The following is a 57,671-nucleotide window of genomic DNA, read 5'->3' as shown; positions in this document are numbered from 1 at the left end:
ATTTGAACTTCTTCAACTCACTTGATAAGTTTTATCTCTCGGAGAGATTCTTGATGCCATTTTAGCGATTTTTTACTGACTACTGTGTAGCAGTCAAAAAAGTGAATCAGTTTGGCAGGTGTCATAACAATAATTTTATCTCCGACAAGATTGATACAAAGTTCAAGAAAAACATTTCGGAATTATCTAAGTGAATATTATGTTACAGTCTCTTGCTATGATTTGCCATCTTTTGGTTAAGCAGAGGTTAATAAATTGCATCAAAAACTACATTTTTTCTTTTGTGCTGATATAAATTATTAACTTATATTAGAGCAATTGCTTTCATTATAACATCTGCAAATACTCGATCCAGGCTGATTTTAGAGTTTAGATAATTTTACTCACAAGCAAAGTCTACCGAAATATTACTGAAGACTTTGATGATTTTTACTATGCCACTCAGCATAACAAGCAACCAATTAAAATTGGCTAATCATGATTAAATGAGCAGATAAAAATATACTCTCAATCAGCATAGACATATTCACTGACTAGTAATTCCAAATTCAGTAATCACACGAAAAATAAATTTGTTAATTTACTATACTAGTGTTATGTAACATTACTTTGGGTTTGTCAATCTATACATAGGTAGAGTACAAATACCTTAAGAATTAGAGCAGGCGATCGCCAAATATTTCTGATTTACGACTATTAAATAAATCAAAGTTTGATGACAAATTCATTACATAAAAAACCGCCAATAAATGATGGCGGTTGTCTGGTTAAGCAATCGGAGGGTAATTAAAGATTACTCTGGGAATTTTAGAGTTGCTGTAGCCGAATTTGCACTTACTGATTCTCTAAAATTGCCCATTTAAACTAACCTCTGCTATATGTATTCATCGGTTCCTTGATAAATCGAATGTAAAGGTGTTTAAACGTAGACTTGATCACGCGGGGCATAGCAAAATCAATTGGCATTAACTTATCTGGTAAGCGCCAATCTGAGATTTGTAATAAATCAGGATGTAACAGCGGAAATTCAATTTCATCTAGTTCAGGACAAATCCCAAGTCTTTGGGAAGCAGCAACAGTTGGAACTTGCTGAGGCGAAACATTGAGAATTTCTAATATCGCCCTATCTAAAGCAAATACATTTGATGCTGCGGCTAAAATGCCTAAATTCCGAGGTTCTCCACCACTAGGGCCATTGCCTTCATGACCAATAATGCCATCTAAAATTGTTAAATCTGGGTTGATTGTTTTAGCCGTTTCTACTAACATCTCTCCAAAACGGTTAGCATCTTTCCCAGCTTCCATGTGCCACCAAGCTTTCATCTTACCGGGAACGCAACCAAATAAATTTTTCACGCCCATTGTTAAAGTCAATTGCAGATGTGATTTAACTTTGGGCAAATTAATAATTACATCAGCTTCCATCGCCTCTTTGCACAGTAGCAAATGGTTGAAATTTTCGCTGACTGTTTGGTAACGCTGACCATGAAATTCGACGATGGGAAGATTGAGTTCTTGAATTAAAGGTAGATAACCATTCGCAATGGCGACTCCCTTCGCACTCCCAAAAGCGGGACTATCGCCTAAAAACGGTTTACCACCAGCTTCGATAACCATTTTGGCAACTTCGGAAACCAGTTCAGCACGGGTAGTACATTCTTTAGTAGGACGTGCGCCTGTGAGAAGATTCGGCTTGAGTAATACCTTTTGTCCTGGTTTGACAAAAGCTGCTATTCCTCCCAGGGGTTCTAGCAAAGTAATTAAGGATTCCCGTAAAGCTGCGCTTTCGTAAGATGTAGCCCTAATTAAGCTGACTGATGACTTGTATGTCTGCATAGGTAAATAATTGCCTTGAAGATGGGATAGGAGACAGTAGGGTGTGAATGTTGGACAACACCTTACATGATATTGAATTTCTCCCATAAAAGCTTAAACATAGTATTTATCACTTTAGTTTCACAAAAATGCGGAAATTAGTGTTATTTTCTTGTAGTTATATAATTTATCTTTTATTTATAAGCAAAATCAGCATCTGCCTCAAGAGAGATTTTTGGCAGATTCATCTTTTTCTAAGTATTTTTTAGAATTAGTTATGCAAGAATGATGTTTGTTAATTGACACATTTCAATATGTGCAAATTAAAGAAACATTGAGCGATGTCTAATGACAAGACGCTCCACTTCTATCCAAGTTGGAGGTGCTGTACTACTAAATCACCACATTGCTGAGACTAACGTTAGGTTTCATAAATTTTTATGAAGATGGTGATCGCATGACTCAAATTAGGTTAGTGCAGATTTTCAAAAATATTTGCTAAGTGGGATCGCTTTTCGTTCAGTTACTAACCAGTTTCCAGGTATTCTGTTCATTTTTTGTCGTAAAAGTGCATAGGTTAATTTTGCTTACATCTACAAAAATAGAAAACGAGGGAGTTTCAAGCTATGGCTGAATCAGCAATTTCTGTGATTTTGGCTGCGTTAGTTGCTGGCGCTGCCACAACAGCAGGTCAGGCAGTTAAAGATGCTTATCAAGGATTAAAAGAATTAATTAAGCGCAAGTTTGACAGTGACTCCACAGCAAAAGGCATCTTAGATAAATATGAAAAAAACCATAAAAGCTATGAGGGCGCGTTGAAAGAAAGTTTAACTGAGTTAGGGGCTGATAAAGATAAGGAAATTCTTGAAGCAGCTAAAAAAGTTAATGAATTAAATGATCCAGAAGGTGCTGCAACTGGTAAGTATAACATTAATATTTCTGGCGGTACTCAAGGTGTTGTCGGCAGTAATCCGGGTACTGTGAACATGGGGAAATAACTATTTATTAAAGTTAATATGTACAGTAGTTTGCGAGCCAGCGAGGTACAAAACTCAGGGAGCAAAATAAGCAGATATAAAAAATTGACCTCCTACCTCCTGCTCCAAACCTGTAACGAACATATCTCATGTTAACAAAAACTGCTGTAAGTATGAATGAGAAACCAAGAGATAATCAAACCCATATTAGTGGAGGTGTTCAAGGCGTTGTTGGTGAGAATCAAGGAACTGTAATAATTAATGAAACACACAATAGATATTATGGTAATGATCCTGAAGAAGAACCGCTGAGGGAATTTAAAGAAGAAAAACTACCTCGCTCACCATATAAGGGATTAGCAAGATTTGAACCTGAAGATTCGGATAGATTTTACGGTAGAAAAAAGCTGATTCAAGACTTAACTAATTATTTAGAAGAAAATCACATACTTTTTATTTTAGGAGCTTCAGGAAGTGGAAAATCATCATTGGTTCAAGCTGGTATTATTCCTGAAATTTGTGGTAAAGGTAAATATTTATTTAAACTTTGTTTTGTTCCCGATAAAGATCCATTTAACTCATTTGCTTCCAAGATAGGTATATTTCTTTCGGATAATAGAGAAGAATATGAAGAAGCTGAAGAGCAAATTAAGCAACTTGTTGAACAAATGAGTATATATCCTGAAGGGAAAATCATAGTAAAAATTATTGAAGAAATAAAAAAAAATAACGATGGTTTTGGCTTAATATTTATCGACCAATTTGAAGAGATTTTTACTCAAACTCAAGAAGAAAAACGAAGTAAGTTTATTGAAAATTTAGTTAATTTGATTGATATTCAGAATCACAAGGTAAAAATTATCTTGGCAATGCGTAATGATTTTTACTCTCACTTGGGTGCTTATTCTGACTTTCTATCCATAACCCAGAGTCATATCCGTAACGTATTAGATATGACTGATAGAGAATTGAGATTAGTAATTAAAAATCCTGCTGCTAGACATGGTGTAAAAGTTGAGGAAGATTTAATCGCGCAAATTATTAAAGATTTTTGGGGACAATCACAAACTTCTTTAACTCTTCTGCAATATACTCTTGATTTGCTATGGCGAACCGAATTGGATAAGAAGGATTTGTTAGATGGTGAATTGAATCAGAAAACCTACATCAATTTAGGTGGTGTAGGAGGCGCGTTACAAAAGGAAGCTGAAAGAATATATGAAAAAATTACCAAAGATAAAGATGAAAAAAATAAACAAGTTAAAGCAGAAAAAGTCGAGCAAATTTTTATAAAATTGGTTACGATTACTTCAGATGATATACCCGTCAGTAAAAGGGAAAGTAAAGCATCATTTGATGATGAAGAAATTAAAATTATTAACAAGTTAATTAATAATGGTTTATTAGTTAGTGGGCATTCAAATGATCCTCATTTAAGAGATACTATAGAGATTGCCCATGAAGCATTGATTAAATATTGGTCAAAGTTACAAGATTGGATTCAAAAGCATAAAGAAATTTTGATATTAAAAAGACAATTAATTGAAGCTGCAAAAATTTGGTATAGGGTAAAAAATGATGAAAATCAAGAGAATAATAAAGATAAAGCTATTAGTGAGTTGTGGACAGGTTATAAGTTAAACCAAGTTTTGGAACTAAAAGAAAACAATACTATCAAACAATTAGACAAAGCTACAGAAGACTTTATTCAAGCAAGTATAAAATACAGCGATCACCTAAAGCGAGAACAAGTAGAGCAAGTTATTACTACTTATACTGCATACTCACAGACACTTTTTATTTCAAACAAAAGGCTTGATGCTTTGGTGAAACTGGTAGAAGCAGGAAAACTATTGCAAAAAACACCAGAAATTAGTACTGAGATAAAATTTCGATTTTTAATTACATTTGGGCAGATATTTAATGAAGTTGCAGAATTTAATAGTTTTGATGAACACCAAGACCATGTTTCTAGTGTTACATATAGTCTAGATAATCAAATTATTGCTTCAGCTAGTTATGATAACACTATTAAACTTTGGAAGCGGGATGGAAATTTAATTCAAACTCTAGATGGGCATGACGGACATCAAAAGTATGTCACAGATGTCAGTTTTAGCCCGGACGGCAAAATTTTGGCCTCTGCCAGTACGGATAATACTATTAAACTGTGGGAGAAAGAAACAATTACACAAGAATGGAAACTACTTAAAACATTTGATAAACATAAACATGGAGTTTTAACTATAAGCTTTAGTCCTGATGGTAAAATAATTGCCTCTGGAAGCATCGATAAAACTGTTAAGCTTTGGAGCAAAATGGGAAAAGTTTTAAAGACTCTTAAAGGACATGAAGATGAGGTCATAGATGTTACTTTCAGTCCAAACGGTCAGATTGTTGCTTCTACTAGTAAAGACAAAACAGTCAAGCTCTGGACTCGAAAAGGTGAATTTATTAAAAATTTAGAACAACTACATAAAAATTACGTTTCATCGTTAAGCTTTAGTCCTACGGATAAAACTTTAGTGACAGGTAGTTTGGATGATACTTTTATTATCTGGAGTGTTGATGAAAAAAGTTATGAAATAGGGCAACATATCGAAGTATTTAAAGCATACCAAGAAGGGATTAAATATATTGCTTTCAGTCCTGATGGTGAAAAAATTGTATCTGCTGGACAAAATGGTACTATTAAGGTTTGGCAAAAAGATGGGACTTTTTATAAAACTTTAAAAGGGCATGAAAATGTTGTAAAGAAGGTGAGATTCAGCCCTGATAGCAGCACACTTGTCTCCTGTAGTCAAGATGAAAATGTAAAGCTCTGGCATTGCAAAGATAAGTTTAAGGGACACTCCAAAGTAATTTCTAACCTTAATTTTAGTTTAGATGGTAAAAAAATAGTTACAAGTGAAGACAGAACTATCAATCTTTGGAATTGTCACGGACAACTATTGCAAGTCTGCGATTTTGATAATTGCGGTGTTGATATTATTGATGCTAAATTTAGCCAAAATGGTCAAGTTATAGCAATAGCAAAACAAAATGGAAATATAGAAATTTGGAACATAAATAATAATTTTAGCAATCAGTTTGAATACCACAAAGATTTTCCTATTCATAAAAATGCTATTAAAAGCATAGATTTTAACTATAAAAATAAGATGATTGTATCTGCCAGTACTGATGGAACTATTAAATTGTGGAATTACTCAAATTCTAATATATATTTAGAAGAAACTAGCAACGTAGATATAGTAATATTTAGCCCTGATGGTACGATGCTTGCCTCTATTAATAAAAATAATAGATACGTGCAATTGTGGCATATTAAAGATAAGTTTAATTCAATTTTTAGCCTTGAAGGTGTTGAATGTATAGATGTCATTTTTAGCAATGATAATAAATTAATTGCCACAAATTGTATTGATAAAATCCAAATTTGGAATGTAAATGGTGACTTCCCACAAACTCTTCAAGGAAAATCTAAAAATAAAATACTTAGTATAAGCTTTAGCCCTGACAATACTCTAATTGCTTCAATTAGGGCTGATCAATCTGTAGAAATATGGAGTATAAAAGGTAAATTATTACATAGTATTCAAGGAAATAATAAAGAACAAATAATTTATTGTGCTAAATTTAGCCTCAATTGGAATTCAATTGCTGTAGCTGGAATTGAAAATGGGTATCCATTTATGAATCTATGGAAGTTAAATTTGGATGAAATATTATTAGATAGCTCTCAGCACATACACGATTATAAGGAAAATAATAAATATACTTAACACTAACGTTAAATTCGCAAAACAAAATTTGAAGGTAAAAATATACGGAATTTAGGAGTAATTATGCCAGCTATTAAAGTTTTACCACTAATTGCCACTTTTCTAATTACAGCAAGCATTACACTTCAAGCTAAAGCAGTCGAAAATAGCTTAATTAGCTCTAAACAAGAAGGAAAATTGCTGTTGATAAATGATACAGAATATACTGGAATATTTACTATTTATCAACCTGATAATAAGTATGCTTGGAAGTATGTACACATTCCTTCTTGCCATACAAGGAGCCTTGTCAATACATATAATATTCAATGGAAATTAAGTTTTAATGCTCACAAAGAATATTTGATTGGAGATGTATCAAATAGCGATTTATTAAATAGTAAAACTCATACTTTTATAATTAAAGCTTCAGACCTAAAAACAAATAAACAAGCAACAGGAAGTTGTCAGCGTAATAATAGTACAAATCATCAGCCTGTTGATGATGTTAACTGGGATGACCAGTATGTGGTAGGCAAAAGTATGGCTATGATAGAATTTCGAGAATTTAAGCAGATATGGCCTAATTTAGTTGAGGCATCACCAGAAATTACGAATTCTTTCAAAGCACTTTCTGCTCACTTACCAGAACAAAAAGCATTTAAAAGTAGAGGTATTGAAAAAATGCGTGAAGCCCTGCCAAATATACTTAAAATTAAAGATCCTACTCTTTCTTTCGATGAAGTATTAAAGAATATTACTAGTAAATCATTTGAAGAAGCTAAAAATTATGTTCAGAGCATAAGTGATCAAGAATTTACTCTACTAATGTACAAATCAGTTAGAGAATATTGGGAAGTTGTAAGTCAATTCCAGAGACGTTTAGGAGGAAATCTAGATGATTTTCGTAGAAATACTAAGCCGTATATTCCGGTAGCTACAAGTGTCTTAAACTAATAGTCATAGCTTTAAAGCAAGCGATCGCCCTTGGAGAAAATCTGCAATGTCAGGCGATCGCTTCTTATGACTTTAAGATTCTTTCCTCAAGGGTACAATACTACTCATCTGTTCTAGATTTAACACTTCAGCTAATTCCGCCTCAGTCATCAACCCTTTTTCTAAAACAATCTGTCGTAAAGATTTACCACTAGCTAAGGATTCTTTGGCGACTTCCGCAGCATTGAGATAGCCAATGTGAGTATTGAGTGCAGTGACTAAAGCTAAACTACCTTCGGCGTAGGCTAAACACCGTTCTTTGTTGGCAGTAATATTTTGAATACAGCGTTCTGTCAGCACGGCGATGGTATTGCCCAGAATTTCAATGCTGTGAATCAGATCATAAGCAATCAACGGCATCATCACGTTCAATTCTAATTGTCCCGCTTGGGCGGCAAGTGCGATCGCACTGTCGTAACCCATCACCTGGAAACACACCATCGATGTCATCTCTGCCATAACTGGATTATATTTTCCTGGCATAATCGAGGAACCTGGTTGCACTGGCGGAAGTTGAATTTCTTTCAAACCAGTTTTCGGCCCAGAGTCCATCAACCGCAAATCGTGAGATATTTTGACTAAATCCTGTGCTAAGTTGCGTAAAGCACCAGAAACATTGACAAACGGTGCCATACTCTGCATAGCTGCCATTAGCTGAGGTGCAGGTTCTAAAGGCATATTCAGTAATTCTGAAAGAACTTCCACCACACGGGCGCGATACAAAGGATGGGTATTCATCCCTGTACCAGATGCACTACCACCCAAACCCAGCACCATCAAATCTCCAGATGCTGTATAGATGCGGTTTTGGTGGTCTGAGAGGATTTGCGCCCAAGCCGCAAAAGTATCACCCAAACGCACAGGTACAGCGTCTTGCATGTGGGTTCTGCCAGATTTGACGATATCTTGAAATTCTACCGCTTTGCTTTCTAAGGCAGCGATCGCTTTTTCTAAAGCTGGGTGTAATGTATGAGTCAATGCTAATAAACCACCAATCCGAATGGCTGTCGGGATGACATCATTGGTAGACTGGCCATAGTTCACATGGTCGTTAGGATTAACTTTTTTGTAATTACCTTTTTCATCACCGAGAATTTCTAACGCCAGATTCGCCAGCACTTCGTTAACATTCATGTGGTGCGAAGTCCCAGCACCAGCTTGATAAACATCGACAACAAACTGGTCGCGTAATTGTCCTGCAAGGATTTCATCAGCTGCTTTGACAATTGCTTGACTAATATCTTGGGAAATACAACCTAATTCACCGTTAACAATTGCGGTAGCTTTTTTAATTATTAAGCAAGCATCTACGTAAGTAGGCAAGGGCTTGATGCCACTGATAGGGAAGTTTTCTGTAGCCCGTAAAGTTTGAATACCGTAATAAACGCTACTAGAAATTTGGCGATCGCCCATTGAGTCGCGCTCAATGCGAAAATTTATATTGTCAGTCATACTATTGTTTTGGATGATCTCAAAATACAGATCATGCCATGTAAATGACCCTCACGCCCTGTTTACTATCTGCAATCTTTCAGCAACAAATCAATTGATTTACGCTAAACTCCAGTTTAAATACGTGCAGGTAAATATTATGATTAAAACACCAACTCGCCAGATATCTTTAGAAGAATTTTTACAATTACCATAAACTAAACCAGCAAGTGAATTTATTGATGGCGAAATAATTCAAAAACCTATGCCTCAAGATAAACATAGTAGAATTCAAGGTGAATTGGCAACTACAATTAATAGTGTAGTCAAACCCCAAAAAATCGCCTTAGCTTTTCCAGAATTACGCTGTACCTTTGGTGGAAGTTCAACTGTTCCAGATGTGGCGGTATTTGCTTGGAAACGCATTCCTGTAGATGAAAAAGGTAATATTGCTAATGTTTTTAATATACACCCAGATTGGACAATTGAAATTCTCTCTCCTGAACAAAGTACAACCAAAGTTACTAAAAAAATTTTACATTGTTTAAATCATGGTACTAGCTTAGGTTGGTTAATTGATCCAGAAGAATATTGTGTTTTAGTTTATCCACCTCACCAGCAAATAATATATTTAGATAACTAACAAGATATATTGCCAGTTCCCGATTTAGTTAGTGATTTACATTTGACATTGGGGCAATTATTTGGTTGGTTAAAGTTATAAATAATTCCTCAAACCTAAATGATGACTTTACCCAACTGGATTACTTTTTCTCGCCTTCTCGGTGTCCCATTTCTGCTTTATGGTTTGTATAATCCTACTTCTCAGGCTAGATGGATATGTTTAGCGATTTTTCTTGTGGCGGCGTTAACTGACTGGTTAGATGGATATTTAGCGCGGAAACTCAACCAAGTTAGTGATTTAGGCAAATTTTTAGATCCTTTAGTCGATAAATTTTTGGTGCTTGCGCCGTTGATGGTATTGATTGAGTTAGGGAAAGTTCCAGCTTGGGGAGTGTTTTTAATTTTAGCGCGAGAATTAGCGATCGCAGGTTGGCGAGTTAATCAAACGACAATTACTGGGGCGAATATTTGGGGTAAGCTGAAAACGGTGAGTCAAATAGTGGCGATCGCATTTTTGATTGCACCTTTATCATCAGAATGGCACACTCCATCATTAATTGCCTTTTGGATTTCGGTTGTTTTAACTTTAATATCAGGGTTGATTTATCTTTTACCGCCAAAGGTGAGTACTGTTGACTAAAATTTAAACGCAGAGGTGCGCTAAGTTTACGCGGAGGTACACGGAGTTTTTAATGAGAATTAATGAAACATTGTGGTCTTTTTCTAGCAATGAGATAATCGTCTTCTAAAATTGAGATTAAATATTGACCATAGCTACTTTTAGCCATTGGTTTAATTAATTCTTTGAGTTGATTAGCATCTATATAGCCTTGATTGTAGGCAATTTCTTCAATACAAGCTATTTTTAATCCTTGCCGTTCTTCTAAGGTTTGGATAAAATTAGCGGCTTGATGTAAAGATTCATGAGTTCCTGCATCTAACCAAGCATATCCTCTACCTAAAAGCTCAACTCTTAATTTTCCTTGCTTTAAATAAGCCATATTCACATCAGTTATTTCTAGTTCATTCCGCGCCGAAGGTTGGAGATTAGCTGCTATTTCTGCAATTTGAGCATCATAAAAATAAATCCCAGGAATGACATATTTAGATTTAGGTAATGCAGGTTTTTCTTCTATTCCTGTTACCCAACCATCCGCATCAAATTCAATCACGCCATAAGGCCGCGGATCTTTTACCTGATAGCCAAAAATAAGTCCACCTTCTTTTAGTTGTGCGGCTCTTAGTAACACTTCTCTTAAACCGTTACCATAAAATAAATTGTCACCCAAAATTAAGCAGACTGGTTGATTATCTATAAAGTCCTTTCCTAAAATAAAAGCATGAGCCAAACCTTCGGGATAAGGCTGCTCAATGTAACTAAACTGCAAACCCCATTGACTACCATCTTTTAAAAGTTCTTGTAATAATGGCAAATCATTTGGTGTAGAAATAATTAAAATTTCGCGGATTCCTGCCAACATTAATACAGACAAGGGATAATAAATCATCGGCTTGTCATAAATTGGCATTAGTTGTTTACTTACAACATTATTTATGGGATAAAGACGAGTACCAAAGCCACCCGCTAAAATAATTCCTTTCATTTGCGATTTTCGTAGTTTTGTTTCAACCAGTTTTGGTAAGTTGCTGAACGTACTTGATTGACCCAATCTGAATTATCAAGATACCATTGCACTGTTTTTCTTAAACCACTATCAAAGTTTTCTTTAGGTTGCCAACCTAAATCACGCCTGATTTTACTACAATCAATTGCATATCTTCGGTCATGTCCAGGGCGGTCTGGAACAAAATTTATCAAAGAGGAATAGGAAAAATTAGGTTTTGGTACTAATTCATCAAGTATCGCACAGATTTTGTTTACAACTGTTAAATTTGTTTGTTCGTTCAGTCCACCAATATTATAGGTTTCCCCAATTTTTCCCTGTTGGAGAACTGAATATATAGCCTCACAATGGTCGATAACATAAAGCCAATCTCGTATATTTTGCCCATCACCATATATTGGTAATGACTTACCATCTAAAGCATTCAAGATAGTTAGAGGAATAAGTTTTTCTGGAAACTGGCGCATTCCATAGTTATTTGAGCAATTTGTAGTTAAAGTAGGCAATTTATATGTGTGATAGTATGCCCGCACAAAATGATACGCTGCGGCTTTAGACGCTGCGTAAGGACTATTAGGCGCGTAGGGTGTATCTTCTCGAAAAGCAGGTTCATCAGGCTGAAGTGAACCGTATACTTCATCTGTTGATATATGCAAAAACCGAAATTGTTGCTGTTTTTGCGGTGAGAGTTTTTGCCAATAAAATCGACTGACTTCTAGTAAATTAAATGTACCAACTACATTAGTTTGAATAAATACTTGCGGATTAAAAATAGAACGATCAACATGACTTTCGGCTGCAAAGTTAATAATTATATCAGGTTGATATTGATTTAACAAATAACTCACTAATTCAATGTTACTAATATCGCCTTGCACAAAATGATAGTTGCGATCGCCTTTTAACTCCGCCAAATTTTCTAAGTTACTAGCATAGGTTAGTTTGTCTAAATTAATTATGTTTAACCACTGATTTTTTCGAGCTAAAAGAATAAAATTTGCACCGATAAATCCAGCACCTCCAGTTACTAATGCTGTTAGCATACATACCTCAGATTTGATTGATAGTTGAATTTATACAATTAAATTGTACGACTTAATTGTATAACTTAATTGTATAAATTTGCTTGTAGAAACATAATTAAAACTAGACAAAATATCTATTTATTTTTTAGTCAATCGTAATAATATGTATCAAATAGATCCACCCCGTCCCGCAAAAGAATTCTTACCTACAATGTATGATCTTCCTAGTGAAGATCCAAAGGAACCTGGCTTGCCCGACCAATTTCATATTTGGCAACCCCGCCTGTTAGAAGACACTTTCTCTCCACCAGAATACCCTGGAGATGAAATATTTATTGCTAGTGATTTAAATCTCTACTATGACCCTCAGAGGATGTTTGGAAAGTATGAAACAAATCAATCAAGCAAGTCTTCTCAGAGGATGTTTGGAAAGTCTAAAAAAACTCCAGTAACTGTATTCTGTCAGTAGATAAAAAAGCGACAGGGTTACTAGAGCAATGTCTACATCATATCCAACAGACCTGACATAAACGCCATTTGCTGGTTGACACCCTGGGATTGGTCTTAATGGTTGTAGTGACATCAGCATATGAATCAGACCAAGCAGGAGCAAAGAAATTATTTGCACAAGCCTACAACAGGATCAGCGAGCGCCTGACACGGTTAGTTTGTATTTGGGTTGATGCTGGATACCAAGGTGAGGGGTTTATGAAATGGGTTATGGACACTTACCATTGGATTTTAGAGGTTGTACGTCGTCCAACTGATACCAAAGGCTTTGTTCTACTGCCAAGACGTTGGGTTGTTGAGCGCAGTTTTGGTTGGTTTAATTGGTGTCGTCGGTTAAGTAAAGACTACGAAATTTTACCGCAGACCCATGAAACATTTGTACAAGTCGCAATGATTCGGTTAATCCTGAGAAGACTTGCTTGATTGATTTGTTTCATACTTTCCAAACATCCTCTAAGAGAGGTTAACCAACCGCCAACAAAATGGGAAGTTTACGAACGAATTTTGCGAGTTCCTTACTATATTGTCTTTGACCGCTACACTGATAAATTACAAGCATTCCAACTGGTTGCAGACCGCTACAGTGAAATAGATTTAACTACACTAAAAATTTGGATGCCGAGTTTGCAACTGGGATTAGGACTTTGGCAAGGTTCTTACCAAGGAATTGAGCGATTGTGGTTACGTTGGTATGATACAGATGGAAATTGGATTCCTACTCCCGTGGAGCAGGAAAGCCAGAGGGCTGAACGATTAGCCGCAAAGTTACGAGAGTTGGGAATTGACCCCAACCAAATATAAATCGCTACACGGCTTGTAAAATTTCTTCATCTACAGAGAAATCGACTTCTTTCTTATCCCGTCTATTGGCGAGATAATCATTGTTCAAGGAATCTGTTAGCCCAGAAATTAAATCATACTCCGGCTGCCAGTTTAATTCTGTTTGCGCTTTTTGTACCGATGCGAAGAAATGCTGAACGCGCATCGGCAAGGCTTTACGCTTGCCAAAATCAAATTTTTTCGGGTCGTAGTGAACTATTTTAATTGCATCGGGTGATTTGCCAGCCGCTACAGCACAAGCACGGGCTAAACCATCGAATGTAACAAAGCGATCGCCTGAAATATTATAAATCTGCCCCACAGCTTTTTGATTGCCAATCACCAAAGACATAGCAGTTGCTAAATCTTGCACATGACCCAACTGGGTAATATGCAAGCCGTTACCGGGAATAGCAATTGGGCGATCGCGCACAATTCTATCAAAAAACCAGCTTTCTAATTCGTTGTAATTACTCGGCCCGTAAATATACGTTGGGCGAATTGAGGTAAAGGGTAAGCCTTTTTCCGCTAAATAAGCTTCTGTTTCATGTTTACCCTTATGACGACTTTTAGGATCTACCGCATCCCCTTCAACATGGGGTAACTGGTCAGATTTGAGATATACTCCCGCCGAACTCATGTAAATAAACTGCTGCACTCTACCTTGGAAAATTTCTGCCAATGGCTGAGTATCACTGAGTTCCCGACCATTATTATCAAAAATGATGTCAAAATTTTCTTGTGATAATTTTTCTTTCAGCTGTGCTGCATCCGTGCGATCGCCTATAATTTGTCCTACTCCTGACGGTACAGAACGATTACCACGATTGAACAGTACCACCTCATGGCCTTGTTTTAAAAGTATTTGAGTTAGGTAAACACCAATGAACCTAGTGCCACCCATAATCAAAATTCGCATAAATTCCCCTTTTATATCTAATGGAGAGGCTAAAGGTTAGAGGTTAGAGGCTAGAGCTTAGAAGTTAGATATATAAAATTATCTATCGGTTTTTGATACTCATCCCTAGTCCCTAGCCCCTCATCCCTACGCCCCATGTTCTACTACCCCATTTGAGGTTATCAGGTTGTTGCATCCCTCTGGAACCACTTGTGCTTGAATTCCGTCGGAAGTTCAATCTGGGGCGCTTCCTTACAATTTGTCTGACTATATTTTCCACCTACTCAAGTTAACTGTGTCCTTGAAATATGCTCTGGTTCATGAGTGGTTAACACCTAAAGCCACCGGTGGTTCAGAACTAGTTGTACAAGAGATTCTGAATCACGTTGATGCTGATTTATATGCCCTAATTGACTTTGAATCCAGCAATTCTGAAAGTTACTTGTACAAACGTCAAATTGGTACGACCTTTTTACAACACTTTCCTTATGCGAGGAATGGAGTGCAAAAATATTTGCCTTTGTTACCCTTGGCAATTGAACAACTGGATTTGCGTCAATATGACGTAATTTTGTCTTCTTCTCATGCTGTAGCTAAAGGAGTTCTAACTACCCCTGACCAGCTGCATATTTGCTACTGTCACAGTCCTATGCGTTATGCCTGGGACTTGACTTTTGATTATCTCCAGCAAAGTAAACTAGGTAGTGGTTTACCAGGGTGGTTAACAAAGCATCTACTACATCAGTTGCGCCAGTGGGATGTCTTAAGTGCCAATCGCGTTGATTACTTTATTGCCAATTCCCAGCACACAGCGAGAAGAATTTGGCGTTGCTATCGACGAGAAGCCGCAGTTATTTATCCACCAGTTAATGTAGAAGCTTTTCCGCTTTTTCTCCAAAAAGAAAATTTTTACTTGACTGTTTCCCGTTTAGTTAGCTATAAGCAAGTATCTTTAATTGTCCAAGCTTTCAATAAATTGCAGTTACCATTGGTCATAATTGGTACAGGTTCAGAAATGGAAAAAATTCGCCAAATCGCCAACTCTAACATTAAAATACTGGGTTGGCAGCCTGATGATGTAGTAAAAAAATATATGGCTCAAGCCAGGGCATTTGTGTATGCAGCTTGTGAAGATTTTGGCATTGCCTTAGTAGAAGCACAAGCTTGTGGTACTCCAGTAATTGCTTATGGGGCTGGGGGTGCTTTAGAAACAGTGCAGGATGTGCGATCGCACAAAGAACAAGGAACTGGTATATTTTTTCCAGAACAAACAGTAGCAGCCTTGACAGAGGCAGTGGAAAAATTTGAAATGTATCGCAATGCCATCAATCCTGAGTATTTGCGATCGCACGCTACCCAGTTTTCACCGCAAGTTTTTGCACAGCGTTATCTAGATTTTCTCAACAAGTGCCACAAAAACAGACCCTACTTAGAATAATGGTCGAAATTTGTGTACGGAAATTGTGTATGCTTTTGGAACTTCCCTCCAGAAGCACCTCATTTTGGCTTTAAGATTGGGACTATGTGTGGTGTGGATTATTAAGGAGTATGATGACTGCCCAGAGCTCACTCCTCTCCGGCAAGCGAAGCCTACGGCAAGACGCTAGCTCGTCTACGCGTACTTTCTTAAAACGTAGTAAAAAAACCAAGACACCCAAGGTAAAACCCAAGGGTTTGTCCGTTCAGGCTTTAAACGGAGAGTTTGTTAAGCGACTATTCGACATCGGGTTTTCGCTATCAGTACTGATTTTGTTTTTTCCCCTTTACTTAATTTTGGCCTTACTGATTGCATTAAGCTCAGAAGGCCCGATTTTTTATGTCCAAGAACGGGTAGGTAAAAACTACAAACGCTTCAATTGTATTAAATTCCGCACAATGGTGAGCAATGCAGACGAAATACTCGTGCAAATGATGGAAACATCGCCCCAATTGCGGCAAGAATTTGAAAGCAGTTTTAAGCTGAAACATGACCCGCGAATTACCACAATTGGTAGATTTCTGCGTATTACTAGCTTGGACGAATTTCCTCAATTTTGGAATGTTTTAAAAGGAGACATGAGCGTCGTTGGGCCGCGCCCCCTAGTAACAGAAGAATTACCAAAATACGGTAATCACATAGGTCAGATATTAACAATCCGACCAGGAATTACTGGCTTGTGGCAGGTTTCAGGACGTAATGACATCCCTTACCCCAGAAGAGTTCAAATAGACCTACACTATGTGAAATTTCGGAATTTCTGGCTTGATTTGTGGATAATACTGAAAACGATTGATGTGGTCATCATGCCTAAAAATAACGGAGCTTACTGAGCAAGACTCAACATTGATCATAGGGGCAATAAATGCCCCTATTTAACTATCTATTTAGTCTTCTAGTTTCAATTTTTACCAGTCTTTAAGCCAACAACCTAATAAATAAATCCCTCAAATTTTCAATTGATCTAGGCTTAACAAAAATCTAGATTGTATAAAGTTTTGGTAAAATTTACGCAATAAATTAAAAATTTACTCCAATCATTGAGTTAATCTACTCAGAATTGACTTGTTAAATAATTCTTAATTAAGTATATTTGTTTACGGCAAAATTCTGCTATCAATTAAGACCCGTAAGTTTCCCATTAGGCAATTTAGCCATTAGCTGCTAGGTTGTATCAGTTGGAATGGAACTATACAGATCAAAAATCACAAGGGATAATTGAGCATGGTGCAAACTAAGCGAGCGTTGATTACTGGTATTACAGGTCAAGATGGTTCATATCTAAGTGAGTTTTTGTTAGAGCAAGGTTACGAAGTTCATGGAATTATTCGTCGGACTTCCACCTTCAATACAGACCGCATTGATCATATTTACGAAGACCCCCACAAAGATGGTGTGCGGTTATTGCTTCACTATGGTGATTTGACGGATGGTACAACGCTGCGACGAATTTTAGAAGAAGTTCAACCAACCGAAATATACAATTTGGGAGCGCAATCCCATGTGAGGGTGAGCTTTGATTCACCAGAGTATACAGTTGATGCAGTGGGTATGGGTACACTGCGTCTATTAGAAGCGATTCGAGATTATCAGCAACGCACTGGTACTGAAGTCCGTTTCTATCAAGCTGGTTCTTCCGAAATGTATGGTTTAGTCCAAGCAGTACCGCAAAGCGAGACAACACCATTTTATCCTCGCAGTCCCTACGCTTGTGCAAAAGTTTACGCTCACTGGCAAACAGTAAATTACCGCGAATCTTACAATTTGTTTGCTTGTAACGGTATTTTGTTTAACCACGAGTCTCCACGGCGTGGAGAAACTTTTGTTACCCGTAAAATTACCAGAGCAGTAGCGAGAATTGTAGCTGGCAAGCAGAAAAAGCTGTATATGGGTAATCTTGATGCTAAACGAGATTGGGGTTACGCAAAAGATTACGTCCGAGCTATGTGGTTGATGTTACAAAAAGAACAGCCAGATGATTATGTAATTGCAACTGGTGAAACCCACTCAGTAAAAGAATTTTTAGAGTTAGCTTTTGGTTACGTCAATCTCAATTGGCAAGATTACATAGAGTTTGACGATCGCTACCTGCGTCCCGCCGAAGTAGACTTATTGATCGGTGATCCTACTAAGGCAAAACAAAAGTTAGGTTGGGAACCGTCAGTTACCTTTGAAGGATTAGTCTCCCTCATGGTGGAAGCAGATTTACAAGCATTGGGTCACACTTCACCCAATGGCAATGGTTCATCAATGCCTGTAGATATTGCTACTATTCGTCAAGAATTGGGCGCTCTCCACTTCTGATTCACACCTCTGAGGATAAAAATATGACCGCCTTAGAACTGAAAAACAAAAGGATTCTCGTCACAGGTGGGGCGGGATTCCTCGGTCGTCAGGTAATAGATCAGCTGTGTAAGGCTGGGGCTGATAATGCGAAAATTACAGTACCGCGATCACGTGAATGTGACATCCGTGTTTGGGAAAACTGTCAACGCGCAGTTGACCAACAAGATATCATTATCCATCTAGCGGCTCACGTCGGTGGCATTGGTCTCAACCGCGAAAAGCCAGCAGAGTTATTCTACGACAACTTAATTATGGGAACCCAGCTAATTCATGCTGCCCATCAAGCTGGAGTAGAAAAATTCGTTTGTGTTGGTACAATCTGTGCCTACCCTAAATTTACACCAGTGCCATTTAAAGAAGATGACCTTTGGAATGGCTACCCAGAAGAAACTAACGCACCTTACGGTGTGGCGAAGAAAGCATTGTTAGTTCAGCTGCAATCTTACCGCCAGCAATATGGATTCAATGGAATTTACCTATTACCTGTGAATTTATACGGACCAGAAGATAACTTTGACCCCAGAAGTTCTCACGTAATTCCCGCATTAATTCGCAAAGTTCACGAAGCCCAAATTAACGGAGATAAACAACTTCCGGTTTGGGGTGATGGTAGTCCTACCCGCGAGTTTCTCTACTCTGAAGATGCAGCACGGGGTATTGTTATGGGGACGCAACACTACCATGAATCGGAACCAGTGAACCTAGGTACTGGTTATGAAATCACCATTCGTGATTTGATTACCCTGATTTGCGAATTGATGGAGTTTGACGGTGAAATTGTTTGGGAAACCGACAAACCCAATGGTCAACCCCGCAGATGTTTAGATACAGAACGCGCCAAGCAAGCTTTTGGCTTTACCGCACAAGTTGGCTTTAGAGAAGGGCTAAAAAATACCATTGATTGGTATCGTCAAAACGCTGCTTAAATACAATACAAATGCTCTAGGCTAGGTTTGTAGAGACGCTGCTACGCAGCGTCTCTACAATTTTTATGAATAGATTTTTATATGGATACAGTTAATATACAGCTAGATAAAGTTAAACTACGCCGCACATTACTAAAAAAACGGCAATTGATGTCTGTTGAAGAATGGAGAGAAAAAAGCGATCGCATTTGCACTCAAATACAAACTTTTATTTTTTATAGTGACGCAAAAACAATACTCGCATATTTCAGCTTTCGCCAAGAACCTGATTTAAGTCTTTTATTTGCAGATACTAAATATCAATGGGGATTTCCGCGCTGCGTTGGTAATTCCTTATCTTGGTATGTTTGGCAATCTGGAGACTCGCTGCAAATTAACAGCTATGGTATTAGCGAACCTCATCCCGATGCGCCAACCATAGACCCTAGTGAAGTCGATTTAATTCTTGTGCCTAGTATAGCTTGCGATCGCCAAGGATATCGCTTGGGTTACGGTGGCGGATATTATGACCGTTTACTCAGTTCTCCAGAATGGGCAAATAAACCAACTGTAGGTATAGTATTTGATTTTGCTTACTTGCAGCGAATACCGATCGCACCTTGGGATAAACCTCTAAAAATTGTTGTGAGTGAAACTGGCTTGACTGGAAAAGATTAAAGCTTCAGGATAATGAAGACACATAATCTAATATTTTCTATGAATAATCCAGTATCATCTACCACTGAGCAGGAAGCACTGCTCGACGAGATTATAGCAACTAGTCTTCAAGCTCAACAGCAAACAGGCCCAGACCTCCGCCAAATTCATAGCAAAAGTCATGGACTCCTTTGGGGAGAGTTGATTATTGAACCACATCTTTCTGAGGACTTGAGAGTAGGTTTGTTTAAAACCCCCCAAACTTATCCTGTGTGGATTCGTTTTTCTAATGGTGGTGCGCCTCAAAAACGTGGTACGTTCAACTCCGATAACCAGCCGGATGTTCGCGGGATCGCCATCAAGGTGATCAATGTAGATGGACAAAAAGTGCTAGATGACGAAGAAAAAACACAAGATTTTATCCTCAACAACTATCCTATTTTCTTGACTAAAGATGTTCGTGATTATGCCGATTTAGCCAAAGCAGGTAGTGGACAACTTACACCAGAGCGAATGGAAGAACTGACTTACGCCTTTGCTATTTTGCAAAAAATTGGTAGTAAGAAGATAGGTAATCCACTTTTAATTCAATATTGGAGTATGGCTCCATTTAAGTTTGGCGATAAATTTGTCAAATTTTCCGTCAAACCACAACAGCCGGAACAACCTCCCGAAACAATTCCAGAATCGGAAAACTACCTACGGGAAGCAATAGTCAAATATTTGACGCTAGAAGGTCAAGAAGCCTCTTTTGACTTCCTGATTCAGTTTTATGTAGATGATGAAAAGACACCAATTGAAAACCATGTTCAGGAATGGCAAGAGGCAGATTCACCATTTATTAAAGTTGCAACTGTGCGTATTCCTAGTCAAAAATTTGATTTTGAAGAACGCAAGCGTTTAGATGAAGGTATGTTATTCTCACCTTGGCATACACTCTTAGAACATGAGCCTGTTGGTAGTGTAAATCTTTCGCGCAAGAGGCTTTACAGCGAACTTGCAAAATATCGACGAGAGCAAATTACCCAACGCTTGCGGGAACCACAACCTCATACAGTAGTTCAAGATGAACCACTGTAAATCAGATTGAAACTGCTTAAGTTTAGGGGTTATATTATGTTCGATAGCTTGCGTTAGAGACAATTGTTTCTGACGCAGAAAATACAAATTTATGTAGATGGAGATATGCAATTATCGAGGATCTTGGCATTCCAAATTTTAGTAGATGGCACAATAAGTTTAGAGATTTTTGATTGCAGAATTACGTTTTAATTATTTGAATAATTCCAGGTTTATAATTAGATTTCCAATTATAAAAATTAGGTTAATTATGAAATTTATCAAGCACAATCCCAAATTAAATATTTTATTAATTTATATAGTTTTAGGAGCGATCGCACTATTAACACTATTTCCGCTGCTGTGGTTAATTAGTACAGCGTTGAAATCACCCACCGAAAATATATTACAGTCGCCACCACAGTTACTTCCCAGCCAACCGACCCTGGGCAATTTTGTAAGTGTTTGGCAATCTTTACCATTTGCCCAATATTTATATAACAGTACTTTGGTTTCTGTACTGACTGTTGGCTTGAATTTATTATTTTGTGCTTTAGCGGCTTATCCTTTAGCCAGATTATCATTTCCAGGGAGAGACTGGATTTTTGTGGCGATCGTCTCGACAATCATGATTCCCTTTCAGATTGTCATGATTCCCTTATACATCCTGACAGTCCAGCTAGGTTTAGTAAACACCTATTGGGGAATGATGTTTCCTAGTTTAGCCTCGGCTTTTGGCATTTTTTTACTGCGACAAGCTTTTATAGGTGTTCCTAAAGAAATAGAAGAAGCTGCGCGGATGGATGGTAGTTCAGAGTTAGGCTTGTGGTGGCACATAATGTTACCAGCCATTCGTCCTGCATTAGTTACTCTGGCAATTTTCGTTTTTATCGGCTCTTGGAGTGATTTTCTCTGGCCGTTAATTGTCATTCAAGACGAAAAACTCTACACCTTACCTTTAGGCGTGGCAAAATTAGCGGGGACTTTTTCTTTAGACTGGCGCTTAGTAGCTGCTGGCTCGATAATTTCCATCGCCCCAGTACTAATATTATTTCTGTTTTTACAACGCTACATCGTACCGACAGAAACTGGTAGTGGTGTTAAGGGTTAATTTTAACTAACAAGCTCCACTCTTGTTCAATACAACCCAGATGGTTTTAAATATCAGCATCAGGTCATAAGCTATAGACCATTTACGTTGATAATCAACATCCATTTTTACAATAGTTTCAAAATCTTTGATGCTGGAACGTCCATTAACTTGCCATTCTCCCGTCATACCTGGCTTAACTTTTAATCTTTCCCAGTGATGCGGTGCATAGTGTATGACTTCATCAGGCGTAGGGGGGCGTGTTCCAACTAAGCTCATTTCTCCCTTGAGAACATTCCAAAACTGGGGAAATTCATCTAAGCTAGTGCGACGCAAGAATTTACCGACTGGGGTAATGCGGGGGTCATCAACAGCTTTAAATATGTGACCTTGAGCTTGATTTTTGACCAAATTCTTGATTTGATCCGCATTTACCACCATTGAACGGAACTTCCAAATACGGAACGGCTTACCGTTGATACCACAGCGAATTTGGGAGTAAAATATGGGGCCGGGATTAGTGATTTTGATGATAATTCCTATAGGAATTGCCACGATGGTTGTGATGATTAGTCCAACAATAGCCCCTAGAATGTCTATTAATCTTTTTGCGATGCTTGAGGTTGATTTGTGTAAGGGCTGTTTGACAAAATTAGCTGCTGGACGTTGATTAGCAAGAGCTAACACGTCTACAGCATAACCTCCTGTATGAGGATTAACAGTAGGTCTTGACATCATAAGAAGTTACAGTTAAAGAGGGTATCGTGATCTGCCTACATCTGTACTGAGTGATAATATAAACAAAAATTGCAGCAGTAATAAACTTCGCACTCAAAATTTATCCAATCTTTGAATTCAATGGCGGATTTTAAATTTATGGTATTGAATGTATAAAGTGATTCTAGTTAAAAGACTATTAATACCCACATACTAGCTGCTAACCCAATAGTTGCTAAATGTTGCCAAAAAAGCGATCGCAGCGGCTGGCGGGCTATTTTTTGTGTTAATACTATGGTTAACAGCACGGAGAAAATTAAAGTAGCGCCTTGCAAAAAGCTGATGACTGCTGGATGTGCTATCAATACAGGTAAATGTTCGCTATTTAAGCCAAAAGTAGCCAAAGTCACGGGTAAAATTCGCCCACCTTCTGCCAAGCCTAAATGTAGGTAGTGAGCTAAATTTCCGCCTAACACCAATGGTAAGTAGCTATATGCAAGTTCGGTGAATGATTTTGGCTTGCGTTGAAAATTAAATAGCTTGAGCAAACCATATCCTACCCAAGCCACAGCAGCGGGGATAAGTAAAACTAAGAGTGATAACCCTAAATGCTGCCAAAAATCAGTTAAATCCAGTTGCAGACCCAACCATGACTGCAATTGTGGTAAACGATGCAGATATACACCACCCCAGAGTAAAAATAACAATGCAACCTCATATTTGCGTGGTACATGAGTTGTCCACAGTTCAATTCCGGGGGGACGCAAGTTAAACTCAACGGAACGATGAGGACAGGCTTTTAAACAAGTCATGCACAAAACGCAATCTCTGTTATCTTCTAGTTGGGCTGGATGAGAATATAACGGACAGCCATTGGTTTCCATACCTTCGCCTTTTTGCGGCCCACCTTTATAACATTGATAGGTGGTGCAGGTAGCAGAACAAATACCTTGTTGGGCGCGTAGTTCTGTCATGGAGAGTTTGGCAAATAAACCATTCATTCCGCCGATGGGGCAAAGATAGCGACACCAAAACCGTCGTTCAAATATGGCTGAGAAAATCATGGCTCCGGCGGTAATTAACAACAGCAAACAAGCCGATAAGTAAGCTGTGTTTTCTAAGTGCCAGAGTTCTTCCCAGAGGAAAATTAAAGTAAATAAGCCAAATAAAAACCATCCGCCCCATTTCTCGGCTTTTTCTCGCGGCCAGCGTTTGAGTTGGCGGGGAAATAACCACAGAGATAACTTTTGGGTAATTTCGCCATAAATCATGAAAGGACAGACGCTACACCAGACGCGACCTAAAAAGGGAAAGATCAATAAAAAGAAAGGCCACCACCAAGCCCAAAATAAATTTAAAGCAAAATTGCGATCGCGTGTTTGCGGCCCCACAAATAACACTGCAATGAGGATGGGAAAAACTACCACAGTAAAGCCATAGTTAATCCGGTCTGGCCACCAGTCACTGCGTAAGAACTTCCGCAACCCAGGATAGGAATTCAACAAGTTGACGCGAAATTCTTTTTTCTTGGTTTGGGCTGACCAGAAGATTTCTTCGGTTAATTCTTGTCTTACTCCAGCTTGAACAATTGCTCGTTCTACTAAATTTTTTAACTCCTTGAGATTGCCAGGAAAGTCATAAGACTGCAAGCGGCGTAAGGCTTCTGGGGTGACATGAGGTTTAGGCAGTCCGCGCGATCGCACATAAAGACTGATGTAATATTCTACCTGTGCTTTAATATCCGTTTTTCGCACGCGCACTGGCGGGACTTTAATTACCCGACCAACGCAACGTTCAATTTTCGATTGAGTTTTTTCGGAAATTATCAAAATCCGGGCTTGACTGGAACGAGGTGCGGCGGTTGGTTCGCCAGTACGAGTTACGGGGTTATAAGTGCCTGTTTTGATTAACTGCACCATTGCTGGTAATAATTCTGGGGGCAATTCTTGGATGTTGTTGAGTACTAAAGTGCCTTCTCCCAACCATTCCAACAGGCCTGGTTTGCCACCTGCACGACCAAATAAGTCTATACCGCTAGTTTGGAGAATGCCACAATTGATTTTAATAATCGGTTCCCGACGTTTTGGTGAACCGTAGTGAATGAGTGCGGCTATATTATCCTTTTCTAAGCCTGGTTCGCCGAAGATTTCTACAGATTTGCGGTCAGCGGCGGCTTCTCGTATTTGTTCGCGTAAGCGTACTGCATAGCGACTTGTACCCACAATACCTCGTTGAGCTTTGGTAACTAAATAGGGACGCAACGCAACGGAACGTTCTTGTTCGTAAGTTAAAGCTGATGTGACTTGGGCTAATTCTTGGGCTAAAGAGCGAGATAAGGCTTGTGTTATTTCTGGGTATTGGCTGGCTAAGGTACGAAATTCACTAGCTGGAATTACCCATATTTGGCATTCTGTGAGCGCAATAATTGTAGATGGAGTTAGTTCATCTAACAGCAGTTCTTTAAGGTTAATTACTGCCCCTGGAAGAAAACCACAAGCGAGGGCAAAGTTACTTTTATTGCTGGTATCGCTTTCAATTTGACCATCTTTGAGGATGTAAAGCGCTTCTGGAGGAATACCTGCGCTAACTAAATTACTGCCTTGTGGTAAAGTCCGTTCTTCTAAAACTTGGGCGATCGCATTCAACGCCGCAGATGAGAGAATTCCTAAAGTTGTATGTTCTTGTAGCCAAATGACTATTTCTTGTGATGTCATTGTGGGTTATCCGTGCAGGCTGCTTGCTGTATAAATGGAATTATCCCTGATCGGAATGGTAAAAGTACTGTGTGATGAGTTTGTCTGATGTGCCTAATCTTTGGGTTCCCTTGGCGCTTTTAGGTTTAATTGTCTTGGCGGCGCTATTTTTTACCCGTAGCTAGAATTATCTGCGATCGCATAATTTTCATATAAATGTGATAACACTGTCACATTCGCTTGCTATCTTATATTTCAGTAAACAAATAGTTTGCTTCTCACATCATACCGTCTGCCCTTTTGCTTTTGAAAAGCAGTAGGGCTTTTTCAATACATCATCTTATCTGATAATTTATTTTAAGCTAATTTTTATGTATTACTATAAACTAACTTTAAGGTTTTAATTCTAAATTGATTATGTAATTTTTAGCAGTATTAGTATATACATACATCAGCCATTAGCTAGGTTATTTCTCTATCTAATGGAGGAATAAATATACCTCAAATAAGTACTAAATAAGATACTATTCCGATCACCTGACGAACTATAAATTTGAATCTTCTCGTTGCTATTTAGCAGCGGGAGATTTTTTTATAGGAGGTTATAAGTTCCAGAGTTAGCAAAATTATACTCTTTTCTACTCCCTACTCAAAATCAAACCAGATTACTAAGGATTACAATACATACATTGGGCTGGGTCAGCAAATTCTCTACCATTAGGAAATAATTTTTCTTGCTTAAAACCACATTTTTGACAATGATAAATAACTGAAAGTGTCAAACTAGTGGGCATAGAACACATTTCACATGGTAGACCTGCTATTTTTTCAGTTATGGCAAAACCAGGTGCAGAACATTGTGGACATAAGCTTTTAATTTTATTTAATAAATCTAAGGTGGCTTTGGCAATATTTTTCATACGGGTTGGATTATAAAGCGCCCGCATATCTGTTTCTAAGCTAACTTTGCCATCCACAGAATTATTCAATGCTGTTTGGATAGTTTCTTGGAGTTTTGCTGCTGTTGTAATTCCTTTGATTATTTCCATAATATTTTTAGCAGAATCGTTCCAGGAAACAACAAGACCATGTTCAGGAAATCCTACTTTTTTAGCAAAATCGTAAGCTTCTGGGAGATTTTCAACGATCTGATGATTAAAGTTAGTGTCTATAGAAAATTCCTCGCCAATAATTTCTATTTCGTTTTGTTTATCTAATAAAATAACAATTTCTCGATTGGAGTAAATGTATGGTACAAGTGGATGAGGTACAAAACTACCTTCACTAGCGATCGCTAAAGTTTCACCTGTAATTTTTAACGCTGTTTCTGCTTTTAATTTGGCGGCTGCGATTTGATTTCCAGGGCGTTTTATTTCTCTGGTAAATGTGCCAAAAACATCAGTATCAAAATTATTTGGTACTCTAGTTTTAATATCTAATTCTTGTTCTAATAATGGCGCAATTACCTTTTCTTTTTGGTGCATTGTTGCAATTACACCAACTCTTTTGCTAAATAATTGCTGAATTTGCATTGTGCAATTACCTCTTGATGCCAATTTAAATAAATCAGAGGTGCGCTAACAAAGTTAAACGCACCCGAAAGAATTAGGTTTCTCAGTTCATATCAGATGAAAGAGGAATTATCTTACCCAAATTTTTCGTGAAAGAGCTACTTCTCTAACTTTGTTCTTGAGGAACTTGGTTTATCTGCGCTATTAATTGTTCTTTATCACGCTTGCGTTTCTTAGCGTATAGCTGAATAGTAACCGCCATGAAAATTATCAAGCCAAAAATCCCCCAAGCGGTGATATCTGTAGGCAGATTATTTTTGAATACAGCCAATAGTACAATCACCACCAACATAACTGTAGGTGCTTCGTTTAAAGCACGTAATTGTTGACCACTCCAACGACATTCATCCTTCGCTAACTTTTTCATCAAACGACCGCAGTAATGATGATAAGCCAATAGAATGGCAACAAATAGCAATTTAAAATGTAACCAACTCTGTTTTAAAACTTCTGGTTCAGTACTCAGCAAACCTATCGCCATCGCTACTGTGACTATCATTCCGGGAGTAGTGATAATGCGATAAAGACGTAGTTCCATGATTTGATACTGATTTTTCAGTATTGTGCGTGCTGGTTCTGGTTCTTGTTCGGCTTCAACATGGTAGATAAACAGACGCACGAGATAAAATAACCCAGCGAACCAAACAACAATGCCAATAATATGAAATGCTTTAAACCAAGAATAAGCCATGAATTCTCTTCTCCATTAAGGTGGCTTTAATACATCGTAAGTTATGAAGTAGAAGGCAGGAGGAACAACCTTTGATATCAGCGAATATCTTTGATTTGCATTTTACATTTGATTATGTCTACCTACTTAGTTAACTTTCTACATTCGCTTAAGTTCGCATTAAATGCTGTGCCAAATCATCTAATTAGCTATTAGTTAAACACAGATAAATTATCTATATTTATCTATGGTTTCGTTTTTTATAATATCGATTTTTGCCAAATTTATTTCTGACTAATTATTTACACGTCTGACAAAAGGTAATAAGTCTTCTAAAATTGTTTTATGGTAATGTTCTTGAGGGTAATGCCCAACATTATTAAGCTTTACTAATTCTGCATTGGGGACAGAATCACTAAATTTTTGTGCTATGTCTATGGATAACCAAGGGTCAATCATGCCCCATTGAAGCAGAATTGGTTGTTCCCATTTTTGAAAGCCAGATTCAATTTCTGTCATTGCTTCTGATAGTTGTAAATTACGAATGGTTGATAACAAACCTCTACCAGCCGCAGATGTTTTCAAAAAAGGTCGGCGGTAAACGTCTAAGTCTTTATCTTCGATGCGATAACGACTACCACCTTCTAGGGTACGATCAACTAATAATGGGTCTTGAGTCATCATTTCCCCGGCTAATGGTAAACCCATTTGTTTGATTTTCCAAGGTAATTTAGCAGTGGTTGAAATCGGGGTATTTAAAATAGCAATGTTGGCAATTTGTTCGGGATGACGTAAGGCATATTGTAAGCCAACAGAACCTAAAAAGCCTTGGACAACTAAAGAAAATTTTTCGATTTTTAGTTCTTGAATAAATCTTTCTAAAGCTGTAATAAATGCGTCAGGAGTGTAGGAAAAATCGCGTTTTTCTGGCATAGCAGAAAAGCCATAACCAATCCAATCAGGTGCGATCGCTCTTGTTCCTTGACTGGCTAAAGCTGGTAGAATATTACGCCAACTATAACTTTGGGATACTATTCCGTGCAGTAAGATTACAGGTACTAAATCACTTTGTCCAATCGGTTCAGCTTCCCGATAAAACCACTCTAATGAATCAATTTTTACTTTATTTTCGGTTACAGACACGCTACTTTCCTAATAAAAACTGAGAATTCAGAATACAGAAAGAATATTAATTCTGAATTCTGACTTCTAAATTCTCAAATAATCATCTCACGAATCGCAGATGCTGTTGCAGGTGCTAGTAACACACCGTTACGATAATGTCCGGTGGCGAGGAGGATGTTGTTAAATCCTGGCAGTTTTTCAATGATGGGTGCTGGGCGACCTTCCGGGCGGGGGCGTAACCCTGACCAAGTGCGGGTAATTGTGGCTGAGGCGAGTTCTGGACAAAAGGCGATCGCTTGTTGTCTAACATCCTCTAATAGTTGATGATTAGGTGGGATTTCATCGCTATCAGTAAGAAATTCCACCGTTGCGCCTATCCAATAATTTCCGCCGCCTATAGAAACGATATGCACATCATTGCAGGTAATCATCGGCTGAAACTCAGGATTACCGATGGGATTTGCTAAATGTACTTGTAATGCTTGTCCTAGAACAGGGCGGATATCAACTTTTTGGTTTAACTGGGCTGTTAGTTGTGTGGAACCCAGTCCAGCCGCAACCACAATCCAATCAGCGGCAATATTACCTTCTGTAGTTTCGATTGATTTTGGTGAAATATTTAAAACATTCACACCAAATTTAAAAGTTACGCCTTTGTGTTGGGCTGCTTCCACTAAAGCTAAGGTTAAGGCTGTGGGGTCGAGTTGACGATCTTGAGGGGAGTAGACAGCACCAGTAATTTTGTCATTATGGACTTGGGGACACATACTCTTGAGTTTCGCCCTGTCCCAGATTTCCAACTCCCAACCTTGGGAATGACGAATTTTTACTAGTTTTTCCCAATTCTCAAAATTTTCTTCTTCCCAACACAGGTGAAGTATACCTTGACGATTGAAGGGTATTTTACGCCCAGTTAATGCTTCTAATTCAGGAATTAAAGTTTCGTAGCGTTCAATACTAGTTTGCCGCAACCGCCAAGCTTTGCCCTTGATTTTTTGACTCATAGCACCCATCAAAACCCCAAGGGCTGCACCTGTAGAAGCTTGTGCGGGTTGTTGTTGGTCAATAACAGTAATTTGCAACCCTGTTACTTGACTCAGTTCATAGGCGATCGCGGCTCCAATGACACCACAACCGATAATAATTACATGACTCATTGTTGGGATATTTAAAAATTATGAGCTAGGAGTTAAGACTAGCTAATTCCTAACTTCTAACTCATAACTTATCACTCAGGAATCACTACTTAGGACTCAACTTGCTTACTACCTTCAGGCAGTAGTTGGAGGAATTTGTCAACATCTGTAAAGACGGCTTGGTAGTTACTAGAGGCAACTAAACTATTGCCTCTAGCAGCCGCTTGATCAATTTTAACCAAGTGATTTAGTAAATCTTTGGTGATTTGACGGGCTGCGGTTTGGTCTTTGGGTAAAAGATGGGGTGTAATGTAAGTCATGGTCAGTCTAGCTTCTGCCATTGGGCCATGAATAAAGTTACCCACCTTAATCCACTCATTTTTTTGGATGAGGCTTTTCAGTTCGTCTGCGCGATCGCGCACAGTCTGAATTTCAGGCACATATTCCTGAATTTGGGCAATTTGATCTGCTGTATAAGTTGGAGGTGCAACGGCGACCCCAGGGCCACCACAACTAATGAGGAATGTAGCTAATAATACCAGGATGATTGAGAAAATCGAGCGTTGACGCGCCATAAACTGAACTTAACTTTTTTTAACGTTTGCCAGCTAACAGTGTAATTTTAGATCGCCAGGGTAATTTATCGTTCTAGCCAGTAGATGATTTTGCGGAAAATTCTCAAATTTTTCTTAGACCATTATTGAACGAGGGTAAAGTCTCAGACACTTTCCTAAAATCTTAAGTATAATTACTCATATATCTATATCTAAAGTTTCATACTTCATATTTCACACTTCATACCTGAGTAATTGTTAAGGAAAGGTAATCTTTTAGTTGCGAAATTTAAAACGTCTTGATAAGCTGAAACACTAATAAGATAAGCTTTCTGGCGGTTTTCTGTCGTCGCATTGCCCTTAGCTGACTAACTATTTAGGAGTGTTTTTTAGTGAACGCATCTGAACAGGCAACTAACCTTGAACTAGCCAGCAAGATTGCCACGGTAGTTAATTTATTCAAATTCCAGTTTCCTGATGCGAAATCGGATTTGAAACCTTGGAAGAATGACCCCGAAACCAGAGAATTAGTTGATCCAGATTCGATAGACATTGGCTTTCACTTTCCTGGAATCAGCAAATCCTGGCGTAGTCGTAGTGTATTAATTCAAATTCGCTTTCATCAAGATCCAATCACAAACTTACGTCGGGCAATTGGCATAGAAGTAGCTGGATTTGATCATCGTGGTGAAGCGTGGCGACTTTCGACAGTGGAAAACTGGAACATTGTGGGTGAGTCTGTACCGTCTCTACAAATCGGCGACAAGCTAAAACAATTTTGTCGGCAGATTTTAGAACTGTTTAATGAGAAGTCTGAAGTCTGAAGTCTGAAATTTCCGAGACTGATGATTAAATATCAGGGTCTTCGCCTAATTCCCTTAACCGGGCGGCTAAACGTTCAGCGCGTGCTTGGGCGGCTTGGGCTTGTGCCTGTGCAGCTTCAGCTTGTGCTTGGGCGGCTTCTTCTGGTAGAGGGACAAGATTACCATCAGAGTCATAAAACCGTAGCCAGATTGCTGTTTCTCGGTCTATTGTGCCTTCCCAAGTTCCTAACCAAAAACCTAAACGCTGACACCACAGCCAACCACGTTCATTCGGAGTCAAAGGTTGGTAAGTCTGATTTGCATCTAAATGCCAGCCTTGCAATGAGTTGGGTTCAAACGGATCATAGACAAAATAATCTGGTGTGCGGAAGGTTTGTTGATAAATCTCCTTTTTCGTCACTTTATCAACCCGCGCCGTAGATGGTGACATCAATTCCACAATGACATCTGGGTAACGGCCGTTTTCTTCCCAAACGACCCAACCTTGTCTGGGGATAGTACCATCAACGTTGAGTACAGCGAAAAAATCCGGGCCGCGGAAATCATTGTTACGTGCTTGGGTACTGCTGTAGTAGATGAACATATTGCCACCTGTGTAAAAGTCGTTTCGGTCAGCCCAAGCTTGTTGCAATGACCGAATTAAGACATTCATGGCAATACGGTGGCGATTTGATTCCAATGGTTCTCCATCATCAAATATTAAATCTGTGGGTGGCATTGGGGGTTGCCAGTCCACAATATCAGTCGTTTGGGATGTTATTTCTAAATCTGGCTTACTTACTGTCATACCAACCCCCTAAAGTAGACTGTCAAGAACTGTGCATACACTAATCATGACCAATTTTGCAGCCACCATCCACACAGTAGGCTGATTGATAAGTAGTATCACGCTTGCCAAACAGAGTATAACGATGATCGCGGATTTGTTCGTAGAAGCGATCGCCTGCCCACTTCATCCCCGGTAAAGCACGGTAAGCATCGACAAATAGACTTCCCAGTGGCAGTAACTTGCCAATTTCTTCAGCCGCATCGCTACCTTGCCAACGTCGTTCAGGGGCATTAGCGTCAATTAATATCATTCCTTGTTGACAATCTTGGAATGTTATTCCCCACTGCGTAAGTTGTTGCTCGTTTTGCATAGAAGTATAAAGAAACAGCTTGCCTTTGTCTAATGTTTCTAAAAATTGCACTAAAGTAACGCAGAGATTGCAATTTCCGTCATATATTACGTAATAACTCATTGAAATAGCACCTCTTTTCGTATTACGGTTTAAGTATAGTGTTACACATAAATTAATTATCTCTGCGGTGAGAATGATGCAGGAAGAGACTATCTTAAAAGTTGATTTTACTCAAGAAGATGCTTGTGCAGAAGTTCTGCCGCGATCGCACATCAATTCTAGTTACCATGCTAAATGGGATAGTATTCGTTTAGATATTTACCAACAGCCTGCCCACGAAACCCCCGAACATTCGCCCCAACAACATATTATCTCTATCAACACAGCCCATCGTTTAACCAAAGCAGAACGCGTAATAGATGGACGCTTTCAGCAGGAATACATCTTTAATGGTGATGTAGCGATTGTTCCTGCCAACACCCATCATATTTCCCGTTGGACATCACAAACTGAATTTTTGCTTCTTAGTTTAGAACCTGCATTTTTCAATCGCATTATCTTAGAGTCGGTTGATTTACAAGGTGTGGAGTTAAGACCTTACTTTGCTGCACCGGAACCATTAATTCAGCACATTGCTTTAGCACTGAAGTCAGAATTAGAATCAGATGGTACGGGTAGCCAACTTTATATTGAGTCTCTCAAAACGACACTCTGCATTCACCTGCTGAAACACCACTCAATAGCCAGCGATAAAATTCCCCAATTTTCAAATCACAAAGGACTTTCGCCCAGAAAATTACGTCAAGCTATTTCATATATTCATGAAAACCTAGAAAGAGATTTGACTTTGGCGGAAATTGCTGCGGTTGTAGGAATGAGTATGTATCATTTTTCTCGCCTATTTAAACAGTCTACAGGTTTTGCACCCCATCAATATGTGCTTAACAGCCGAATTGCTAAGGCAAAAAAACTCTTGAGTGCAACTGAAAAAAGTATTGAACAAATCTCTGAACAAGTTGGTTTTCAAAGCCAGAGTCATTTTACTAATGTGTTTCGTAAATTTATGGGTATAACACCCAAAGCATACAGAGAACAGGTGAAAATTTGATGAGATGCGAGTACAAAGATTATCTGTTGAAACTGGGTGTAGGAAGGTAAATTTATAGCCGACATTCCGCAGGTAAGTGAAGAGATTGATGGTATTTTTGATAAATGACATCATCAGCATCAGAAATAAGAGTACAAGATATTGACCACTGCGGGATAGTGGCAGGCATAATTGACCAAATGTGTTTGGTAGAACAAATCAACCAAATACTAGGCATACATCATCAAGAAATAGTCAGTCCAGGTCAAGCAGTAAAGGCGATGATTCTCAATGGCTTGGGCTTGGTCAGTGCGCCACTGTATTTGTTTGAAAAGTTTTTTGTAGGCAAAGCCACAGAGCACCTATTGGGTGAGGGGATAAGTCCAGAACATCTCAACGATGACCGTTTAGGGAGAGTATTGGATAAGCTATATGAGGCAGGATTAACACAAGTATTCGTCACAGTAGCGTTGGCAGCAGCCCAAAAGTTTGGGGTAAAAAAAGACAGTTTGCACCTAGACTCCAGTTCATTTCATGTGCATGGAGAATACGTCAGCACCACAGATGAAGACGCAACAGAGGAAAGAGCAATTGAAATTACCTATGGTTATTCACGAGACCATCGACCGGATCTCAAACAATTTATATTGGACTTAATGTGCAGTGGGGATGGAGATATCCCTTTATATCTGAGAGTTGCAGATGGAAATGAAGCTGACTCGGCGGCATTTGCCCGAATTCTCAAAGAGTTTAGGCAACAGTGGGAGATAGATGCCTTGTTTGTGGCAGATGCCGCTCTTTACTGTGAACAGAACATCAAACAGATGGATTCTTTACGCTGGCTATCAAGAGTGCCAGCCACCTTAGCGGCAGCACAATTTCTCTTAGACAACATGAGTCAGGAAGCATTTGTCAACAGTGCAATCGCAGGATACCAGATTGCTGAGTGTTGTAGTGATTATGCCGCAGTGAAGCAGCGTTGGTTAGTCGTCGAGAGTGAAGCTCGTAAAAGCGCGGATTTAAAGCAATTAGAAAAACGTCTAGCCAAGCAACTGGACAAAGCCCAGTCTCAACTACGGCAGTTATCACAGCAAGAGTTCGCTTGTGCAGCAGATGCATTGAAAGCCGCAAATTTATTGAGTAGTCAGCTACGCTTTCATCAACTCCAAGACGTGGAGATTATTGAACACCATCGTCACCGCAAACCCGGTAGACCAGGCAAAAATACCCAACACACTCACTACTGTTATCAAATTCGTGCTTCTGTGGTTCCAAAACCTCAAGCCATTGCTATCGAACAATTACGTGCAGGTCGCTTCATTTTAGCGACTAATGTTACAGATACTAACGAGTTGACTGGCGATGACTTGCTCTTGCAGTACAAGGCTCAACAATCTACAGAACGCGGTTTTCGTTTCCTCAAAGACCCTCTGTTTTTTACCAGCAGCGTCTTCCTCAACTCTCCCGAACGGGTAGCAGCATTGGCAATGGTGATGGGTCTGTGTTTATTGGTTTACAGTTTAGGGCAAAAGGCACTGCGTCAAGCCCTGGAAACAGCAAAACAAACTATCAGTAATCAGTTGGGTAAGCCGACTAGCACTCCCACTCTCCGTTGGGTCTTTCAGTGTTTTATGTCGATTCATTTGATAACGATCGCTGGCTTTAGACAGATTGCTAATCTTACTGATGAACGACGTTGGATTCTCCAGTTTCTCGGTGCACCTTGCCGAAAATATTATCTTTTGACCTGATAGACCTGCGGAATGTAGGTTATAGGGATATAAAGGTTTTGAACACCTACACCCTTACGCCCTTATACCCCCCTGCACTCTTCCCTAAAAATTTACTGCCAGACATCAGTAATTGGGGTCAATGAAGCGGCATTATTCAAGCCTGATAATCCATAGCTGGCTTCAATAGTACGTAAAACATTGTAGTGATTAATCCTCTCACTATATGTTCCCTGTTTAACATGAGCGCCAACAAAAATGGTTGCAATCCGTCCGGTTGCACCATTATCTTCATCAAAAGTTATAATAAGCAAGCTATTATGAGTTTTAGCCCACTGTGCATAAGCATCTAGATTGGTTTTCAGCCAAGTATCTCCTTGTTGAATCGTGCCATTGTGCATATCATTTAGTTGGTTGGGAACAACAACGGAGACAGTAGGCAGATTGGCAAAATTCGCAGACGAAGGAAAACTTGTAAAGGGTTGATTTGCAGCAGCAGCAACATTAGTGAAATCAACCCAAGGGTTGTGCTTACGATAGTAACCATTAGACCCGCCGTAGTTACAACCTGTATAACCAACACTGGGCATAGTCTCCGAAAAACCTGTAAAAGTCCGGCCGATTCCCACTAACTGGGTAGCTAGGTTAGCACCACTGAATGTCAATGGGCAATTATCATTCGTAACACCTTGTGTCGAGCCACTAAACAAGGCTAAGTAGTTAGGTTGGCTTGGGTGTGTTACACCGTAAGAACCCGTGAAAAGAGCGCCTTGCGATGCTAATGAATTGATATATGGTGCGCTACTTGAACTGATGATTTGTGTGTATCCGTGGTTTTCTTCAATAACAACGACGATGTGATCGAAAGTCGGGACTGTAGCTGCTAATGCTACATGACTACCCGTAACAAAACTGGCTAAAACGGCTAGTCCGTTGGTAACTCCGCCAATCCATTGACAAGAATATTGGATTTTTCTCAACATAATACGATCCTTTTCTAAACTCTCGGTAGATAATTAATGCTTTTGTTATGGGTATCTAAATTAATATCAACCAGTTTTTAGTTGTCATTAATTTCGCTTCTAGGAAAAGAAGCAACTTATGTAAGTTACATCCTTAAACTTAAGTGCTAATTAAGGTGTCATTAATTCTACTTATTTAGATCAGGAAATATGTTTCCGAAGGCAAATATTCTCCAATAAATTAGCGCAATTTACCAAAAAATTCTCAAAAAATAAGCTACGTTTAACTCCTGAATTTTAAATTTTGGCGCTAGTTAATTAGCTTACCGCTAACAATTCCTGACCATTGGACTTTTTTCTGTTGTTCACGACGGTAAGAAAAGAAATGTTCAGGAGTTTGGTATGTACAATAAGGAGCGATCGCTACCTGTTCTGCACTAATCCCCAAATTTTCTAACTGCAAAGTATTTACCCGCCGCACATCAACTCTCACCTTTCCTGGTTCCGGGTCAGCTAATAATGGAGAATTGGGTAGTTCGTGTAACACCTGAACAATTTTTTGGGTGTCGTTATGTGATATAATACTGGCTCCAATTTCCGCAGCTACCTCAACCGAGACTTGGTAAACTTCACCGGCGATCGCGGGGCCAAGGGCAACTCTTAAGTCTTCTAATCTACTGCCTTGGGCTTGTAATCGAGCGATCGCTTGGGGGACAATCTTCGCCGCTGTACCCCGCCAGCCTGCGTGTAATGCAGCTACCTGTCCAGTTCGCACATCTCCAATTAACACAGGTGTACAATCTGCACTGGCTACCCACACCGCTTGTAAAGGTGCTTCGGTGATTAAACCATCAGCCGAGGCAAAAGCCGATTCTTCATCTTCGGCAATTTCCCTCACTTGCGAGTCAACTTCTTGGGGAGTGAGAACTGTATTGCCATGTACCTGTTTTAAGCGATACGTTGATGCTTCTGGGTGCAGAACTGGAGTTAAATCTTGGGGCGATCGTGGCCAGAACTGGTGAGTAAAAAAGCCGTGTTGCCAATTTTCTAAAAGACTACAGGTAAGGTATGGCAGTCCTTCCCAATTGCGCCAATGCCAAGTGTGCATCTTGAACCTAACCAAAATATAGGGTATTGAGCATAAGGTTTTGGTGATACGGGATGAAAAAATAATTTTTTTCTCCCAACTCCCAACTCCCTATTCCCTTTTATCAAAATCAGCCAATTAATGTTAACTTGAACAACGGGATTTCGGTTCATGCCTGTGGAATTTGATCGGCAAAAGTTGGAATTAGCGTTAAAAGCAGCAAGAAACTGGGAGAATTTACCATTCTCGCTGCACATTTTTGATAGTGTCACTTCCACTAACCAAACATTGTGGAATTTGTTGGCACAAGGGGAAAAAACTCGGTCTGTGGTAATTGCCACACAACAAACTGCGGGTAGAGGACAATGGGGGAGACAATGGATTTCTCATACTGGCGGGTTATACCTTTCGATGGCGATCGCGCCTAAACTAGAAGCTAGTGCCAGTTATCAATTAACTCTTGCTAGTGCTTGGGGCATTGCTTCCCAACTGCGTTGTTGTGGCGTAGATGTGGGAATTAAATGGCCGAATGATCTAGTTTTAAATGGTCGCAAATTAGGCGGCATTTTAACAGAAACTAAAATAAATAACGGGTATATTACCCAAGCAGTAATTGGAGTTGGCATTAACTGGACAAACCCAGTACCCGAAACCGGAATTAACCTCGAAATGTGGCAAGCCTCCTACGCTACCAAACCAATTTCTTGTCTGGAAATTCTCACTTCCGCCGTTTTACGGGGGATAGAATCCGGTATGGAGTGCCTTGTTCAAGAAGGAATAAATATACTCTTGTCTCGCTATTTAGAATTACTAACTAATGTGGGTGACAAGGTATATATTAATGATTTGGCAGGCACTGTAGTTGGTGTTACTTCTCAGGGTAAATTACGTGTTTCTTTGGAAACTTATGATACAACAGACATAAAAACAACAGAACTTTATATTGAACCAGGTACAATCAGTCTGGGGTACCGTAAATCTTCTGTCCCATTATAGGTTTGTTATGAATTTCGCTCTTTGGGCAAGACAAACCACTGGCATCATCTCTTTAGGCAAATTTAAAACAACTGAGAGAACCAATGACGCAGCGCAATACATCTGCCCATAATCCTTCCCACGGCTTGAATCAGCAAGGTATGACGAAAAAACGTTTTGTATCTACCCTGCCAGCCCAGAGTCTCTGTTTACTAAGTAGCTTCAGCCTGCTTAGTAGTGGCTTCGTATTTGCCCAAACAGAAACATCCATAGATAACATTGTTCCTGTAGAAAATTCCCAGTCAACAGGTAAAACAAATTTCATAAAAAAAGATATTGTTATCCCAGAAGCCCCCGCCCCCAAAGTACAAGGGGAATTTTCGCAAAGACGAGCTAACCTCAGCCAAAGACTCCGCAAACCAGAGGTTGTACAATCCAAAGAGCCTGTTAGACAGTCAAAACCTCAAACTGAAACAGCCGTTGAGCCAGTTTTTACAACTCGCCGCCGCACCCCAGCCGTAACTGCACAGCCAAAACCAGTTAACGTCCGCACAGCTAAAACCAAGCCGGAAGTTGCTCAACCAAGTATTGGCGTAAGAGAAGAGATAGTCAAACCAGTTGCGCCTCGCACCATCCCAGAAAAACTTCCAGAAGTTGCCCAACCAGTTAATAACTCGAACAGCACGGCTGAAGCGACCACTGGAAAAATCAAAGACTCAAACAACGCCTACATTGACCCCAACAATTACGGCACTTCCGCTACAAATACTTATCAAGCACCTAATTCTGTAATCATTACAGAACGTTCTAGTGGTTGTCGCACAATTTTGCCATCGGGACAAGCTATATCACTGGGTTTTTGTAACCAAACTCAACCTGCTGCTAATCAGCGTGTGGCTAATTCTGAGAGTAAACCAGCCCCCACTTGGCTCAAAAAAAGTCAAAACGCTCAGTTAGCTAGTGTTCCACCAGTACGGACTGGGATAACGGCTGGTAATAACTCTAAAGGCATTGCTTATAGTGGGGAAGTCAAGACGGCTTTTCGTCCGAATCGGTTTATCCCTAATCCCAACGAATTCGGTGCTACCAGAGTCAGTAGTACTCCTGTTGCGCCCAGCGCTGGTGCTTTACCCGCACCCATGATAGAAGGGAATTTGGCACCCCGTGTAAGTACTGTGGCTTACGATATTCCCTTAGCATCAGTTCTGCCGCAAATTCCCTATACCAATACAATTGCTTATCGTGGCGGTAGTGGCATCAACTATCCTCTTTCGGTTCCAGCCACAATTACTTCACTGTTTGGTTGGCGCGTTCATCCGATAACAGGCGATCGCCGTTTCCACGCTGGTACAGATTTGGGTGCGCCGATGGGTACACCAATTCTCGCCGCCGCTAAAGGTCAGGTGGATACAGCCGGCTGGGTTGGTGGTTATGGTTTAACTGTCATCCTGACTCACAGTTCTGCCCAACAAACCCTTTATGGTCACATGTCCGAAATCTTTGTTCAACCCGGTCAAGTGGTAGAACCAGGTATGGTAATTGGACGAGTTGGTAGTACTGGCAACTCCACAGGGCCTCACCTACACTTTGAAGTACGTCACCTCACACAAGACGGATGGGTTGCTGTTGACCCCAATGGGGAATTACAAGCAGGTCTCAGTCAGTTGATACAAACCATGCGTACAGCCCAGGTAATTGGCAAACCAGGAAGTTAAAAGTCAAAAGTAAAAAGGCAAAAGTAAAAAGAAAAATCTTTTGCCTTTCTATTTTTACTTTTTACAAATATCCGTGTTCTGCTAAAAATGCGGGGCTAATTTCATTAAATTCAGTCTCATCTGTCGATTTTGACTGTCTTTTGCCAGGGTAAAGAAATTTTTCCACATATTTGCCGAGAATATCCCCTTCTAAATTCACCCAACTGCCAGGGGCAAGATAGCGAAGATTAGTGTCAGAGTATGTGAGGGGGATAACAGCTACAGTGAAGTGCGAAAGTTCTGGTTCGTAGGCGGCTACCGTGAGACTAATGCCATTCACTGCTATGCTACCTTTAGGGACAATGTACCGCGCGATCGCTTCAGGTGCAGTGAATGTCATTTCCCAAGAAGTCGCGGTCTGTTCTGCTATGAGTAATCTACCTACACCGTCTACATGACCCATCACAAAATGTCCGCCAACTTTGCTACCCACTCGCAGCGAAGCTTCTAAATTCACATATTTTTGTTGTGTTTCCTCCAGCCCTAGCGTAGTGCGGCGCAGCGTTTCTGGGGAAGCCGTGGCAATAAACCCGTCTTTCAAAATTTCTTCAACAGTTAAGCAAACCCCATCTACGGCAACGCTGTCACCATAAGCTAAATCCTGCATAATTACATTAGATGGCTGATTCACACAAGTAATTTGCCAAGAATCGCCCCCTAAGGGTTTTATGGTTCCTAAAGTTTGGACTAATCCTGTAAACACGGCTGTTCTTTGAAACTAACTCTATTTATTGCCTAATTTTGCCGAAAATCAACTGGTATTTCTTACAAGAATGCAAGACATTTTAAGTATAATTTCTGACTGTTTTTATTATAAGGTTGATAACACATTCACATCTTTCTCAAGGCATACTTGGTTAAGAAGGTTATTGTCTATGTAGACTCCTTTAACTTACTCTGGTGTTCACACCAACTTCGGAGTTTAATAGAAGCAATTATAGAGAACCTGCCTATGTTTATTCCTTCTCGATACAGCCCAAAAAAAGAGTATAAATTGTTACAATGTCTCAAACTCTCCCAGGATTGTAGAGGCTTCGCCAATGATTGAAATGAAAGTCGCTGGCATAGCATTAGATGCCATAACTCGCAGCCCCATTGTACTGTTAAAAGATGCCTCAGATCGGCGTGCTTTGCCAATTTATATTGGTCAAGAACAAGCTAGGGCAATTATGGGGGCGCTGGAGAATCAAAAGCCGCCCAGACCATTAACCCATGACTTAATTGTGAATATTCTAGAGACGTGGAACATGACTCTAGAAAAGGTCATTATTCATTCCTTGCAGAAGGATACATTTTACGCGGCTTTAATTGTGCAGCAAGGCGAAGTCAAAAAAGAAATTGATGCCCGTCCCAGTGATGCGATCGCTGTTGCCCTCCGTACAAATACGCCAATTTGGGTAATGGAAGAAGTAGTTGCTGATGCCTCAATTCCGGTAGATCGTGATGCTGATGAAGCAGAACAAGAAGCCTTTCGCGAATTTATCTCCAATCTCCGTCCTGAAGATTTGATTAAGCGCTTCGGTAATGGCGATAGCTAAAGAAAGTGCTAATTAATGAGTGCGGAGTGCTGAGAAAGAAAGATTTCAAGAATTAAAGAAGTAAAATAATTTTTCCTTCTTTCTTTTTCGCACTTCATTCTCGTACCATTGTGAATTTTAGATTTGGAACTTGGGATTGTAAAACAGTTATTTTATAAGCCTTTAGGCAATCCATCTGTCCTCATAATTTTTCCAATGGTTATCACTTCTGGTAACTTGAAGTAATGCAATACCGACGCTTTGGCAAAACAAATATCCACCTCTCGGTTTTTTCTTTAGGGACAATGCGTTATTTGGCTGATGCTGAAAATGCTCAAAAAACTATCGCTCAAGCCTTAGCGCTAGGAATTAATCATATCGAAACAGCCAGGGGTTACGGCAAAAGTGAGGAGTTTCTTGGCCAAGCACTTCAAAGCGGGTTGTCTGTACCTCGTTCTCAACTGCATATTACTACTAAAGTTCCGCCAACAGCCGACGCTGATAGTATGCGTCGGTACATTGATGAATCCCTACAACGATTGCATCTAGATTATTTAGATTGTTTGGGAATTCATGGTTTAAACACTTGGGAGCATTTACAGTGGGTACAAGCCAAAACTGGCTGTATGCAGGCCGTGCAAGAAGCGGTTGGAGATGGTCGAGTGCGACACGTTGGCTTTTCCACCCACGGAACTTTAGAAGTGATAGAGGCAGCAATAAATACAGATTTATTTGAATTTGTCAATCTGCATTACTACTATTTCTTTCAACGTCACGCCCCAGCAATTCAGTTAGCAGCTGGAAAAGACATGGGTGTATTTATCATTTCTCCAGCTGACAAAGGTGGAAAACTCTACACCCCACCTCAAACCCTCAAAGACTTATGCCAACCCTATTCACCTTTAGAATTAAATTATCGATTTTTACTGAGTGACAACCGCATTACTACTTTGAGTATCGGAGCAGCCCAGCCAGAAGAATTAATCGAACCTTTACAAGTTGCTGATAGTAATAGTGAATTAACCTCAACAGAAATTTCTATTTTTCAGCGTTTAGAAAATCATCAAAAAACTGTTTTAAACACTGATGAGTGTAGCCAGTGCTATGCTTGTTTACCTTGCCCTGAAAATATCAATATTCCAGAGGTATTGCGGTTACGTAATTTAGCTGTGGCATACAAGATGACAGACTACGGGCAATATCGTTATGGGATGTTTGAAAATGCTGGTCATTGGTTCCCCGGAATGAAAGCTAATCGCTGTACAGAATGCGGTGATTGTTTACCGAGATGTCCACAAGAGTTAGATATTCCAGCTTTATTAAATGATGCTCACGCAATATTAAAAGGTAAAACTGGTAGAAGATTGTGGGGATAAGTTAGCAAATAAAGCAAGGTAGAAAGCGTCAGATACCCGTCTTTTCCAAGAAGTCGGGTATCCTGTTGTTCACAAATGATTTAGGACTTCTATATACACGAGATTACTCCTGTAAAGTTAGCCTAAAATTTTCAAGACTTAACAGACAGACTTAGATTCATTGACTCTTCAAATTTACAAGTGTAATTACCCGCAGTGGCAAAAGCTTTGGCTATATGTAACACTTTTTCTTGTAAGATATATAGCAATTCTTCACCTTCATAATCAGCAATATGTGCCATTTTTAACATATTGTAATTAATGGTATCGTGAGGTAATTTTAGCTGCTCGAAATCTGGAGTTAAATCATACTCGCCATCCTGTAATATATGCTGATCTCCAGCATGATAATGGACATCAAACCAATCTCTTGGTATTCCTCTTCCACTTGGTGAAAAAAGTATTTGAGAATCTGGAGAATCAATGACACATTCTGAAATACCTACAGCGATAAACTCAATAGCTAACATGGCAATTAACGCGTTTCGCATATCGGTTTCTTTATTAATTAAAGTATCCATTGCGATAATTGGTTCTGCTTGTTCAAGCTGCGCTATGAGTTTAGCTCCTTCTGGAGAAAGTTTACCTGTATGGGAATCAGCCATTATTCCGACAGAAGCCATTAACTTCTTCCAATAATCTAAATGACTACCTTCTTCAAAACCATAATCTTTAGCGATACCAGAGATTCCATATTGTAGGGAAGCTAAGATTGTTTCTCGTTCTTTACCTGTATAGTTAAAGACTAAAAGCAAATTACGACTAGAATTTTTGTCGGAAAAACGATTCAAAAACTTTTTGACATTTTTGATCACAGTTCGAGGAAAAGTTTTGACTATTCCCCAGTAAATTGCTGAATATGTTACCAGAGAAAAATAATCGCCTGCACACATCCCTTGTACTACATTAGAACCAGCCATAATTTGTTTAACTCTATGAGAGAGTTGGATTAACTCATCAGGCATTTCTGTTAGCAATCCCAACTCATCAACAAGAATTTTACCTTGTTGTAATTCTTCCAATTTAATCAAGGGTGTATTCATGATCGTTCTATTTTTACAACTGTGTGGATTCAGACTAAAGTGAACAATTATGAACCAAATTAGAGGGTGTTTTAAAAGTTGTTGCTTGTGATTATAAGTATTGGTTGAAACCCATATTTCAAGCCAGTTACTACCCTGATTTTCAGGTGTTACTGTGGAGTAAGGGAAGTTTGCAGAGTGTGTCTACAAGTTGGTATGACAAAGTTTGCGTCAGGTCAGCACAGCCGTCCACAGCGCTTTGTCCCCAACATAATAACTCCTCTTTTGCTAGGGGTATCTAATACTTTTTGTTAATAACAACAAGGCTTTTAAAGCATTCTCTAAAGAGGATATTTGAGAAGTGTTACGTATTTATCCTAGCCATCCAAAAATGCTTTAAAGTCTCACTTTTAAGCGTTATTTAGGAGCTTATACAAATCTTAGCTACAACTTCAAAAAGTTTTCAAACATCCTTTAAGAATAAGGTTAATTACATCCAAACTAATAAGTAGTATAACGTAGGTTTTTTTGATGCTCAATGAATTCTTGACAAGAAGTGTCACACATATTTCTCACAAATAATAAAAAATAAATTTAAATAACCTGATATAATGCTTGCTCTTTTTAATACACATTATCTTCAAGATCTGCTTAAATAAATTAAGTAATAACACGTAAATCAAAAAATAGAAATGTAGATTTGTATTAACTGATTTTAAGATAAATTCTCTGTTCAGGAATTCATATTTATCTCGCAAAACTCTTTTGTGGTAAGCAAAATACACTCTATATAGTATCTAAATAATCGGGTTAGATAGTAGGAATATTAAAAACAAATTTTTGATTACACTATAATTTAAGTCTTTATACTGTTTAAAGTTTTAGTATAAAAAATAAATAAGTTTTACGTATATTCTTTAGGTAAATTTTAAGTTTTTGCATAAATCTTTAACTAAACTACATTTATTTTCTAGCTAGATATTTATAATTTTCTAAATCTGAAATAAAGGAAGCGAAGAAGTTGTCGCTACTAGTAGTAACCCAGTTTTGATGAACAAATAAATTTTGGCATTGCTGAATGAAAAGATGAATTGATTTATTTGGGTACAATTTTAGGACTTACGCAAAAAACCTCTCAAAATCTAATTTCACAGTTGGAGCTTGTGGAGTCGCCAGAAGAAATCGTGGGTGCTGAAGAATTGAGGTAGGGAAGCGATCGCCTATTTTTTGTAAAATATTTATTGTTGGCTATAGCTGTTTTATTTAATCTGTATTTCTTCCTAGTTACGCTGCCAGTATAAAAAGTTGATTAATTAAAATTCTTGGGTAAAAAGTTTCAAACCTTGAGGAGTTGTGAAATTCTTTGAGGATTACTAGAGTGAACTGCGGAAGATATGTAGTTTTGGGACAATATAATGCAAACTAATTGGAAAATTGGGACTTTATTCGGCATCCCGTTGTTTTTAGACCCTCTGTGGTTCGTGATTTTAGGACTAGCAACGCTAAATTTTGGCGTGGCTTACCAAGAGTGGGGGTCTACCATAGCTTGGAGTGCAGGGATAGTTATGGCATTGCTGCTATTTGGTTCGGTATTGTTACACGAACTAGGTCACAGTTTGGCAGCGCGATCGCAAGGCATTAAAGTTAATTCCATCACTCTATTTTTGTTTGGTGGGATTGCAGCTATTGAAGAAGAATCCAAAACTCCGGGTAAAGCCTTTCAGGTAGCCATAGCTGGGCCATTGGTAAGTATTGGGCTGTTTTTCCTACTGCGGCTAGTAGCAATCTTCATACCTGAGACTAATCCCCTCAACGTGATGGTGGGGGACTTAGCAAGAATTAACTTAGTTGTCGCCTTATTTAACTTGATTCCTGGTTTACCGTTAGATGGTGGTCAGGTGTTAAAAGCAGCACTGTGGAAAGTGACAGGCGATCGCTTTCAAGCGGTACACTGGGCAGCAAGATCAGGGCAGATTTTGGGTTATGCGGCGATCGCTTTAGGATTTGCGGTAGATTTCTTTACAAGAGAATTAGCCCTTGGTTTGTGGATTGCAATGATTGGTTGGTTTGGGATTCGTAACGCCAACACCTACGACCGTGTAACTACATTACAAGAAACTTTGTTGAAAATCGTAGCTAGTGAGGTGATGACGCGGGACTTTCGCGTAGTCGACGCGGATCAAAGTTTACGCGCTTTTGCCGACGCATATCTATTAGATACTGCTACATCGCAAGTTTATTTTGCTGCTTCTGATGGACGTTATCGCGGTATGGTTGCCATTGACGATTTACGCTTAGTAGAAAGAAGTGAATGGGAAACCCGCACTCTTCAAAGTATTGTTCATCCTCTCACAGAAATAGCGACTGTTACTGAATCAACTGCGATCGCCGAAGTTATCAATAAACTCGAAAATGAACAATTACCACGCGTCACTGTGCTTTCCCCGGCTGGTGCGGTAGCTGGTGTAATTGATCGGGGTGATATTGTTAGTGCAGTAGCGCAAAAGTTAAATATTCCATTTACCGCTGTCGAGATTAAGCGGATTAAAGAAGAAGGTAGTTATCCGCCAGGGTTACAGTTGGGAGTAATTGCCAAATCAACTGTTAATTAAATTTTTAACCGCTGATGTACACGGATGGACGCTGATAGTTAAGGAAGATTATCTGTGTTGATTCGTGAGTGTTGGCGGTTATTGTTTGATATCAGAATTTACTAGATTGATAAGACCTGACTTTTTGCTTTGCTGCTTTCTTTCTGATACCTTTAGTTTCGGCTCTATTGGGTACATGAGGTCTTTCACTTAATACTTGTTTTAATTCTTCGTAGGTAATCTTAATTCCAGAGCCTTGAGGAAAATCACCATTGTTATAGATAACATAACCATCGGGATGGAAGAACCACTTATAACAATCATTTTTAATGCTGAGAATTTGCTTTGTATGCAATGTTCTTAACCAATCTATTCCGTTCATTCATCTCTCCAGAAAAAGAATCAACAGCAATCAAATTTTAAATTTACTCTCCCATTCTTCTTTGCGCCTCTGCGCGACGGACACTTTGCTCAAGTCAGGAAACCCGCCCACGCAAGTGTCCTCCTCTGCGTGAGATAAGTATTTTTTAGTGTGGGGAACACTACCTTTAGTTATTAAAAATAATATAACCCACGAAAGAGTTAGAGATTAGATGTATTTTCTAACATCAGGGAAGATAGTTGAATTTTTAAGCGGCATTTAGGGAAGCGTATGACCGAATAATTGGTGCTGGCTACTTACTCAAAGCTGGTTACAGCATCTTGCTGTTGGAAAAGCGATCGCTTCCTGTAATTGTGCGCGGGTATTTCTGCACAATGAAAAGCTAATTTCTTAGACCTTCAAACAAGCGGAAAATTCTATTAAATCAAAAATGACATTTATTTTTAGAGATTCATAACTCTATATAGATGCACTAACAAAATTGCAATAAGGAAAATATGGTAACAAAAAACAGTATCCGTGCATTAGGCGTATTTGCTAACTCTCAACAATTAGAGCAAGCTATTAACAATTTGAAGGCTTCTGGCTTTTCGATGGACAGCGTTTCTGTGATTGCGAAAGATGTAGAGCAGGGAGAAAATATAGGTGACGCGCAACTGAGCGATCGCATCGGTAATCAAGATGTAAATACAACCGGAGCAGTAGGAAATACGCTCACAGCAACTACTTGGGGTAGTGTGTTACTCGGTTTGAGCAGTCTGGCGCTTCCGGGTTTAGGTGCTGTGCTGGCGGCTGGTTCTGTGGGTGTAGCCTTAGTTAGTAGCGTTGCGGGTGTGGCTGTAGGCGCAGCAGCAAATCAAAACTTGGTCAAAGCCTTAACTGATTTAGGTGTTCCCGAAGAGAGAGCGAGAATTTATAGCGATCGCCTGCAACAAAGTTATTATTTGCTCATCCTAGAAGGCTCAGAAGCCGAAATTCATAGCGCTGAAGCAATATTGCGCGAACAAGATATTCAAAATTGGGGTGTTTATGATTCCAAAAAGGTTGAAGTATGAAATGAAGCAAGACTTATAGAGTCTTTTTACTCAGCACCTTCAAGTCAAACCAGAAGTTCATCTTTTTAATAGTATCTATGCAGTTAAAGCCCATAAATCAGCAAGTCGTTGCAGTCGTTGGTGCTTCCAGCGGTATTGGACGCAAAGCCGCTTTGGAATTTGCTCAACGTGGTGCAAAGGTAGTTGTTTCTGCGCGTGGTGAGTTGAAGCTAAAGTCTTTGGTGGAAGAAATTCGCGGCTTTGGTGGAGAAGCAACTTATATTGTTGCTGATGTGCAAGCATTCGACCAAGTGAAAGCGATCGCCGATAAAACTGTCGAGATATACGGAAGACTTGATACTTGGGTTCATGCTGCGGCGATCGGGATGTTTGCGACGTTTGAACAAACAACCCCAGAGGAGTTTAAGCATGTTATTGATGTGAGTTTAATGGGTCAAGTACATGGTGCAATGGCCGCATTACCTCATCTCAAGCGTGAAGGACGGGGCGCACTAATTCATGTATCTTCAATGGAAGGTAGGCGATCGCTTCCTTATCAAAGTGCTTATTCCTGCGCCAAACACGGGGTTGAGGGCTTTTTAGAAGCTATGCGCGTCGAATTAATCCATGAAAAATGGCCTATCAATGTCACAAGTATTAAGCCAGCCGTAATTAACACTCCATTTTGGAATAATGGCTTAACTAAATTAGGTGTAAAACCAGCAGGAATACCACCTTACTATGATCCAAAAATTGTAGCTGATGCCATCCTCTACGCAGCAGAACACCCCATTCGTGATTTGTTAGTTGGAGATATAGCTAAATTACTAGATTTAGCTCAAAAAATCTCACCTTCTTTGGTAGATTCTTTGTTATTGCTGTTTGGCTTTAATCTACAACGTAGTAGTGGCGAACTAAAATCTGAAGATGCACCCAACAATTTTTATTACCCTGTTCCAGACGAGAGCAGAGTTGATGGAGATTATCAAAACTTAGTCGTACCTAGTATTACTGATGCCTTGGGTAAATTACCGCTTTTTCAATTAGGAACAGGAGCATTATTAGCTTTAATAGCAGCACAAGTATTCAAACAAATTGAGTAATTTGCAGTTACATAGACTGAAAGTAAATTTAATGCTCATACATACCTTTTGATAGAGTGTAAATTTGAGATTTCCAGTTGAATAGAAAGTATGATGTTTTGCCAAATAATCAGATTAACCAGATTGATATATATAAGACGTTAGTTGGCAATCATCCCAATTCTCTAAACTTATATTTGCAACAGCTTCAAATCTACAAACATTGATGCTGTCAAACTGTAGAGATTGTGAATTGAAAGTACTATTCTCAAAAATTGAACCATAACAAGAGTAACAAAGAACATGGAAAATATCCAAACCGCAAAAATGGTAGAACGTTACTGCGCTTTAACCATTGGAATTCTCTTTTTATTATTAGGTTTGGCAGGATTTACACCTGCTTTAGTATCTTTACCAGGAACTAGTGAATCCTTCGTCCCTTTAGATGCTTCTCCTAATGCTTACGCTGCGGGATTTGGTTATATATTTGGTTTATTTCCTACCAATTTTCTGCACAATTTAGTGCGTTGTGCTGTCGGACTATTAGGTATTGCTTCTTATAACAGTGCTAAAAGCGCTCGGTTATTTAATGGCACTTTTGCGATTGCATATTTAGCAATAGCAATCATGGGATTATTACCATTTGCCAAGACATTCTTCGGGTTTATGCCACTTTTTGGTAATAATGTTTGGGTCAATTTCCTATCAGCGATCGCATCTGCTTATTATGGCTTAGTAATTCCATCAAAAGTGGCTGGTGTGAATTTATCACAAAATATTTAATCTCTCAAAAATTACTTAGGCGAATTCCATGAAAAATCAGGCAAACAACAAGAATATTTTCTCAAGTATCTTTCCCTAGCTCCAGTTTTAGCCGTGATTACAATATCATTTCCCTGATCTTCTCTTCCATCCTATGCCATAATTCAGGCAATTTTGGATCTGAGATTTTGGATTGATTTTATAGCGTAACAAGTGCTTGTACCATCAAGGAATTATTATTCATAAATAATTAAATTCCAACTTGGTCTGATAACACCAATCCAGTAGATTTTTCCACCTCTCTCATCATAATAGGAGAGGGGTTTTTGGTATGCTTTACGATTTTTTAAACCTCCTCCATCCCCTTGTAAACCTCTGGTAATCTCCACCAAGGAACATTAGGATATTCGTGATGTTCTTTGTGATAACCAAAATGGTAGCAGCTGATAAATGACCAAAAAATAGGTAGTGCAATACTTCTTGTTTGATGCACACTTGTATATCCTGATTCGAGCCTTCTATGAGGTAGGAATGTACCAAAATAAAATAATTGTATTGAACTACAAATAGATGGTATTACCCAAAATAAAATTAGATTAATTTGCAATATATTTAAGACATATCTCAAAATAATAAATACAACTATAAATCCAAGATGTTGCTTCCAACTCCAATAAGATTTTATGAAGTTAAAATACCAAGCAAAAAAGTTTTGGTATTGGTTATCGTAAAAATCTGGATCGTCTTTAGTACTTGGATAACGGTGATGTAAGCAATGCTTTTTTAATAACTCTTGATAAGGAAATAGCCCATACAATAATACAAATATCTTACCTATCCAATTATTGACTTTAGGATTCTGGGGAAACACTACGCCGTGCATAGCATCATGAGCAGTAATAAATAGTCCTGTATAGATAAATGTCTGCCATAACATGCCTAAAAATATTAATATAATAGGAATTTTAGAAATATTTAATAACAAAAATAGAGTGATAGTTATTGTCCACAATACTAAAATAATGCAAGCGATAAAAATACCTTTGTTATTGTTTTTTTCAGTATTTATAATAAAATCTGGCTTTTTTGATTGTGAAGATACTAAATTAATCTGACTCATGCCGTAAACTCTTGATTTATGTGTTATGGGTTATCTATAAAAGCAATTATTAATTGTTGATTAATATATTAATTAATTGACCATAAGTAAGAAAAGTTTTCCAAATTAAACAGATATATGATGAGCTTAGAAAGTGACACTTATATAATTGAACAACATTAAATTACTATCTGCTTTTTAGTAACTTTTTAGTAATTTAATAATAGCTATGAACTATAACTAAACTCTCTATCTATAGTTTCAATAGATATACTGTACCAAAGCAATATGTTGGTAATACATTTTATGTATCGCCAAATACCTAATTAACTATTTAAATATAAATTGATAAAGAGATAGGAATTAATTAACTACTATATAAATGGTATTTATTAGTTTACTATATTTTTGGTATATATATTTTTCGTTTTAGTATAAAATATTTACAGCGTTGTTTATACACCACACAGATTTATCCTGATTAATTTGGATTTCTCATCAGACTTAGGTACTATACCCATCCTAAATTAATTGTGAAATTACTCGTGGAGATAGGGAACAGTGAAAATAAAAGACGGATTTGCAAACTTACTTCACTTCTTCATACATCATTTAGGAAGGCTACAGTAGAATTCAGACTAGGAATAGGCTCTAAACTTAGCTTTGAGACTTGAATGATATACTTCACTTACTAGAAATTTGCTATATATATATGTTCCATATAATGACTTTAGTGGTGGTACCAAATAATATTCTTAAACCTCATAAATCTCTAGAGGCAAGTTATCAGGGTCTTGAAAAAAAGTAAACTTTTTGCCTGTAATTTCATCAGTTCTAATATTTTCTATCTCTATATTATGCAATTTTAAGTAAGCAACAGTCTCTTCTATATTCTCAACGCAAAAAGCTAAATGTCTTAAGCCACAAGCTTCGGGATTACTTAATCGTTTGGGTGTATTGGGAAAAGAAAATAACTCAATTTGAGTCTGCTCATTAATACGTAAATCTAATTTATAAGAATTTCTTTCGGCTCGAAATGTTTCTTTGATAATCGCAAAACCTAAAACGTTTACATAAAATTTTTTCGATTGTTCGTAGTTAGAACAAATAATCGCTATATGATGAATGCCACTCATCTTCATAAAAACGTCTAAAAGTGTAGTAACATTCTAACAAGGCATCATCTACGAAGAAGCGATCGCGTTTTAATCTTTGATAGGAATTAATAGAAATTGCAATAGCGATCGCGCCCTTACTTCATTCAATATCGGCTAACTAAAGATTAGACAATTAAATTAATATGTAAGAATACCTGCTTCTATCCATCTTTCCCATTTTTGGGGGTTGGCATTACGTAGTCGCAACGACTCAGCAATTTGTTGATGCTGCAACTGAATTTGACAAGCGTTATCCAGTGTTTCTTTGACACGAAAATCTGTTGCGTAGGAAGCTTCAAGTTCTCCTAGCATAATGAGGATCTCTACTACAGCAGGTATCTTAGTTGGGCGAAATTTTCCAGAATTGGGATAGATACCTACAGCTTTCAACTGATTAAATGCCTGTTGAAGTTCTTTATCTTTGGGAGGTTGCCATTGCCGATCAACTCGATTGTGAGCTTTGATGTCTAGCCTCCATGTTGTGCAACGTTTTGGATTTATCCAGTTTTTAGTCTTAAGAACCAGCAAACACCACAAAACTACTTCTGCTTCACCTGGAGTGGAGTCGGCGTTGTGTAGCCTATCATCTAATAGGTCATCAATATCATCATTCAGTGGGTCATCGGATTCATCATCCAAAAGGTCATAATTCCAATGCTCCTGCATCCATTTGTCATAGGATGAATCAAACCAGTTTAGTGAAGGAACTCCTCGCTCTTTTTTGTTGTGTTTTTGCCACAGTTGAATATAGGCATCACTTTTTACAGCATAGTGTCCTATTTCATGTAGCACATTCCACCATTCTTCATAACCATCAAAGATTGGGATATTCTCAATCCCAATTTCCTTTCCGAATAATTTCACTTCGGCAACTGTAGGTGTAAGTTTCATAGGTTTTCTTTTATCCATAGGTATTGAGAAAGTTGAATGAAATAGCGTGACACTACATCGAGACTTTTAAATCTACAAATGCACAGAAGCAAATTTCACAAAACATTCGTCAATTCGCTATGGGACTTATATTTAATGTTTGAAAAACCTAGGAGTTACGTAAAAATTGCCAATAAGTTTCAAAAAATCATCAAATTATTAATATAAAAGCAAAATAAAAAATTATCTTGATGGAATCCAGCCATTTTCAGAACAAACTCCGATTTCTTTCTGTGGCGGGATACACCAATAATTCTGTCCATCAAATACCAAACCTTCTTTGATGGAATTTAACTCAGAAATTGGGTTCCATTCTTTATTTCCTTCTTCGTCATAATATCGATACTGTTTTCCTCTGACTTCCAGACCTTGATCTGTTCCTCCGAGGATATAAAATCCGTCTTTAATAGGAGTGGATGATAATTCGAGCAAAGATGACTCACAAACTGTTCCTTCGCCTTTACAACCTTTTGCTATTTGTCCATTAGATAATAGGCTGTAAATTTTTCCGTCTTTTAAAAGTAATCCTAAGCCACTGCCATCTTGCAAGATAATAGGATTAGAGAACTTACCATTATATTGAATTGAACTTTCAAATGTACCGTTCAGCTTAACTATAGTGGTTCCGTCAGGTGCGATCGCAATCGATTGACCTGTGCCACTTCCACCTAAAAAATTAAACAAGCGAGTGCCGATAAATGGTGGTTTCTCTGGATCAGCAGACATCACAGTTTGTTGATTATTATTTGTCTTTTTCTCAATTGACCAACGCCAAACTAGTCGTTCTGTATTACTGCGGTCAGCGATCGTTGCCGAAATCGACAAAAGTTCTCCAGCTTGGTTGGTAAATTCAAATAGACAAGCCCCGATTCCTGTCCCCGCACAGTCTTTCACCTCTTTATATCCAAAATCATATAATTCTTTTACAGAGGCATCCCGAAGATTAGGTGCATCACCTTGTAAATTAGGTCGCCAACCTGCTTGAATCACAAGTTCTCGTGCTTGTTGATATGGCATACCTTCTTTGAGAGCAGGCTTGTTGACGGGATTGTCAGAATTTTTAGGCTGGGTTGGATTGGCAGCTGTTGAGGAGTTTTTGTCTCCTTTGTCTGCAACAGTTTGACTGAGAGCATTAATATTTATACTGTTGCTTTGCTGCACATTGGGAGTTGCAAAACTGGTACATCCACTGGCGATCGCACCTAGTAAACTTGTCACAATAGCTCCAGCAAGCATAAACCCACAGAATTTCATATTTTTCAATATCAGTTATATACCTTGATAAAAACGCCAAACTTTCAATCTAAGAAATCAATAATTTACGTAGAGTTCAAACTACAGTTGTAAATTGCGTGATTCCTAAAGTACCACTTAATCCTGTCACTTCAATCACTGTATCCGTATTAGCATTAAACCCAGCTATATTATCATTGATAGCTACAAAAGTACGGCTACCAAAAGTAAATCGAGCAGCAAAGTTAGAACCAAAATTAGACATAGTTAATCTAGCTTGAATTCCACTTATATCAAGACTTGTAACCGAGCCAGCATTTAAAAATCCAGCGCGTGTACTTGCCACTAGAAATAGATCATTACCTGTATTAGCATTAAAATCGGTAATTTTATCAAATTTATTGAGGAGAGAATCAGTTAACAGGCGGTAGTCAAACCTATCTACGCCTACACCTCCAGCTAAAGTATCAATCCCAACACCACCAACTAGTCTGTCATTACCAGCACCACCATTGAGGATATTGTTACCAGAGTTGCCTGTAATAATGTTATTAGCTGCATTACCAGTACCATTAATGGCTGCTGTGCCTGTCAAAGTCAAATTTTCGATATTTGGTAAAGCAGCGAGACTAAAAGTGACACTAGAAGAAACTGTATCTACACCTGCTCCTGGATTTTCGATAATGGTGTCAGTCGTAGTATCAACAATATAAGTATCATTGCCTAAACCTCCCGATAAAGTATCAATCCCACCAACACCATTTAGTCTGTCATTACCCGCACCAGCACTTAGGGTATTGTTACCAGAGTTACCTGTAATAATGTTATTAGCTGCATTACCAGTACCATTAATTGCAGATGTGCCTGTCAAAGTCAGATTTTCGATATTTGGTAAAGCAGCGAGACTGAAAGTGACACTAGAAGAAACCGTATCTACACCTGCTCCTGGATTTTCGATAATGGTGTCAGTCGTAGTATCAACAATATAACTATCATCGCCTAAACCTCCAGATAAAGTATCAATCCCAGCACCACCATTTAGTCGGTCATTGCCAGTACCACCATTGATAATGTTGTTATTGAGCGTTCCATACAGAACATAATTTGTTGGATTTCCATAGCTAGACAGAATAAAGTCTGTCGTGTTAACTGCATAATTACCAAAGTCATTAAAATACCTAAAAATTGATGTATTAATTTCATCAAAAAGATAGGTTTTGTAATAACTGAGGTCAAATTGACTTGTCGTGAAATTTATTAAACTCTTTTGATTTAACTGTGCTAGTATCTCTGCCGCAGCAATACCGCCTCGTAAATGCGCCCCGCCTAAAATACCAGATAAAGAAATAGTAGTTTGCTCTGTATATATGATTCGGTTTCCGTTCACATCTCTCTCGAAGTCAGTGCGAGCAGCATTTAATCTGTAATATCTAACTGTTTTAACTCCTTGATTAGCAGAGTTAGATAAATAAGTCTCAATATTGCTGATGCCTCTTGCACTTAATCTAGAATTGATATAGCCATAATTTACAAAAAATTCTTCCCGAATTGCTGTTTCTTGGGCAAATGGATTTGTCTTCCAAGACTCAAAGCTAGTTACTCCATTCTTGCCTGTCCAAGTTCCATTGAAAATTCCATCATAATTATTACCATCACTATTGTAGTAATCTAAGTCTACAAATAAAACTTCGGAAAACTGGTACTTACCTACAGCATTTGTGTTTAAGTTTTGTGCGCTGTACTGGAGTGGATCTCCTGATGGTCTTCCCGATTCTAATGCTCCTAAAGCTTCTAAAAATTGCTCAAAATTTCCCTTCAACATTATAAAACTCCTAATAAATTAACTCAAAAACATATTTAGCGGTTCTGGCAAGTAGGTATAAACAAAGATGTATTAGGTGTGGCTGTGGAATTATGAGCCACCAGTGTCACTTGGCCTTGATTATTAAATATCCAGCCAGTAGCAGGAATGAGATGTGGGATATCAACAACTTTTGGTAATTGTGTATGTGTAGCTCTAGATTGATTTATTGGCGCTATCCTATTTCTTAAGCGTGTATCTGACCAAATAACTTCACTACTTAGAGGTTCATTAGGAGTAACAGGTAGTCCACCGCGCCCAGTGACTGTAAGTTGACTACCTTGAGAACTATTAACAGCAGCACAGCTTTGCTCAATTAGTTGAGAGGGATCGATAATATTTGTTGATAAAACTAAAACACCACGCGCAAGATCAACATCAGGGGTATTAATATTTACTACTCCATTAATCCCAAATTGGGAACTTGCTGTAATATCACTTGTTGGAGTATTAAAAGGTCGGCTCTGAATTCCAAATAAGTTTTGCGCTGTAATATCAATTCTTCCTCCACTGCCTGTAAAAGCATTAGCCGTAATGTCAGTATTTTCTGAAGGGATAGCGACAACAAAACCATTTGGAATATTAATTTTGATATTTCCACCATTACCACCGGATGCGTTTGTACCTGCTGTGGTAGAAATTGTACTGCGACGACGTAAGAATAATAAATTAGCAATACTTAAGCTGATATCACCACCATTGCCAGATAAAGTCTGGGCTGTAATTTTCCCGCCATCTAACCGCACTAAATCGGCTGTGACATCTATATTTCCTGCCTCTGCTACATTTCCAGTACTACTCACGGAAATTTGCGACCCATTTTGAACACGTAAAGTATCAGATGCCTTGATAATTAAATTTCCACCCTTGCCAGTTTCTAAAGTAGCTGCGGATATTTCTGCACCATCCAAAATACGTAATTCAGGAGTTGTAATTCTTATTGCTCCGGCATCGCCTGTACCTTGAGTTTGACTAAACAAACCACTGGCAAATCTTTGATCTGATGACCTTCCAATCAACTCTACTGTTTCAGTAGCATTTACAGTCAAGTTACCACCTTGACCTGTACCCAAAGTACCCGCTGAGACTTGTGCGCCATCAAACACCTGAAGTATGGGAGTGTTAATTGTTAAGTCTCCTGAACTGCCTGTAGCTTGGCGTTCAGCTTGAGCAAACAAACCACTGGCAAATTGACCATCTTGAGAACGACCGATGAGTTGGGTTGATTCGGTGGCGTTCACTGTCAAATTACCACCTTTACCTGCACCTAAAGTACCTGCGGAGACTTGTGCGCCATCCAATATCCGCAGTATGGGAGTGGTAATGATGATGTTGCCAGCGTTTCCTGAGCCTTGGGTTTGAGCAAACAACCCACTGGCAAATTGACCATCTTGAGAACGACCGATGAGTTGGGTTGATTCGGTGGCGTTCACTGTCAAATTACCACCTTTACCTGCACCTAAAGTACCTGCGGAGACTTGTGCGCCATCCAATATCCGCAGTATGGGAGTGGTAATGATGATGTTGCCAGCATTTCCTGAGCCTTGGGTTTGAGCAAACAA

At 38.7% G+C, this 57,671-nt stretch carries 46 protein-coding genes and 5 pseudogenes; 26 read left to right on the top strand and 25 right to left on the bottom strand.

The annotated features are described in order from the left end of the window. Positions 1-864: 864 nt before the first annotated feature. On the bottom strand, positions 865-1,836 hold the full coding sequence (locus NCWK1_RS22000) for an Npun_F2552 family protein (protein WP_103126181.1): 972 nt from the start codon (positions 1,834-1,836) through the stop codon (positions 865-867). A gap of 605 nt (positions 1,837-2,441) precedes the next feature. On the opposite strand from NCWK1_RS22000, the gene NCWK1_RS21995 reads away from it, so the two are divergent. The 3 genes from NCWK1_RS21995 to NCWK1_RS21985 all read left to right on the top strand — a co-directional run bounded on the left by NCWK1_RS21995 (position 2,442) and on the right by NCWK1_RS21985 (position 7,513). Then, a complete protein-coding gene (locus tag NCWK1_RS21995; protein ID WP_103126180.1) occupies positions 2,442-2,813 on the top strand; it encodes a hypothetical protein in 372 nt (123 codons plus the stop codon). A 128-nt stretch (positions 2,814-2,941) separates the two neighbouring features. After that, positions 2,942-6,577: an nSTAND1 domain-containing NTPase gene (locus tag NCWK1_RS21990; RefSeq protein ID WP_103126179.1), complete on the top strand. Its 3,636-nt coding sequence runs from the start codon at positions 2,942-2,944 to the stop codon at positions 6,575-6,577. A gap of 63 nt (positions 6,578-6,640) precedes the next feature. Continuing rightward, the gene (locus tag NCWK1_RS21985) at positions 6,641-7,513 is read left to right on the top strand and encodes a hypothetical protein (RefSeq protein ID WP_103126178.1); all 873 of its coding nucleotides are present in this window, start codon (positions 6,641-6,643) and stop codon (positions 7,511-7,513) included. A gap of 72 nt (positions 7,514-7,585) precedes the next feature. Here NCWK1_RS21985 and NCWK1_RS21980 read toward each other — a convergent pair whose 3' ends face one another. Continuing rightward, a complete protein-coding gene (locus tag NCWK1_RS21980; RefSeq protein WP_103126177.1) occupies positions 7,586-9,004 on the bottom strand; it encodes an aspartate ammonia-lyase in 1,419 nt (472 codons plus the stop codon). A gap of 139 nt (positions 9,005-9,143) precedes the next feature. Here NCWK1_RS21980 and NCWK1_RS21975 point away from each other — a divergent pair. Together NCWK1_RS21975 and pgsA are read left to right on the top strand one after the other, a co-directional pair. Further along, a pseudogene (locus tag NCWK1_RS21975) lies at positions 9,144-9,707 on the top strand (Uma2 family endonuclease). Between the two features lie 21 nt (positions 9,708-9,728). Continuing rightward, positions 9,729-10,247: a CDP-diacylglycerol--glycerol-3-phosphate 3-phosphatidyltransferase gene (gene pgsA / locus NCWK1_RS21970; RefSeq protein WP_103126176.1), complete on the top strand. Its 519-nt coding sequence runs from the start codon at positions 9,729-9,731 to the stop codon at positions 10,245-10,247. A gap of 49 nt (positions 10,248-10,296) precedes the next feature. Here pgsA and rfbA read toward each other — a convergent pair whose 3' ends face one another. Next, positions 10,297-11,211 (bottom strand): glucose-1-phosphate thymidylyltransferase RfbA, encoded by a 915-nt coding sequence (gene rfbA, locus NCWK1_RS21965; protein WP_103126175.1) that lies wholly within the window; start codon positions 11,209-11,211, stop codon positions 10,297-10,299. Beyond that, positions 11,208-12,275, bottom strand: coding sequence for a dTDP-glucose 4,6-dehydratase (gene rfbB, locus NCWK1_RS21960; RefSeq protein WP_103126174.1), 1,068 nt, complete (start codon positions 12,273-12,275; stop codon positions 11,208-11,210). The genes rfbA and rfbB overlap by 4 nt, the downstream gene beginning before the upstream one ends. A gap of 145 nt (positions 12,276-12,420) precedes the next feature. On the opposite strand from rfbB, the pseudogene NCWK1_RS21955 reads away from it, so the two are divergent. The 3 pseudogenes from NCWK1_RS21955 to NCWK1_RS21945 all read left to right on the top strand — a co-directional run. After that, positions 12,421-12,621, top strand: a pseudogene (locus NCWK1_RS21955) (hypothetical protein); the annotation flags it as partial. 164 nt (positions 12,622-12,785) lie between these two features. Then, positions 12,786-13,190: pseudogene (locus NCWK1_RS21950) on the top strand (transposase); the annotation flags it as partial. Positions 13,191-13,220: 30 nt separating this feature from the next. Beyond that, positions 13,221-13,568 (top strand): annotated as a pseudogene (locus NCWK1_RS21945) (hypothetical protein); the annotation flags it as partial. Positions 13,569-13,572: 4 nt separating this feature from the next. Here NCWK1_RS21945 and NCWK1_RS21940 read toward each other — a convergent pair. Further along, positions 13,573-14,505: an NAD-dependent epimerase/dehydratase family protein gene (locus NCWK1_RS21940; RefSeq protein WP_103126172.1), complete on the bottom strand. Its 933-nt coding sequence runs from the start codon at positions 14,503-14,505 to the stop codon at positions 13,573-13,575. A gap of 274 nt (positions 14,506-14,779) precedes the next feature. On the opposite strand from NCWK1_RS21940, the gene NCWK1_RS21935 reads away from it, so the two are divergent. The 7 genes from NCWK1_RS21935 to NCWK1_RS21905 all read left to right on the top strand — a co-directional run bounded on the left by NCWK1_RS21935 (position 14,780) and on the right by NCWK1_RS21905 (position 22,039). Beyond that, positions 14,780-15,922, top strand: coding sequence for a glycosyltransferase (locus NCWK1_RS21935; protein ID WP_096577491.1), 1,143 nt, complete (start codon positions 14,780-14,782; stop codon positions 15,920-15,922). A gap of 113 nt (positions 15,923-16,035) precedes the next feature. Then, positions 16,036-16,794: an undecaprenyl-phosphate galactose phosphotransferase family protein gene (locus NCWK1_RS21930; protein ID WP_096584941.1), complete on the top strand. Its 759-nt coding sequence runs from the start codon at positions 16,036-16,038 to the stop codon at positions 16,792-16,794. Positions 16,795-17,185: 391 nt separating this feature from the next. Further along, entirely contained in the window at positions 17,186-18,265 is a 1,080-nt protein-coding gene (gmd, locus tag NCWK1_RS21925; protein ID WP_096577489.1) for a GDP-mannose 4,6-dehydratase, read from the top strand. Positions 18,266-18,288: 23 nt separating this feature from the next. Continuing rightward, positions 18,289-19,233: a GDP-L-fucose synthase family protein gene (locus tag NCWK1_RS21920; protein ID WP_096577487.1), complete on the top strand. Its 945-nt coding sequence runs from the start codon at positions 18,289-18,291 to the stop codon at positions 19,231-19,233. Between the two features lie 81 nt (positions 19,234-19,314). Then, a complete protein-coding gene (locus tag NCWK1_RS21915; RefSeq protein WP_103126171.1) occupies positions 19,315-19,890 on the top strand; it encodes a 5-formyltetrahydrofolate cyclo-ligase in 576 nt (191 codons plus the stop codon). Between the two features lie 39 nt (positions 19,891-19,929). Further along, positions 19,930-20,949, top strand: a complete 1,020-nt coding sequence (locus NCWK1_RS21910) for a catalase family protein (protein WP_103126170.1) — start codon at positions 19,930-19,932, stop codon at positions 20,947-20,949. 250 nt (positions 20,950-21,199) lie between these two features. Continuing rightward, a complete protein-coding gene (locus NCWK1_RS21905; RefSeq protein WP_103126169.1) occupies positions 21,200-22,039 on the top strand; it encodes a carbohydrate ABC transporter permease in 840 nt (279 codons plus the stop codon). 6 nt (positions 22,040-22,045) lie between these two features. Here NCWK1_RS21905 and NCWK1_RS21900 read toward each other — a convergent pair whose 3' ends face one another. From NCWK1_RS21900 to psbQ, 7 genes are all read right to left on the bottom strand, one after another. Next, entirely contained in the window at positions 22,046-22,756 is a 711-nt protein-coding gene (locus tag NCWK1_RS21900) for a sugar transferase (protein WP_187308212.1), read from the bottom strand. Between the two features lie 167 nt (positions 22,757-22,923). Continuing rightward, the gene (locus NCWK1_RS21895; protein WP_103126167.1) at positions 22,924-25,449 is read right to left on the bottom strand and encodes a cyclic nucleotide-binding domain-containing protein; all 2,526 of its coding nucleotides are present in this window, start codon (positions 25,447-25,449) and stop codon (positions 22,924-22,926) included. Positions 25,450-26,096: 647 nt separating this feature from the next. Continuing rightward, entirely contained in the window at positions 26,097-26,960 is an 864-nt protein-coding gene (locus NCWK1_RS21890) for a DUF6671 family protein (RefSeq protein ID WP_103126166.1), read from the bottom strand. A 145-nt stretch (positions 26,961-27,105) separates the two neighbouring features. Further along, on the bottom strand, positions 27,106-27,690 hold the full coding sequence (gene hemJ, locus NCWK1_RS21885; RefSeq protein ID WP_103126165.1) for a protoporphyrinogen oxidase HemJ: 585 nt from the start codon (positions 27,688-27,690) through the stop codon (positions 27,106-27,108). Positions 27,691-27,963: 273 nt separating this feature from the next. Further along, entirely contained in the window at positions 27,964-28,812 is an 849-nt protein-coding gene (locus tag NCWK1_RS21880) for an alpha/beta fold hydrolase (protein ID WP_103126164.1), read from the bottom strand. A gap of 74 nt (positions 28,813-28,886) precedes the next feature. Further along, positions 28,887-29,951: an NAD(P)/FAD-dependent oxidoreductase gene (locus tag NCWK1_RS21875; RefSeq protein WP_103126163.1), complete on the bottom strand. Its 1,065-nt coding sequence runs from the start codon at positions 29,949-29,951 to the stop codon at positions 28,887-28,889. 89 nt (positions 29,952-30,040) lie between these two features. Beyond that, positions 30,041-30,505 carry a photosystem II protein PsbQ gene (gene psbQ / locus NCWK1_RS21870; protein ID WP_103126162.1) on the bottom strand — a complete coding sequence of 155 codons (465 nt, stop codon included), beginning with the start codon at positions 30,503-30,505 and terminating at the stop codon, positions 30,041-30,043. 371 nt (positions 30,506-30,876) lie between these two features. Here psbQ and NCWK1_RS21865 point away from each other — a divergent pair, with 371 nt between their 5' ends. Continuing rightward, complete coding sequence (locus NCWK1_RS21865) at positions 30,877-31,308, top strand: hypothetical protein (RefSeq protein ID WP_096577415.1); 432 nt, start codon at positions 30,877-30,879, stop codon at positions 31,306-31,308. A 25-nt stretch (positions 31,309-31,333) separates the two neighbouring features. On the opposite strand, the gene NCWK1_RS21860 is transcribed toward NCWK1_RS21865, so the two are convergent. Then, the gene (locus tag NCWK1_RS21860; RefSeq protein ID WP_103126161.1) at positions 31,334-32,095 is read right to left on the bottom strand and encodes a Uma2 family endonuclease; all 762 of its coding nucleotides are present in this window, start codon (positions 32,093-32,095) and stop codon (positions 31,334-31,336) included. 40 nt (positions 32,096-32,135) lie between these two features. Further along, a complete protein-coding gene (locus NCWK1_RS21855) occupies positions 32,136-32,549 on the bottom strand; it encodes a thiol-disulfide oxidoreductase DCC family protein (RefSeq protein WP_103126160.1) in 414 nt (137 codons plus the stop codon). Between the two features lie 76 nt (positions 32,550-32,625). Between NCWK1_RS21855 and NCWK1_RS21850 the strand changes: the two genes are divergently transcribed. Together NCWK1_RS21850 and NCWK1_RS21845 are read left to right on the top strand one after the other, a co-directional pair. Then, positions 32,626-33,537 (top strand): AraC family transcriptional regulator, encoded by a 912-nt coding sequence (locus NCWK1_RS21850; protein WP_103126159.1) that lies wholly within the window; start codon positions 32,626-32,628, stop codon positions 33,535-33,537. Positions 33,538-33,641: 104 nt separating this feature from the next. Further along, positions 33,642-35,267, top strand: a complete 1,626-nt coding sequence (locus NCWK1_RS21845) for an IS1634 family transposase (protein WP_103123620.1) — start codon at positions 33,642-33,644, stop codon at positions 35,265-35,267. A gap of 92 nt (positions 35,268-35,359) precedes the next feature. Here the strand turns inward: NCWK1_RS21845 and NCWK1_RS21840 are convergent, their stop codons facing one another. After that, a complete protein-coding gene (locus NCWK1_RS21840) occupies positions 35,360-36,229 on the bottom strand; it encodes an alkaline phosphatase family protein (protein ID WP_103126158.1) in 870 nt (289 codons plus the stop codon). 289 nt (positions 36,230-36,518) lie between these two features. After that, positions 36,519-37,316 (bottom strand): peptidoglycan editing factor PgeF, encoded by a 798-nt coding sequence (pgeF, locus tag NCWK1_RS21835; protein WP_103126157.1) that lies wholly within the window; start codon positions 37,314-37,316, stop codon positions 36,519-36,521. Positions 37,317-37,466: 150 nt separating this feature from the next. Here pgeF and NCWK1_RS21830 point away from each other — a divergent pair, with 150 nt between their 5' ends. Together NCWK1_RS21830 and NCWK1_RS21825 are read left to right on the top strand one after the other, a co-directional pair. Further along, positions 37,467-38,291 carry a biotin--[acetyl-CoA-carboxylase] ligase gene (locus tag NCWK1_RS21830; RefSeq protein WP_103126156.1) on the top strand — a complete coding sequence of 275 codons (825 nt, stop codon included), beginning with the start codon at positions 37,467-37,469 and terminating at the stop codon, positions 38,289-38,291. A gap of 83 nt (positions 38,292-38,374) precedes the next feature. Then, the gene (locus NCWK1_RS21825) at positions 38,375-39,985 is read left to right on the top strand and encodes a M23 family metallopeptidase (RefSeq protein ID WP_103126155.1); all 1,611 of its coding nucleotides are present in this window, start codon (positions 38,375-38,377) and stop codon (positions 39,983-39,985) included. 61 nt (positions 39,986-40,046) lie between these two features. Here NCWK1_RS21825 and NCWK1_RS21820 read toward each other — a convergent pair whose 3' ends face one another. After that, positions 40,047-40,727, bottom strand: coding sequence for a riboflavin synthase (locus NCWK1_RS21820; RefSeq protein ID WP_096577403.1), 681 nt, complete (start codon positions 40,725-40,727; stop codon positions 40,047-40,049). Between the two features lie 337 nt (positions 40,728-41,064). Between NCWK1_RS21820 and NCWK1_RS21815 the strand changes: the two genes are divergently transcribed. Both NCWK1_RS21815 and NCWK1_RS21810 read left to right on the top strand, forming a co-directional pair. Continuing rightward, positions 41,065-41,562, top strand: a complete 498-nt coding sequence (locus NCWK1_RS21815; RefSeq protein WP_015115690.1) for a bifunctional nuclease family protein — start codon at positions 41,065-41,067, stop codon at positions 41,560-41,562. Positions 41,563-41,786: 224 nt separating this feature from the next. Continuing rightward, complete coding sequence (locus NCWK1_RS21810; protein WP_103126154.1) at positions 41,787-42,917, top strand: aldo/keto reductase; 1,131 nt, start codon at positions 41,787-41,789, stop codon at positions 42,915-42,917. Between the two features lie 131 nt (positions 42,918-43,048). On the opposite strand, the gene NCWK1_RS21805 is transcribed toward NCWK1_RS21810, so the two are convergent. Further along, entirely contained in the window at positions 43,049-43,999 is a 951-nt protein-coding gene (locus NCWK1_RS21805) for a hypothetical protein (protein WP_103126153.1), read from the bottom strand. Between the two features lie 1,394 nt (positions 44,000-45,393). Here NCWK1_RS21805 and NCWK1_RS21800 point away from each other — a divergent pair. Next, positions 45,394-46,590, top strand: a complete 1,197-nt coding sequence (locus NCWK1_RS21800; protein ID WP_103126152.1) for a site-2 protease family protein — start codon at positions 45,394-45,396, stop codon at positions 46,588-46,590. Positions 46,591-46,681: 91 nt separating this feature from the next. On the opposite strand, the gene NCWK1_RS21795 is transcribed toward NCWK1_RS21800, so the two are convergent. Then, the gene (locus tag NCWK1_RS21795; RefSeq protein ID WP_103126151.1) at positions 46,682-46,951 is read right to left on the bottom strand and encodes a hypothetical protein; all 270 of its coding nucleotides are present in this window, start codon (positions 46,949-46,951) and stop codon (positions 46,682-46,684) included. A 497-nt stretch (positions 46,952-47,448) separates the two neighbouring features. On the opposite strand from NCWK1_RS21795, the gene NCWK1_RS21790 reads away from it, so the two are divergent. The 3 genes from NCWK1_RS21790 to NCWK1_RS21780 all read left to right on the top strand — a co-directional run bounded on the left by NCWK1_RS21790 (position 47,449) and on the right by NCWK1_RS21780 (position 49,850). Further along, positions 47,449-48,006: a general stress protein gene (locus NCWK1_RS21790; protein ID WP_103126150.1), complete on the top strand. Its 558-nt coding sequence runs from the start codon at positions 47,449-47,451 to the stop codon at positions 48,004-48,006. A 77-nt stretch (positions 48,007-48,083) separates the two neighbouring features. Beyond that, positions 48,084-49,088, top strand: a complete 1,005-nt coding sequence (locus NCWK1_RS21785) for an SDR family oxidoreductase (protein WP_103126149.1) — start codon at positions 48,084-48,086, stop codon at positions 49,086-49,088. Between the two features lie 282 nt (positions 49,089-49,370). Next, positions 49,371-49,850, top strand: a complete 480-nt coding sequence (locus NCWK1_RS21780) for a DUF4383 domain-containing protein (protein WP_103126148.1) — start codon at positions 49,371-49,373, stop codon at positions 49,848-49,850. A gap of 325 nt (positions 49,851-50,175) precedes the next feature. Here the strand turns inward: NCWK1_RS21780 and crtW are convergent, their stop codons facing one another. The 6 genes and pseudogenes from crtW to NCWK1_RS21750 form a co-directional block, all read right to left on the bottom strand. After that, on the bottom strand, positions 50,176-50,949 hold the full coding sequence (gene crtW, locus NCWK1_RS21775; protein ID WP_096577387.1) for a beta-carotene ketolase CrtW: 774 nt from the start codon (positions 50,947-50,949) through the stop codon (positions 50,176-50,178). A gap of 734 nt (positions 50,950-51,683) precedes the next feature. Beyond that, positions 51,684-52,070 carry an SMU1112c/YaeR family gloxylase I-like metalloprotein gene (gene gloA2 / locus NCWK1_RS21770; RefSeq protein ID WP_103126147.1) on the bottom strand — a complete coding sequence of 129 codons (387 nt, stop codon included), beginning with the start codon at positions 52,068-52,070 and terminating at the stop codon, positions 51,684-51,686. A 153-nt stretch (positions 52,071-52,223) separates the two neighbouring features. Further along, complete coding sequence (locus tag NCWK1_RS21765) at positions 52,224-52,976, bottom strand: hypothetical protein (RefSeq protein ID WP_146034018.1); 753 nt, start codon at positions 52,974-52,976, stop codon at positions 52,224-52,226. Between the two features lie 222 nt (positions 52,977-53,198). Then, positions 53,199-54,233, bottom strand: coding sequence for a hypothetical protein (locus tag NCWK1_RS21760; RefSeq protein WP_245894970.1), 1,035 nt, complete (start codon positions 54,231-54,233; stop codon positions 53,199-53,201). A 112-nt stretch (positions 54,234-54,345) separates the two neighbouring features. Continuing rightward, entirely contained in the window at positions 54,346-56,070 is a 1,725-nt protein-coding gene (locus tag NCWK1_RS21755) for a calcium-binding protein (RefSeq protein WP_096577377.1), read from the bottom strand. Positions 56,071-56,105: 35 nt separating this feature from the next. After that, positions 56,106-57,671 (bottom strand): annotated as a pseudogene (locus NCWK1_RS21750) (filamentous hemagglutinin); the annotation flags it as partial.

It is taken from the genome of Nostoc cycadae WK-1, assembly GCF_002897135.1.
Classification (GTDB): domain Bacteria; phylum Cyanobacteriota; class Cyanobacteriia; order Cyanobacteriales; family Nostocaceae; genus Nostoc_B.
Note: the sequence above shows the minus strand (reverse complement) of the source record. Positions and strands in the feature narration are given on the sequence as shown.

Coding starts and splice junctions, on each gene's coding strand:
- NCWK1_RS21875 (WP_103126163.1), bottom strand. CDS start 29,951: ATGAGTCATGTAATTATTATCGGTTGTGGTGTCATTGGAGCCGCGATC.
- psbQ (WP_103126162.1), bottom strand. CDS start 30,505: ATGGCGCGTCAACGCTCGATTTTCTCAATCATCCTGGTATTATTAGCT.
- NCWK1_RS21780 (WP_103126148.1), top strand. CDS start 49,371: ATGGAAAATATCCAAACCGCAAAAATGGTAGAACGTTACTGCGCTTTA.
- crtW (WP_096577387.1), bottom strand. CDS start 50,949: ATGAGTCAGATTAATTTAGTATCTTCACAATCAAAAAAGCCAGATTTT.
- rfbB (WP_103126174.1), bottom strand. CDS start 12,275: ATGCTAACAGCATTAGTAACTGGAGGTGCTGGATTTATCGGTGCAAAT.
- NCWK1_RS21845 (WP_103123620.1), top strand. CDS start 33,642: ATGACATCATCAGCATCAGAAATAAGAGTACAAGATATTGACCACTGC.
- NCWK1_RS21940 (WP_103126172.1), bottom strand. CDS start 14,505: ATGCGAATTTTGATTATGGGTGGCACTAGGTTCATTGGTGTTTACCTA.
- NCWK1_RS21995 (WP_103126180.1), top strand. CDS start 2,442: ATGGCTGAATCAGCAATTTCTGTGATTTTGGCTGCGTTAGTTGCTGGC.
- rfbA (WP_103126175.1), bottom strand. CDS start 11,211: ATGAAAGGAATTATTTTAGCGGGTGGCTTTGGTACTCGTCTTTATCCC.
- NCWK1_RS21860 (WP_103126161.1), bottom strand. CDS start 32,095: ATGACAGTAAGTAAGCCAGATTTAGAAATAACATCCCAAACGACTGAT.
- NCWK1_RS21795 (WP_103126151.1), bottom strand. CDS start 46,951: ATGAACGGAATAGATTGGTTAAGAACATTGCATACAAAGCAAATTCTC.
- NCWK1_RS21855 (WP_103126160.1), bottom strand. CDS start 32,549: ATGAGTTATTACGTAATATATGACGGAAATTGCAATCTCTGCGTTACT.
- NCWK1_RS21810 (WP_103126154.1), top strand. CDS start 41,787: ATGCAATACCGACGCTTTGGCAAAACAAATATCCACCTCTCGGTTTTT.
- NCWK1_RS21930 (WP_096584941.1), top strand. CDS start 16,036: ATGACTGCCCAGAGCTCACTCCTCTCCGGCAAGCGAAGCCTACGGCAA.
- NCWK1_RS21805 (WP_103126153.1), bottom strand. CDS start 43,999: ATGAATACACCCTTGATTAAATTGGAAGAATTACAACAAGGTAAAATT.
- NCWK1_RS21895 (WP_103126167.1), bottom strand. CDS start 25,449: ATGACATCACAAGAAATAGTCATTTGGCTACAAGAACATACAACTTTA.
- NCWK1_RS21785 (WP_103126149.1), top strand. CDS start 48,084: ATGCAGTTAAAGCCCATAAATCAGCAAGTCGTTGCAGTCGTTGGTGCT.
- NCWK1_RS21815 (WP_015115690.1), top strand. CDS start 41,065: ATGATTGAAATGAAAGTCGCTGGCATAGCATTAGATGCCATAACTCGC.
- NCWK1_RS21765 (WP_146034018.1), bottom strand. CDS start 52,976: ATGAAACTTACACCTACAGTTGCCGAAGTGAAATTATTCGGAAAGGAA.
- NCWK1_RS21920 (WP_096577487.1), top strand. CDS start 18,289: ATGACCGCCTTAGAACTGAAAAACAAAAGGATTCTCGTCACAGGTGGG.
- NCWK1_RS21985 (WP_103126178.1), top strand. CDS start 6,641: ATGCCAGCTATTAAAGTTTTACCACTAATTGCCACTTTTCTAATTACA.
- gloA2 (WP_103126147.1), bottom strand. CDS start 52,070: ATGAAGATGAGTGGCATTCATCATATAGCGATTATTTGTTCTAACTAC.
- hemJ (WP_103126165.1), bottom strand. CDS start 27,690: ATGGCTTATTCTTGGTTTAAAGCATTTCATATTATTGGCATTGTTGTT.
- NCWK1_RS21825 (WP_103126155.1), top strand. CDS start 38,375: ATGACGCAGCGCAATACATCTGCCCATAATCCTTCCCACGGCTTGAAT.
- gmd (WP_096577489.1), top strand. CDS start 17,186: ATGGTGCAAACTAAGCGAGCGTTGATTACTGGTATTACAGGTCAAGAT.
- NCWK1_RS21840 (WP_103126158.1), bottom strand. CDS start 36,229: ATGTTGAGAAAAATCCAATATTCTTGTCAATGGATTGGCGGAGTTACC.
- NCWK1_RS21890 (WP_103126166.1), bottom strand. CDS start 26,960: ATGCAAATTCAGCAATTATTTAGCAAAAGAGTTGGTGTAATTGCAACA.
- NCWK1_RS21980 (WP_103126177.1), bottom strand. CDS start 9,004: ATGACTGACAATATAAATTTTCGCATTGAGCGCGACTCAATGGGCGAT.
- NCWK1_RS21910 (WP_103126170.1), top strand. CDS start 19,930: ATGAATAATCCAGTATCATCTACCACTGAGCAGGAAGCACTGCTCGAC.
- NCWK1_RS22000 (WP_103126181.1), bottom strand. CDS start 1,836: ATGCAGACATACAAGTCATCAGTCAGCTTAATTAGGGCTACATCTTAC.
- NCWK1_RS21800 (WP_103126152.1), top strand. CDS start 45,394: ATGCAAACTAATTGGAAAATTGGGACTTTATTCGGCATCCCGTTGTTT.
- NCWK1_RS21900 (WP_187308212.1), bottom strand. CDS start 22,756: ATGATGTCAAGACCTACTGTTAATCCTCATACAGGAGGTTATGCTGTA.
- NCWK1_RS21915 (WP_103126171.1), top strand. CDS start 19,315: ATGGATACAGTTAATATACAGCTAGATAAAGTTAAACTACGCCGCACA.
- NCWK1_RS21990 (WP_103126179.1), top strand. CDS start 2,942: ATGTTAACAAAAACTGCTGTAAGTATGAATGAGAAACCAAGAGATAAT.
- NCWK1_RS21755 (WP_096577377.1), bottom strand. CDS start 56,070: ATGTTGAAGGGAAATTTTGAGCAATTTTTAGAAGCTTTAGGAGCATTA.
- NCWK1_RS21790 (WP_103126150.1), top strand. CDS start 47,449: ATGGTAACAAAAAACAGTATCCGTGCATTAGGCGTATTTGCTAACTCT.
- pgeF (WP_103126157.1), bottom strand. CDS start 37,316: ATGCACACTTGGCATTGGCGCAATTGGGAAGGACTGCCATACCTTACC.
- NCWK1_RS21830 (WP_103126156.1), top strand. CDS start 37,467: ATGCCTGTGGAATTTGATCGGCAAAAGTTGGAATTAGCGTTAAAAGCA.
- NCWK1_RS21850 (WP_103126159.1), top strand. CDS start 32,626: ATGCAGGAAGAGACTATCTTAAAAGTTGATTTTACTCAAGAAGATGCT.
- pgsA (WP_103126176.1), top strand. CDS start 9,729: ATGACTTTACCCAACTGGATTACTTTTTCTCGCCTTCTCGGTGTCCCA.
- NCWK1_RS21905 (WP_103126169.1), top strand. CDS start 21,200: ATGAAATTTATCAAGCACAATCCCAAATTAAATATTTTATTAATTTAT.